54 protein-coding genes and 1 pseudogene (1 of these 55 only partly in view) are annotated in these 57,063 nt (G+C 61.7%); 25 read left to right on the top strand and 30 right to left on the bottom strand.

The genetic code is table 11. The annotated features are described in order from the left end of the window. Positions 1 to 195, bottom strand: partial view of a VOC family protein gene (locus BJI47_RS23475; protein ID WP_088945994.1) — the 5' portion only. The gene continues 189 nt to the left of window position 1, outside the view; 195 of the gene's 384 nt are visible here — the first part of the coding sequence; its start codon is at positions 193 to 195; its stop codon lies beyond the left edge, outside the window. 50 nt (positions 196 to 245) lie between these two features. Here BJI47_RS23475 and BJI47_RS23470 point away from each other — a divergent pair, with 50 nt between their 5' ends. After that, positions 246 to 1,070, top strand: a complete 825-nt coding sequence (locus BJI47_RS23470; RefSeq protein WP_254900785.1) for a helix-turn-helix domain-containing protein — start codon at positions 246 to 248, stop codon at positions 1,068 to 1,070. Between the two features lie 105 nt (positions 1,071 to 1,175). Here the strand turns inward: BJI47_RS23470 and BJI47_RS23465 are convergent, their stop codons facing one another. From BJI47_RS23465 to BJI47_RS23435, 7 genes and pseudogenes are all read right to left on the bottom strand, one after another. Continuing rightward, entirely contained in the window at positions 1,176 to 3,218 is a 2,043-nt protein-coding gene (locus tag BJI47_RS23465) for a PhoX family phosphatase (protein ID WP_088945993.1), read from the bottom strand. An 82-nt stretch (positions 3,219 to 3,300) separates the two neighbouring features. After that, positions 3,301 to 4,026 carry an amino acid ABC transporter ATP-binding protein gene (locus BJI47_RS23460; RefSeq protein WP_088945992.1) on the bottom strand — a complete coding sequence of 242 codons (726 nt, stop codon included), beginning with the start codon at positions 4,024 to 4,026 and terminating at the stop codon, positions 3,301 to 3,303. 3 nt (positions 4,027 to 4,029) lie between these two features. Continuing rightward, positions 4,030 to 5,731: pseudogene (locus tag BJI47_RS24900) on the bottom strand (ABC transporter substrate-binding protein/permease). A 127-nt stretch (positions 5,732 to 5,858) separates the two neighbouring features. Next, the gene (locus tag BJI47_RS24895; protein ID WP_254900784.1) at positions 5,859 to 5,984 is read right to left on the bottom strand and encodes a hypothetical protein; all 126 of its coding nucleotides are present in this window, start codon (positions 5,982 to 5,984) and stop codon (positions 5,859 to 5,861) included. A gap of 33 nt (positions 5,985 to 6,017) precedes the next feature. Further along, the gene (locus BJI47_RS23445) at positions 6,018 to 6,530 is read right to left on the bottom strand and encodes a TIGR04338 family metallohydrolase (RefSeq protein WP_176225045.1); all 513 of its coding nucleotides are present in this window, start codon (positions 6,528 to 6,530) and stop codon (positions 6,018 to 6,020) included. A gap of 10 nt (positions 6,531 to 6,540) precedes the next feature. Next, complete coding sequence (locus tag BJI47_RS23440) at positions 6,541 to 6,870, bottom strand: TfoX/Sxy family protein (protein WP_088945989.1); 330 nt, start codon at positions 6,868 to 6,870, stop codon at positions 6,541 to 6,543. Positions 6,871 to 7,003: 133 nt separating this feature from the next. Further along, entirely contained in the window at positions 7,004 to 7,822 is an 819-nt protein-coding gene (locus BJI47_RS23435; RefSeq protein ID WP_088946022.1) for a DUF2786 domain-containing protein, read from the bottom strand. Between the two features lie 220 nt (positions 7,823 to 8,042). Here BJI47_RS23435 and BJI47_RS23430 point away from each other — a divergent pair, with 220 nt between their 5' ends. The 4 genes from BJI47_RS23430 to BJI47_RS23415 are packed head-to-tail and all read left to right on the top strand — an operon-like array spanning position 8,043 to position 11,409. Beyond that, positions 8,043 to 9,314 (top strand): ABC transporter substrate-binding protein, encoded by a 1,272-nt coding sequence (locus tag BJI47_RS23430; protein WP_088945988.1) that lies wholly within the window; start codon positions 8,043 to 8,045, stop codon positions 9,312 to 9,314. Positions 9,315 to 9,362: 48 nt separating this feature from the next. Further along, a complete protein-coding gene (locus BJI47_RS23425) occupies positions 9,363 to 10,412 on the top strand; it encodes a carbohydrate ABC transporter permease (protein ID WP_176225044.1) in 1,050 nt (349 codons plus the stop codon). Next, entirely contained in the window at positions 10,409 to 11,230 is an 822-nt protein-coding gene (locus BJI47_RS23420; protein WP_088945987.1) for a carbohydrate ABC transporter permease, read from the top strand. Before BJI47_RS23425 ends, BJI47_RS23420 begins: the two co-directional genes overlap by 4 nt. Next, entirely contained in the window at positions 11,227 to 11,409 is a 183-nt protein-coding gene (locus tag BJI47_RS23415; protein WP_088945986.1) for a hypothetical protein, read from the top strand. The genes BJI47_RS23420 and BJI47_RS23415 overlap by 4 nt, the downstream gene beginning before the upstream one ends. Positions 11,410 to 11,533: 124 nt before the next feature. Here BJI47_RS23415 and BJI47_RS23410 read toward each other — a convergent pair whose 3' ends face one another. Both BJI47_RS23410 and BJI47_RS23405 read right to left on the bottom strand, forming a co-directional pair. Further along, positions 11,534 to 12,616: an inositol-3-phosphate synthase gene (locus tag BJI47_RS23410; protein WP_088945985.1), complete on the bottom strand. Its 1,083-nt coding sequence runs from the start codon at positions 12,614 to 12,616 to the stop codon at positions 11,534 to 11,536. Beyond that, positions 12,609 to 13,196, bottom strand: a complete 588-nt coding sequence (locus tag BJI47_RS23405; protein ID WP_084345956.1) for a PadR family transcriptional regulator — start codon at positions 13,194 to 13,196, stop codon at positions 12,609 to 12,611. Before BJI47_RS23405 ends, BJI47_RS23410 begins: the two co-directional genes overlap by 8 nt. 257 nt (positions 13,197 to 13,453) lie before the next feature. On the opposite strand from BJI47_RS23405, the gene BJI47_RS23400 reads away from it, so the two are divergent. From BJI47_RS23400 to BJI47_RS23385, 3 genes are all read left to right on the top strand, one after another. After that, on the top strand, positions 13,454 to 13,915 hold the full coding sequence (locus BJI47_RS23400; RefSeq protein WP_088946020.1) for a DUF5318 domain-containing protein: 462 nt from the start codon (positions 13,454 to 13,456) through the stop codon (positions 13,913 to 13,915). Positions 13,916 to 14,705: 790 nt separating this feature from the next. Next, positions 14,706 to 16,808, top strand: a complete 2,103-nt coding sequence (locus tag BJI47_RS23390; protein ID WP_088945983.1) for a transglycosylase domain-containing protein — start codon at positions 14,706 to 14,708, stop codon at positions 16,806 to 16,808. A 141-nt stretch (positions 16,809 to 16,949) separates the two neighbouring features. Continuing rightward, on the top strand, positions 16,950 to 18,416 hold the full coding sequence (locus tag BJI47_RS23385; protein ID WP_088946019.1) for a glycosyltransferase family 87 protein: 1,467 nt from the start codon (positions 16,950 to 16,952) through the stop codon (positions 18,414 to 18,416). Here the strand turns inward: BJI47_RS23385 and BJI47_RS23380 are convergent. The 7 genes from BJI47_RS23380 to BJI47_RS23350 all read right to left on the bottom strand — a co-directional run bounded on the left by BJI47_RS23380 (position 18,413) and on the right by BJI47_RS23350 (position 27,586). Beyond that, positions 18,413 to 19,600 carry a TerD family protein gene (locus tag BJI47_RS23380; protein WP_088946018.1) on the bottom strand — a complete coding sequence of 396 codons (1,188 nt, stop codon included), beginning with the start codon at positions 19,598 to 19,600 and terminating at the stop codon, positions 18,413 to 18,415. The two genes, BJI47_RS23385 and BJI47_RS23380, sit on opposite strands and share 4 nt — an antisense overlap. 134 nt (positions 19,601 to 19,734) lie before the next feature. Then, entirely contained in the window at positions 19,735 to 20,490 is a 756-nt protein-coding gene (locus BJI47_RS23375; protein ID WP_125458816.1) for an ESX secretion-associated protein EspG, read from the bottom strand. 17 nt (positions 20,491 to 20,507) lie between these two features. Beyond that, the gene (locus BJI47_RS23370; RefSeq protein ID WP_088945981.1) at positions 20,508 to 21,980 is read right to left on the bottom strand and encodes a PPE domain-containing protein; all 1,473 of its coding nucleotides are present in this window, start codon (positions 21,978 to 21,980) and stop codon (positions 20,508 to 20,510) included. Between the two features lie 128 nt (positions 21,981 to 22,108). Then, positions 22,109 to 22,957, bottom strand: coding sequence for an HAD family hydrolase (locus BJI47_RS23365; RefSeq protein WP_254900783.1), 849 nt, complete (start codon positions 22,955 to 22,957; stop codon positions 22,109 to 22,111). Beyond that, positions 22,954 to 25,281, bottom strand: a complete 2,328-nt coding sequence (locus tag BJI47_RS23360) for a phosphoribosyltransferase (protein ID WP_088945980.1) — start codon at positions 25,279 to 25,281, stop codon at positions 22,954 to 22,956. The genes BJI47_RS23365 and BJI47_RS23360 overlap by 4 nt, the downstream gene beginning before the upstream one ends. Further along, positions 25,278 to 26,435 carry an HpcH/HpaI aldolase/citrate lyase family protein gene (locus tag BJI47_RS23355; RefSeq protein ID WP_088945979.1) on the bottom strand — a complete coding sequence of 386 codons (1,158 nt, stop codon included), beginning with the start codon at positions 26,433 to 26,435 and terminating at the stop codon, positions 25,278 to 25,280. Before BJI47_RS23355 ends, BJI47_RS23360 begins: the two co-directional genes overlap by 4 nt. A gap of 47 nt (positions 26,436 to 26,482) precedes the next feature. Then, complete coding sequence (locus BJI47_RS23350; RefSeq protein ID WP_088946016.1) at positions 26,483 to 27,586, bottom strand: hypothetical protein; 1,104 nt, start codon at positions 27,584 to 27,586, stop codon at positions 26,483 to 26,485. A 263-nt stretch (positions 27,587 to 27,849) separates the two neighbouring features. Here BJI47_RS23350 and BJI47_RS23345 point away from each other — a divergent pair, with 263 nt between their 5' ends. Beyond that, positions 27,850 to 28,425: a TerD family protein gene (locus BJI47_RS23345; protein ID WP_088945978.1), complete on the top strand. Its 576-nt coding sequence runs from the start codon at positions 27,850 to 27,852 to the stop codon at positions 28,423 to 28,425. Between the two features lie 108 nt (positions 28,426 to 28,533). Further along, positions 28,534 to 29,631 (top strand): DUF475 domain-containing protein, encoded by a 1,098-nt coding sequence (locus tag BJI47_RS23340; RefSeq protein ID WP_088945977.1) that lies wholly within the window; start codon positions 28,534 to 28,536, stop codon positions 29,629 to 29,631. Between the two features lie 21 nt (positions 29,632 to 29,652). Here BJI47_RS23340 and BJI47_RS23335 read toward each other — a convergent pair whose 3' ends face one another. From BJI47_RS23335 to BJI47_RS23320, 4 genes are all read right to left on the bottom strand, one after another. Then, positions 29,653 to 29,886 (bottom strand): LuxR C-terminal-related transcriptional regulator, encoded by a 234-nt coding sequence (locus BJI47_RS23335; protein WP_088946015.1) that lies wholly within the window; start codon positions 29,884 to 29,886, stop codon positions 29,653 to 29,655. Positions 29,887 to 30,136: 250 nt separating this feature from the next. After that, complete coding sequence (locus BJI47_RS23330; RefSeq protein ID WP_088945976.1) at positions 30,137 to 30,505, bottom strand: helix-turn-helix transcriptional regulator; 369 nt, start codon at positions 30,503 to 30,505, stop codon at positions 30,137 to 30,139. Between the two features lie 138 nt (positions 30,506 to 30,643). Then, on the bottom strand, positions 30,644 to 31,336 hold the full coding sequence (locus BJI47_RS23325) for a response regulator (protein WP_088945975.1): 693 nt from the start codon (positions 31,334 to 31,336) through the stop codon (positions 30,644 to 30,646). A gap of 67 nt (positions 31,337 to 31,403) precedes the next feature. Beyond that, positions 31,404 to 32,813 carry a hypothetical protein gene (locus BJI47_RS23320; protein ID WP_254900782.1) on the bottom strand — a complete coding sequence of 470 codons (1,410 nt, stop codon included), beginning with the start codon at positions 32,811 to 32,813 and terminating at the stop codon, positions 31,404 to 31,406. Positions 32,814 to 32,976: 163 nt separating this feature from the next. On the opposite strand from BJI47_RS23320, the gene rpsF reads away from it, so the two are divergent. The 5 genes from rpsF (at position 32,977) to dnaB (ending at position 37,846) form a co-directional block, all read left to right on the top strand. Next, positions 32,977 to 33,264, top strand: a complete 288-nt coding sequence (rpsF, locus tag BJI47_RS23315) for a 30S ribosomal protein S6 (RefSeq protein WP_075839311.1) — start codon at positions 32,977 to 32,979, stop codon at positions 33,262 to 33,264. Between the two features lie 58 nt (positions 33,265 to 33,322). Further along, positions 33,323 to 33,874, top strand: coding sequence for a single-stranded DNA-binding protein (locus BJI47_RS23310; protein ID WP_088945974.1), 552 nt, complete (start codon positions 33,323 to 33,325; stop codon positions 33,872 to 33,874). Between the two features lie 44 nt (positions 33,875 to 33,918). After that, positions 33,919 to 34,161 (top strand): 30S ribosomal protein S18, encoded by a 243-nt coding sequence (gene rpsR / locus BJI47_RS23305; RefSeq protein ID WP_084345822.1) that lies wholly within the window; start codon positions 33,919 to 33,921, stop codon positions 34,159 to 34,161. Positions 34,162 to 34,176: 15 nt separating this feature from the next. Next, positions 34,177 to 34,632, top strand: coding sequence for a 50S ribosomal protein L9 (gene rplI / locus BJI47_RS23300; RefSeq protein WP_084345821.1), 456 nt, complete (start codon positions 34,177 to 34,179; stop codon positions 34,630 to 34,632). Between the two features lie 814 nt (positions 34,633 to 35,446). Beyond that, the gene (dnaB, locus tag BJI47_RS23295; protein WP_088945973.1) at positions 35,447 to 37,846 is read left to right on the top strand and encodes a replicative DNA helicase; all 2,400 of its coding nucleotides are present in this window, start codon (positions 35,447 to 35,449) and stop codon (positions 37,844 to 37,846) included. Positions 37,847 to 38,351: 505 nt separating this feature from the next. Here the strand turns inward: dnaB and BJI47_RS23285 are convergent. Next, positions 38,352 to 39,008 (bottom strand): DUF6308 family protein, encoded by a 657-nt coding sequence (locus BJI47_RS23285; RefSeq protein WP_088945971.1) that lies wholly within the window; start codon positions 39,006 to 39,008, stop codon positions 38,352 to 38,354. 490 nt (positions 39,009 to 39,498) lie between these two features. Beyond that, on the bottom strand, positions 39,499 to 40,071 hold the full coding sequence (locus BJI47_RS23275; protein WP_088945969.1) for an HPP family protein: 573 nt from the start codon (positions 40,069 to 40,071) through the stop codon (positions 39,499 to 39,501). A 264-nt stretch (positions 40,072 to 40,335) separates the two neighbouring features. Here BJI47_RS23275 and BJI47_RS23270 point away from each other — a divergent pair, with 264 nt between their 5' ends. From BJI47_RS23270 to BJI47_RS23260, 4 genes are all read left to right on the top strand, one after another. Continuing rightward, entirely contained in the window at positions 40,336 to 40,773 is a 438-nt protein-coding gene (locus tag BJI47_RS23270; protein ID WP_088945968.1) for a pyridoxamine 5'-phosphate oxidase family protein, read from the top strand. 216 nt (positions 40,774 to 40,989) lie between these two features. After that, on the top strand, positions 40,990 to 41,931 hold the full coding sequence (locus tag BJI47_RS23265; RefSeq protein ID WP_088945967.1) for a DUF808 domain-containing protein: 942 nt from the start codon (positions 40,990 to 40,992) through the stop codon (positions 41,929 to 41,931). An 85-nt stretch (positions 41,932 to 42,016) separates the two neighbouring features. Continuing rightward, positions 42,017 to 42,169, top strand: a complete 153-nt coding sequence (locus BJI47_RS24300; protein ID WP_176225042.1) for a hypothetical protein — start codon at positions 42,017 to 42,019, stop codon at positions 42,167 to 42,169. Between the two features lie 28 nt (positions 42,170 to 42,197). Beyond that, the gene (locus BJI47_RS23260; protein ID WP_254900781.1) at positions 42,198 to 42,794 is read left to right on the top strand and encodes a DUF6188 family protein; all 597 of its coding nucleotides are present in this window, start codon (positions 42,198 to 42,200) and stop codon (positions 42,792 to 42,794) included. Here BJI47_RS23260 and BJI47_RS23255 read toward each other — a convergent pair. Then, positions 42,775 to 43,683 carry a LysR substrate-binding domain-containing protein gene (locus BJI47_RS23255; protein WP_088945966.1) on the bottom strand — a complete coding sequence of 303 codons (909 nt, stop codon included), beginning with the start codon at positions 43,681 to 43,683 and terminating at the stop codon, positions 42,775 to 42,777. The genes BJI47_RS23260 and BJI47_RS23255 overlap by 20 nt on opposite strands. Before the next feature lie 99 nt (positions 43,684 to 43,782). Here BJI47_RS23255 and mqo point away from each other — a divergent pair, with 99 nt between their 5' ends. Beyond that, on the top strand, positions 43,783 to 45,192 hold the full coding sequence (mqo, locus tag BJI47_RS23250) for a malate dehydrogenase (quinone) (RefSeq protein WP_088946013.1): 1,410 nt from the start codon (positions 43,783 to 43,785) through the stop codon (positions 45,190 to 45,192). On the opposite strand, the gene BJI47_RS23245 is transcribed toward mqo, so the two are convergent. Next, positions 45,180 to 46,085, bottom strand: a complete 906-nt coding sequence (locus BJI47_RS23245) for a LysR family transcriptional regulator (RefSeq protein WP_254900780.1) — start codon at positions 46,083 to 46,085, stop codon at positions 45,180 to 45,182. The two genes, mqo and BJI47_RS23245, sit on opposite strands and share 13 nt — an antisense overlap. A 97-nt stretch (positions 46,086 to 46,182) precedes the next feature. On the opposite strand from BJI47_RS23245, the gene BJI47_RS23240 reads away from it, so the two are divergent. Continuing rightward, a complete protein-coding gene (locus BJI47_RS23240; protein WP_088945965.1) occupies positions 46,183 to 47,496 on the top strand; it encodes an NAD(P)/FAD-dependent oxidoreductase in 1,314 nt (437 codons plus the stop codon). A 96-nt stretch (positions 47,497 to 47,592) separates the two neighbouring features. Here the strand turns inward: BJI47_RS23240 and BJI47_RS23235 are convergent, their stop codons facing one another. Further along, positions 47,593 to 48,423: a DUF998 domain-containing protein gene (locus BJI47_RS23235; protein ID WP_254900779.1), complete on the bottom strand. Its 831-nt coding sequence runs from the start codon at positions 48,421 to 48,423 to the stop codon at positions 47,593 to 47,595. Between the two features lie 249 nt (positions 48,424 to 48,672). On the opposite strand from BJI47_RS23235, the gene BJI47_RS23230 reads away from it, so the two are divergent. After that, positions 48,673 to 49,356 (top strand): response regulator, encoded by a 684-nt coding sequence (locus tag BJI47_RS23230; protein WP_088946010.1) that lies wholly within the window; start codon positions 48,673 to 48,675, stop codon positions 49,354 to 49,356. A gap of 23 nt (positions 49,357 to 49,379) precedes the next feature. On the opposite strand, the gene BJI47_RS23225 is transcribed toward BJI47_RS23230, so the two are convergent. Further along, positions 49,380 to 51,656, bottom strand: a complete 2,277-nt coding sequence (locus BJI47_RS23225; protein ID WP_088945964.1) for a bifunctional diguanylate cyclase/phosphodiesterase — start codon at positions 51,654 to 51,656, stop codon at positions 49,380 to 49,382. Between the two features lie 438 nt (positions 51,657 to 52,094). On the opposite strand from BJI47_RS23225, the gene BJI47_RS23220 reads away from it, so the two are divergent. Then, positions 52,095 to 52,367 (top strand): hypothetical protein, encoded by a 273-nt coding sequence (locus BJI47_RS23220; RefSeq protein WP_088945963.1) that lies wholly within the window; start codon positions 52,095 to 52,097, stop codon positions 52,365 to 52,367. Between the two features lie 8 nt (positions 52,368 to 52,375). On the opposite strand, the gene BJI47_RS24295 is transcribed toward BJI47_RS23220, so the two are convergent. The 3 genes from BJI47_RS24295 to BJI47_RS23210 form a co-directional block, all read right to left on the bottom strand. Further along, positions 52,376 to 52,540 (bottom strand): hypothetical protein, encoded by a 165-nt coding sequence (locus tag BJI47_RS24295; RefSeq protein WP_176225043.1) that lies wholly within the window; start codon positions 52,538 to 52,540, stop codon positions 52,376 to 52,378. Positions 52,541 to 52,709: 169 nt separating this feature from the next. Continuing rightward, complete coding sequence (locus BJI47_RS23215; protein ID WP_088945962.1) at positions 52,710 to 53,573, bottom strand: MBL fold metallo-hydrolase; 864 nt, start codon at positions 53,571 to 53,573, stop codon at positions 52,710 to 52,712. Positions 53,574 to 54,116: 543 nt separating this feature from the next. Continuing rightward, positions 54,117 to 55,013, bottom strand: coding sequence for a LysR family transcriptional regulator (locus BJI47_RS23210; protein WP_088945961.1), 897 nt, complete (start codon positions 55,011 to 55,013; stop codon positions 54,117 to 54,119). Positions 55,014 to 55,125: 112 nt separating this feature from the next. On the opposite strand from BJI47_RS23210, the gene BJI47_RS23205 reads away from it, so the two are divergent. Together BJI47_RS23205 and BJI47_RS23200 are read left to right on the top strand one after the other, a co-directional pair. Beyond that, positions 55,126 to 56,619, top strand: a complete 1,494-nt coding sequence (locus BJI47_RS23205; RefSeq protein WP_088945960.1) for a CoA-acylating methylmalonate-semialdehyde dehydrogenase — start codon at positions 55,126 to 55,128, stop codon at positions 56,617 to 56,619. Between the two features lie 60 nt (positions 56,620 to 56,679). Beyond that, positions 56,680 to 57,018 carry an iron-containing alcohol dehydrogenase gene (locus tag BJI47_RS23200; RefSeq protein ID WP_088945959.1) on the top strand — a complete coding sequence of 113 codons (339 nt, stop codon included), beginning with the start codon at positions 56,680 to 56,682 and terminating at the stop codon, positions 57,016 to 57,018. Positions 57,019 to 57,063 lie beyond the last annotated feature (45 nt).

Here is a 57,063-nt window from a genome sequence, read left to right as displayed (position 1 = left end):
GGGCCACGCCGGCGCAACGTAGTCTTCGATGCGGCCGAATCCGAGTGCACTGCTCGGGCCTTGGAGCATCGCGTAGTCCTTCTCCGAATGGACGACGCTCCAGCCGAGTAGTTCCGACCAGAACTTCGCGCTGGTCGGCGGGTCGGGGCAGTCCAGGGTGACCATCTTCAGCGTCGCGATAGGTGTCTTCGTCATCTGCTCTCTCCTGCCAACGGTGTGTCGGTCCAGACTCCTAGACTCGGCTTGTGGTGGATAGGAAAAACGCGACAGCAACACATGCGGGCGTGCTGCGACCCGAGGAGTTGGCGCAGCACGTCGACCTGATGCGTTTGCCCTGCGCACCGTCTCTGGATCCGTGGGTCGAGAACTACTGGCTCCTGCGGTGGGCGTTGCCGGCCGGTACGACCCACAGCAGCTCGACGCTGCCACACCCGGCCTGCACGTTGAGTATCGAGCACGGTCATCGACGCTCAGGTGTCACCGAGCCCGTTGTCGTGACCGGAGTACTCACCCGACGCTTCGATGTGACACTCGCAGAACGGGGCTGGGTCTTCGGCATCAAGTTTCGGCCCGGTGGATACGCAAGCTTGACCGACACGCACGTTCGAACGCTGCGCGACGTTCCGGTTGCCGCACCGACCGCGTTTCGGGCGGAGGCGGTCACCGCACTCGCCGAGCTGGGGCCGCACTACGATCCGGACCACTGCCGAACCGTCGTCGATACGGTTCTGACGCCCTACGAACGGCCGACCGATGCCGACTACCTGGAGGTTCTGGACATCGTGTCGGTGATGCTCCACGACCGATCGCTGGTACGCGTGGGCGACGTCGAGCAGCGGTGCGGTATCGGCGCTCGGCGGCTGCAGCGATTGTTCGAACGCTATGTCGGGGTGACACCGAAGTGGGTACTCGGGCGATACCGCATCCATGACGCCGTCTGTGACCTCGACGGCGGGTTCACCGGATCGTTGGCCGATCTGGCAGCACGGTACGGCTGGTTCGACCAGGCGCATTTCACTCGTGAGTTCACCGAGCTGATCGGGGTACCGCCGAGCGCCTACCTCCGCTGACCCGTCGAGCGAACGTTCCAACGTCGGCCACGATGACGACTACTAGCGACAAAGGCCTGCACAGCCGCCATCCAGCAGCTATGCAGGCCTCAGGGGTACCAGTGACTAGGACTTCCAGACCGCAACCATGGACGGACGCGGCTGAGAATCGCCGCCATCGGGCCAGTGCGACATCGGGTTGTCGGCAGAAGCCTCATCGAACTCACCCGGATGCTGGACTGCGACGACGACGCGCTCGTCGGAGATGATCGGACCACACGTCTCGCCCCCGGCAGGGACAGTCAGGAACTGCCGTGTCTCTCCGCGTCGTTCACCGTCGAGAACCACCGCGAACAAGCCGTCGTTCGACTCCAGAGCGTTGCCGTCCGTGGAGATCCACAGGTTGCCCTTCGAGTCGAAAGCCAGGTTGTCCGGGCACGAAATGGGACTGACCTGCGATTTGTCGAAGCCGCCGAAATAAGTGTCGGCCTCGTTCGGATCGCCCGCGACAATGAGAAGGTTCCACACGAACGTGGTCCCCGCATGGTCGTCGTCGATCTCGAGGATCTGCCCGTTCTTGTTCTTGTCGCGCGGGTTGGCCTCGTCAGCGGCCGCTTTTCCATCGGTGCCGCGCTTGGTGTTGTTGGTCAGAGCCACATACACCTTTCCGGTCACCGGGTTCGGCTCGAAATCCTCGGGGCGGTCCATCTTCGTCGCGCCCACCTTGTCACCGGCCTGACGGGTGAACACTGCCACCTCTTCGGCGGACATGCCGTCGACCAGCGATTCGCCACGGCCGTCGTCACCGGTACGAAGGAGCGGAATCCACTCGCCCTTCCCGGCGAACTTACCGGCCTCGGGCAGCGTTCCGGTGCCGTCGATCGCGTCGGGAGCGTCGCCGGTGAGTACGGCCACATACAAAGTGCCCGCATCGAGGATCGTCAGATTGTGACGCATTGCTGCTTGGCCGTTGCCAGGCATCATCTTTCGGCTGGAGACGAACTTGTACATGTAGTCGAAGCGCTCGTCGTCGCCGCTGTACGCTACGACGGTGCCGTCATCGGTGACGTAGATAGTGGCTGCCTCGTGCTTGAAACGGCCCAGTGCCGTGTGCTTGATCGGAATCCCGTTCGGATCCCACGGATCGACCTCGACGACATAGCCGAACCGATTGACCTCGTTGGGTTCCTGGGCCAGATCGAACCGCTTGTCGAAACGCTCCCACTTGCGATCGCTGGCCGCGCCCTCGACGCCGTAGCGTGCGAGTCGCTGTGCGGCAACAGGATCGGTGACGGACTCGGCGTTTCCGAAGTACTGGTTGATGTTCTCTTCCCCGGAAAGCACGGTGCCCCAGGGGGTGAGGCCGCCGGAGCAGTTGTTGAACGTTCCGAAGACCTTGGTGCCGGTCGGATCGACGCTCGTCTTGAGAAAGTCACTGCCCGCCGCGGGGCCGGTCAGCAGAAACTCCGTCGTGCCGGTGATGCGACGGTTGTATTGGCCGAAACCCGGGGTCAGTGCGCCGGATCCGGACTGACCCGCCACCTGGACCACGGAAAGCCCATGTGCGGCAAGAGCAATATCGAACTGCTCACGCGTCGGGTTCTCTGCGTCGTACCCCTTGAACAAAAACGGCTCGGTCGTGTACTCGTGATTGACCACGAGAAGGTAGGCATTCGGTGTGCCCTCGATCGGCAACAGCCCGGCGAAATCGTTGTTGTAGCCGAACTGCATGTTCTGCGCGGCGGCTGTCTGCTTGTCGAAATCGAATGCGGGGGCCCCTGCAAGAACCGGGTCACCCCACCGAATGATGATCCCCTGCTCGTAGCCGTCGGGAACCACGACAGCATCTTCGGTGTTGGGCTCCACGGCGGTGAAGTCGACGCCGTCGACCGGTGGTGTGCTCACCTCACCGCTCGCACTCGAAGGGCTTGCCTCGTCAGTGCTGCACGCAGCAAGCACGCTTCCGGCGCCGACCGCAACCACGGCCATCGCTCCGCCGCGCAGGACTCCCCGGCGCGTCATTGCAGTCTTGACGATATCGCCGAAGTACTGGCCCTTCGAGGTGTTGGGGATCTCGTGGAAGCAGGCGTCGCCGCACTTGTACTTGCACGTCAAGGAAGAGCGCGCGGAGCTGCCGTCATGGGTGGTCAGGATCGGAAGTAGCTTCATGCCCGAACGGTGACAGGCCCAAACGAAAGCAGGGAAAAGCTGAGGTGAACGACAGGCGCTATTTATAGGTGCAGTGCAGTTTCTACAGAACCTGTGAGAGAAACTGCTTCAGCCGATCGGTATGCGGGTCGTCGAAAAGTTGTTCCGGAGTACCGGTTTCGATGGCACTACCGTGATCCATGAACAGCACCTTGTTCGACACCGAACGCGCGAAACCCATTTCGTGCGTGACGACGACCATCGTCATACCGCCGGAGGCGAGGTCGGCCATCAGCGCGAGCACACCCTTGACGAGCTCGGGGTCCAGAGCTGATGTTGCCTCGTCGAAGAACATCACCTCGGGTTTCATGGCGAGCGCCCGAGCGATGGCGACGCGTTGCTGCTGGCCGCCGGAAAGGTTGCCCGGGCGCGAATCTGCCTTGTTCGCCAGACCGACGAGCTCGAGCTGTTCCATCGCTGCAGCGCGAGCCTCGTCCTTCGTCTGCCCCTTGAGCTTGCGTAGGCCGAGCGCGATATTGTCCGCGACCGACTTGTGCGGAAACAGGTTGAACTGCTGGAACACCATGCCGATGCGCTGGCGCAACTCGTCCGGGTTGTCCTTCAGTACGGATTTGCCGTCGAGCAGAATGTCACCCTGGTCGGGTTCGTGGAGGCGGTTGAGCGCACGGAGCAACGTCGATTTGCCTGATCCCGAAGGCCCGATCACCGTAGTGGTTCGCCCCGCGTCGACGTGAATATTCACCCCTCGGAGCACCTTGTTGACACCGAAAGCGAGATGAATGTCGGTGCCGGTCAATGAGACAGCCATTACTTACCTCTCCACCACGATTGATACTTCCAAGGGATCGAGCGTGCCCGAGGTGTCGGCTTTGCCGGAGCGCATGCGCTTGTCGATGAAGTTGACGAGGTGCGTCAGCGGGATGGTCAGGATCAGATAGAATACGCCTGCCGCAAGCAGAGGCGAGAGATTGCCGGTCTGTGCAGCGGTGTCCTGCCCGACTCGAAACAACTCGCGTTGCGAGGCGAGCAAGCCGAGGAAGTAGATCAGTGAGCTGTCCTTGATCAACGAGATGAACTGATTGACCGTGGCTGGCAGGACGCGCCTGATGCCCTGGGGCATCACGACCAGGGCCATCGAACGGCGATAGCTGAAGCCCAGTGCACGTGAGGCTTCCATCTGACCCGCGTCGACACTTTGAATGCCCGAACGGAAAATTTCACCGAAGTACGCCGCCGACATCAGCGCCAATGCCGCGATGCCCAGCGGGAAAGGGTTACGGCTGCCGGTCAATTGAGTCAGCGTCGGACCGAAACCGAGGCCGATGAGAAGAATGACGACCGCCGCTGGAAGTCCACGAAAGATATCTGTATACATCCGCGCCGGCCATCGGAGCCAGCGGGAGCGGGAGATACCCGCTACCGCCAACCCGATCCCGATCACCGTGCCGATCACCCCGGAGGAAGCAGCGAGAATCAGGGTGTTCGGCAATCCGACGGTGATCAGCTTGGGAACGGTTTCCCAGATGAGGTCCCAATCGAAGAACGTGTCGTACAGATTCGACAGTGTGCTCATATCAGCTTGCAGGCAGGACGGAAGCCTTGCTGCCCGGCTTCCAGTCGGCGGGAACCTGGCGCTCGGGGTACCACTCGTTTTCGAGGGTGTTCCACGTTCCGTCGGCGACGACGGCGTCGAGACCGGAGTTGAGAGCGTCGATCAACGGCTGATTGTCCTTGTTCACCGCGTACGCCGTGAAGTTGGTGGTGTTGATCGTCTTCTCGAGGATTGCAACGCCATCCTCGGCCTTGACCTGGCCGGAAGCCTGCTGCGACGGCGCGACCCATGCGTCGATCTGACCGGACTTCACATTTGCGTACGCGGTGTTGTAATCCGGGAAACGTACGGGCTCGATACCGAGGGTGTTGGTGACGTAATCGTCCTGGACAGTGCCCTGAACCACGCCGATACGCTGCTCGGTGTCCAGATCGGCGATGGTCTTGATCGCGTAGTCGTTCTTGGCGACGAGCGCCATCTCACCGAAGTCGTAGCCGTTGGTGAACCCGACGGTCTGGCGACGGGCATCGGTGGTGGAGATCGACGACGAACCAGCGTCGTAAACCTTGTTGTTCACTGCGGCGAGCAAGCTGGAGAACTCGGTGGCCGAGAACTCGACGGTCAGGTTCAGCTTAGCGGCGACGGCGCGGAGCAGCTCGTTGTCGAAGCCGGTGAACTTGCCCGAGGGGTCGATGAAAATGTTCGGCGGAGCGTCGGACAAGGTGCCGACGTACAGCTTGCCCGGTTCGATCAGACCGATGTTCGAGGTATCGATCTGATCGAGCGGGGTGACATCGTCCGTCGTGTACTTGTCGAGCGAAGTCTGGTCGGAGCCGGCAAGGGCGTCCTCGCCCGTTCCACCCGAGCTGTTGTCACTCGAACATGCGACGGCGCCGAGCGTGAGAGCGAGCGTGGCAGCTACTGCGGCCAGGGTGCGGCCGCGTAAACGTCGACTGGTCAAGAGTGAACTCCTCGGTGCGGAAACAAGTTGAAAGACGTCCGAGGCTATCGCGAAGCCGTGAGCACTCGGAAATCAGATTGCCGCCAATCTCAACCCGCACTCAGCGCAGTCCATTCCCGACCGGTGCTCACTGCTGGCTGTTGCGCCACCCGATGGCGTCGTGCAGATCCGTCAAGTCGTACTCCGAACCGCCGATTCCGACGGTGAACAAGGTGGCTCCGGCATCGGGAACGCCGGTGCTTTGTCGGTACATTTCCATGATGCGCCTCGGCGCCGCGCACCCGCATCAACCGATCTTCACACCGTTCTCGGCCATGGTGGCGCGCAGTACGAAACCAGCTTCCTGACCGATGATTTCCCCGACCAGCGTGACGAACCGATCGACGAACTCCCCGCCGTGGGAGGCCACATCGAGTTCCGCAGGTTCGAAGTGATGCGCGAGCTCATGCAGTACGACCAGCTCGCGCAGCGCCCACGCCTCGTTGTTGCGGTGTAGAGGCACCGCAATGGTGTGGGTATCCCGCTCGTAGTGCGAAGCGCCGGTCCCCGAACGTTCACGGACCTGCACGACCGACACGGCATGCGGCCAAGTGTCGCGAACCCAGTTGAGCGTCAACACTGCGTCGACATAGCTCTGCACCGACTCGATCGACGCGAACCTCCGATCGATCGGCAGCGTGATGGTCGAACCGAACATCTCGACGGTGCGTAGTCCGCGCTCGTCCGCACGATCGAACATGACGCGAACCATGGCTTCGGCGTCGTAGACCTTCGATCGTTGTGAGTCTCTGTTCTTCACCGTTGCGATTTCATGCTTTGTGGTCCATTGCCCTGTTCTCCAACGCAACCGCGACCCAGAACTGTAAGTCGACGCCCCGGGTTTCCTCTGGCGAAACGGTGATCCACCCGGCGCTCATCTTCCGGCCACGCATGTCTGCACGTTGGGCTCCCGGCCTACCGATCAGCTCATCGGTGCGCGACGGATCGCATCTGACCAGTAGATCACCGTCTACTGTGGCGCCGATAGCGATCTTTCCGTCGACCAGGAACTGCAGGCCGCCGAACATCTTCTTTTCGATCACCGGTACCGCGGCCAGCGCCGAGCGAATCCGTTCCGCGAGCTGTTCGTCATAGGACATCGGCGTCAATCCTCCGGTGGTAGGAGAGCAGCAACATCCAGTGTTGCAGGCTCTTCCATCGTGTGGGGCTCGTTCGCGCGAACGCCGTCGGCGACTACCCACACGGTGCCCCTGCCGTCGACGGTCAGCTCCATCACCTGCCGAGCTGCGTCGAACCGCGCCCCAGCTCGGGCTCACCGCCCAGGCGCGCCGCGCGTCCTGCCCTGTCTCCGGCGGCGCGTGCACCGCGGGAGTACCCAGCGTTGGCGGACTGGCTACGCCACGATCCTCGCGCCTTCGACGTCGAGGTGTAGAAGTCCTTCAGTTCGATTGCTTTGTTACGCAACACCACTGCGGTACCGTCGTCGCGGCTCTCCTCTTCGATGGCCTTCGTCTCGGCCTCCTTCTTGACGCTCTCGAGCCGCTTTCCGATGCGCTCGGCAAAAGCAGTCTGGAAGTTGAGCCGGGCGGTGACACCAGCAACTACGACAACTTCTTGGCGTTTGTACTTTTTCCGACCGATGGTTTCCGTCACGGTACGCACGGCCGTTTCGTTCCGGTATGCGCCCGACTTGATATAGGCATCCGAGGCTCGGACCATCTGGATCAGCAGGCTGGAGTACAGCGCCTCACATGTGTCGATGTCGGAGTCGAAGCCGTACGCGAACACCTGAGTCGACGAACGCGAGATGTCACACTTGACGTCGTTCGCGAAGGCGATGACGAGGAAGAGCTTTACAAACGTGCGAAGCCCCTTCTTGCCGGCCTCGCCGATCCTGATGACGCGTTGGGCGGGTGCCACCTGCTTCTCGCGGGAAGCGTTGTGTGAACGCGCAACGGCAAGGTCGATCGACGTCGCCGTGGCCAACCGCTGCGCGGCCTCCATGAATGCCTCGGCCTCATGAGGATTGTCGGTGGACTCGGCTTGGCGTAGCAGCCCGCCGATGCGGGTCAACATCTTCTCCGAACTCACAGACAGGACGCTACAACGCCCCACCGACAACTCGGTTGACCGATTCAGGATGGACGAAATCACGCCTATCGGGTGAGTTGTGTGCCAGAGTGCGTATCGACATGTGCGTCGGGGGCAGCACAGTTGGTACATCACTATGGTCGAGCTCACTGTGGGTCAAGATCATTGTGATCGTCCCCGACGCATTCCAACCTGTACGAAGTTAGTGGAGAGACAAACTATGGCGTCTTTGATCTCGAAGGTGGCGGTGCTGGCGACAGCCGCAACGCTGCTGACGCTGACCGCGTGTTCCAGTGACAGCGGTTCCAGCGATTCCGCGTCGGAAAATACCGACGGCCGCGGCCCCATCACCTACGTCGAAGGCAAGGACACCACCGAAACCGGTGTCGTCAAGCAGATCATCGACGAGTGGAACTCGACTCACCCGGACGAGCAGGTCACGTTCAAGGAGCAGTCCAACGACGCCGACCAGGCGCACGACGACTTGGTCCAGCATCTTCAGGCAGAGCAGAGCGACTACGACGTGATGGCGCTCGACGTCATCTGGACCGCGGAGTTCGCAGCCAAGGGATGGCTCGTTCCGCTCGAAGGCGAGTTTGCGCTCGACAACGCGGGCATTCTGCCCTCGACCGTCAAGAGTGCCACCTACAACGGCACGCAGTACGCCGCTCCGAAGAACACCAATGGTGGTCTGCTGTTCTACCGCAGCGACCTGTTGCCGAAGGCGCCCACCACGTGGGCCGAGCTGACCGACGACTGTGCGGTCGCCAAGACCAACAACATCGATTGCTACGCAGGTCAGTTCGCGTCGTACGAGGGCTTGACGGTCAACACGTCCGAGATCATCAACGCCTACGGCGGGTCGTTCGTCGGCGAAGACGGCAAGACCCCGACCGTCGACAGCCCGGAAGCAAAGGCGGGTCTGCAGGCCCTCGTCACCGCTTTCGAGACCGGAGTGATCCCGGCGCAGGACACCACGTTCAAGGAGCCCGAAAGCCAGCAGGCATTCGAGGACGGAAAGGCCCTGTTCCTACGTAACTGGCCGTACGTCTACGGCACCGCAGCCAAGGAAGGCTCTGCCGTTGCAGGCAAGTACGCCGTAGCACCGCTGCCCGGCGCAACCGGCGTCGGAACCTCGACACTCGGTGGCTACAACGCTGCCATCAGCGAATTCTCCGAGAACAAGGCAACTTCCGCCGACTTCTTGCGATTCCTTCAGAGTGAGCAGGCCCAGCGCATCATCGCCGAGGGTGCACTTCCGCCCGTGCTCGGCTCGCTCTACGACGACCCGGCCCTCATCGCCGAGATGCCGTACCTGCCGGCGCTGAAGCTGTCGATCGAGAACGCTGTTCCTCGTCCCGTCAGCCCGTTCTACCCGGCCGTCTCGAAGGCCGTGCAGGACAATACGTTTGCAGCAATCAAGGGTGAGAAGTCGGTCGATCAGGCCATCACGGACATGCAGGCCGGTATCGAGTCCGCCGGTTCCAACTAGCCGGTCCGTTCACGACCGCTCTTTCGAAGCACTACAGGAGAACACACGATGGCTGTACCTACTGGTCAAACCAGTGGGGCTGTAGACACGACCGCGGCCGGGGGAGAATCCCCCGGCCGCGGTCGGCATACACGCACCGAGAAGAAAGCAAAGTTCGGGCTCTCCAGTGGGCGGGCGTGGCTACTGATAGCGCCGACGCTGATCATCCTGGCCATAGTCATCGCGTACCCCGTCGTACGTGCGGTCATCATGTCCTTCCAGAAGGACGCGGGTCTGGACCCGGCGACCGGCATGTTCGTCAAGGGAGGCAGCGCAGGGTTTTCCAACTACACGCATTGGATTCTGCAGCAGTGCACTTCCGCGTCGGGGACGCTGGTTCCGTGCCCGCCCGGCACTCTCGGCTCCCAGTTCTGGGGAGCGGTAGGCAACACCGCCTTCTTCACGGTGGTGACGGTGTCCATCGAGGTCGTCATCGGCTTCGGGATGGCTGTCATCATGGGTAAGACTTTCGCCGGACGCGCATTGCTGCGCGCCGCGATCCTGATTCCGTGGGCTATCCCGACGGCTGTGACCGCGAAGCTCTGGTACTTCATCTTCGCCTACGACGGTATCGCCAACAAGCTTCTCGGCACCAACATTCTGTGGACCGGTGATGCCTGGCCTGCACGCTTCGCGGTCATCATCGCCGACGTCTGGAAGACGACGCCGTTCATGGCGCTGCTCATTCTTGCCGGGTTACAGATGATTCCGGCCGACGTCTACGAAGCTGCGCGAGTGGACGGCGCCTCGGCGTGGCAGCGGCTGACGAAGATCACCTTGCCACTGGTGAAACCGGCTCTGATGGTGGCAATCCTGTTCCGCACGATGGATGCGCTCAGAATGTACGACCTGCCTGCCATTCTCACCGAGGGCAACCCGGCCACCCGCACCATCTCCATTCTGGTGGTGGAGCAGATACGGCAGGGATTCAACAGTGCCGCGTCGCTCTCGACCATCTCGTTCATCATGATCTTCATAGTCGCGTTCATTCTGGTGAAGTTCCTCGGGGCCAATGCGGTTGCCACGCAGGAGAATCAGCGTAAGGGCGTGGTCCGATGAAAACCGCTCGTATCTATCTCGGCGTTGCGATAATCCTGATCTGGGGCCTGGCACCGTTCTACTGGATGGTCGTGACCGCGCTACGAGATCCGCGCTACACCTTCGACACGACGCCGTGGCCGACGCACGTGACGATGGAGAACTTCTCCAACGCGTTGTCGACGAGCAACGGCAACAACTTCATTCGAGCAGTGATCAACAGTCTGATCATCGGCGGTGTAACCACTCTTGTTGCGCTCGTCATCGGCATTTTTTCCGCATATGCGCTCTCGCGGATCGACTTTCGGTTCAAGTACATCGTCGTCGGTATCGTGCTCGGCGCTTCGATGTTCCCGGTCGTGGCATTGGTGACGCCACTGTTCCAATTCTTCACCGACATCGGGTGGATCGGTACCTACCAGGCCATGATCATCCCGAACATTTCGTTCGTGCTACCGCTGACCATTTACACTCTGGCCGCGTTCTTCGCCGAATTGCCTTGGGAACTCGAAGAAGCCGCCCGTATCGACGGCGCAGGACGCTTTCAGGCGTTCCGGCTGGTCATGTTGCCGCTTGCAGCACCGGCGTTGTTCACCACCGCCATCCTCGCCTTCATCGCGGCAGTAAACGAATACCTCCTGGCAAGTCAGCTTTCCAGCGACAAGACCGAACCAGTGACGGTGGCCATCGCCCGGTTCTCCGGCAACGACCCACATGTGGTTCCGTACGCGGCGATCATGGCGGCAGGCACCATCGTCGCGATCCCGCTGGTGATCATGGTCCTTCTGTTCCAACGTCGCATCATCTCCGGCCTGACTGCAGGCGGAGTCAAGTCGTGACAGCGGGCGATCACCTTCAGCTGCTGGCGGGCATTCTGGGGTTCTTCGCGCTGATGGCGTTCGTGGCTGCAGTAGCAGGCATCGTCGGTGGCGATCCGAGCGTGTGGGCGTCGGTTGTTCTACTCGGACTGCTTGTTGCCCTTGCCTTCGTCGTCCGCAAGCTGAAGGTCACACACTAGGATATTTGCTCCTGCCCACGGTCCGTGGGCAGGAGCAAATCTTCCCGTACACAGCATTCTGCCCGGGTGCGCATGGTCGTCGGTGAAGACCGATCACATGCACCCGGGCAGGAAGCGAAGCTGATTATGCGTCGATGATGAACGCTTCGAGCTGCGTGCGCGCGACGTCGTCGGCGAGCTGCTTGGGCGGGCTCTTCATCAGGTAAGCAGAGGCCGGGACGACCGGTCCGCCGATGCCACGGTCGAGGGCGATCTTCGCTGCGCGAACAGCATCGATGATGACGCCGGCCGAGTTGGGCGAGTCCCAGACCTCGAGCTTGTATTCCAGGCTCAGTGGCACGTCGCCGAAGGCGCGGCCTTCGAGGCGAACGTAGGCCCACTTGCGGTCGTCGAGCCAGCCGACGTGATCCGAAGGTCCGATGTGAACGTCCTTGGCGTTGAACTCCTTCTGGAGGTTCGACGTCACGGCCTGGGTCTTGGAGATCTTCTTCGACTCGAGGCGGGTGCGCTCGAGCATGTTGAGAAAGTCCATGTTGCCGCCGACGTTGAGCTGCATGGTCCGGTCCAGCTGGACGCCGCGATCTTCGAACAGCTTCGCCATGACGCGGTGCGTGATGGTGGCGCCGACCTGGCTCTTGATGTCGTCGCCGACGATGGGGACGCCTGCATCCTCGAACTTCTTGGCCCAAACGGGGTCACTGGCGATGAAGACGGGTAGCGCGTTGACGAATGCGACGCCTGCGTCGATCGATGCCTGCGCGTAGAACTTGTCGGCTTCTTCGGATCCAACGGGAAGGTAGGAGACGAGGACGTCGACCTTCGCGTCGCGGAGGGCCTGGGCAACGTCGACTGCTTCGGCGTCGGCCTCGGTGATGGTCTCGCGGTAGTACTTGCCGAGTCCGTCGAGGGTCGGTCCGCGCAGAACCTGAACGTTCTTCGGCGGTACGTCGGCAATCTTGATCGTGTTGTTCTCGCTGGAGAAGATTGCTTCGGAGAGATCGAAGCCGACCTTCTTGGCGTCTACGTCGAACGCGGCGACGAACTCGACGTCACGGACGTGGTACTTGCCGAACTTGACGTGCATGAGGCCGGGAACGGTGGTGTTCTCGTCGGCATTCCTGTAGTACTCCACGCCCTGGACCAGGGATGAGGCGCAGTTGCCCACACCCACAATGGCCACGCGGATGGCGTTACTGTTCTCACCCATGGTCGGGTTCTCCTTCTGTCTTGGAAACATTGTTCGGATTCGTGGTGGAGGTGACGGACGGGCCCGCCTGCTCGGCTGCGATTACTTCGTTGAGCCACCGAACTTCGCGATCGCTCGATTCGAGGCCGAGTTGGTGAAGCTGACTGGTGTATCGGTCGAGCGTCCCGTTGGCTCGCCCCACGGCGTCGCGGAGTCCTTCACGGCGCTCCTCGACCTGGCGTCGCCTGCCTTCGAGGATGCGCACCCGGGCCTCTGCCGGAGTGCGACTGAAGAAGGCGAGGTGAACGCCGAATCCGTCGTCGGTGTAGTTCTGTGGTCCGGTGTCGGCAACCAACTCGGCAAAGCGCTTCTTACCTTGCGGAGTGAGCTCGTACACACGCCGTGCTCGACGTTTCACGAGGGTGTCCGGCCCTGCATCCTCAGCGATCAGCCCATCCGCTTGTAAGCGGCGCAATGCTGGATACAGCGAGCCGTACGAGAAGGCTCGAAATGCACCGAGGAGTCCGGTCAGTCGCTTGCGGAGTTCGTATCCGTGCATCGGTGCTTCGAGGAGCAAACCGAGGATTGCGAGCTCGAGCATGCGACCCTCCTCCTCTGATGTCTGTACCGCACCTGTTGATGCGACTACCAAGCATATACACAAGATGTATCGACTCGATATATGCGTCGACATATCAGTGCCTCCGGGTACCCGAATTGCCAGTCGAAGGCCGCCGCGAGACCTGTGCGCATCGCCACAGGTAGAGGCTTCGGCAGAGGTGAAGGGCCGTGCGCGAAGCCGATTTCGGCGAAGGAGGGTGTGGCGCAGTCACACAAGAGTCGGGATGCGCGATCCGCATGTCTGGCGCCGCACGTACTCTGGTCACCGTGCGACTTCAGCGACAGGTGGTGGACTACGCCCTTCAGCGACGGTCACTGCTTGCCGAGGTGTACTCGGGCAGGACCGGCGTGGCCGCAGTGTGTGATGCCGATCCCTATCTACTGCGTGCGGCCAAATTCCACGGCCGCGGTAGTGATGTCGCATGCCCGATCTGCCGCAAAGAGCAGCTCACCCTCGTTTCGTGGGTGTTCGGCGAGAAGCTGGGGACACTCTCGGGTTCGGCGCGCACAGCGGAAGAACTCGTTCGCCTTGCGGCGACGCAGGAGGAGTTCTCGGTACACGTCGTCGAAGTCTGCCGTTCCTGCAGTTGGAATCACCTGGTCCAGTCCTATGTACTAGGTGCAGTTCCCACCCCGAAGCAACCGCGACGGCCCCGATCGGGATCTCGCGAACCGAACCGTCGAACAGCGAGCGAGTGACACACATCGCGTCGCTGACAACCCCGGTCGGCATACGGATGTGCCAGCCGCAACCACTGGAGACCTGTACGTGAGTTCCCCCTACGACACCACGCCTGGTGGCAGCGACAACACGCCTGGTGGCAGCGACAACACGCCTGGTGGCAGCGACAACACCCCCGGTGCCGGCGCCCCGCCCCCCGATCGTCCACCCATGGGCCCACCTCCCGGTGTTCGACGTGACGCTCAGGGTCGGCCACTGGGTCCGCCTCCGGGTCGTCCGCAGGGTCCACCCGCGGGACGTCCGCAGGGTCCACCTCCAGGACGTCCGCAAGGTCCCCCGACGGGACGGCCACCAGGTCCGCCTCCGGGTCGGCCGCAGGGTCCACCGCCAGGAGGCCAACAGGGTCCGCCGCTCCGACCACAGGGGCCCCCGCCGCAGACCGGTCGACCCGTACCGGGCGGGCCGCCGCAAGCGGGTCGACCCCCGAGCGGTCGACCCCCGAGCGGTCCACCCACTAGCGGTCCACCCACGGGCGGAGCGTCTACAGGCCGTCCACCTACGGGCAATGGCCCGGCTGGTCCACCGCCTGGGCACCCTCCGCTACCCAACCGCGGCCCAGTAACGGGCCCGCACAGCGCACGCGGTTCCGGTGGACTTCCACCGACCGGCCCGCCGGACAACCCGCCCCCACGTTCTTCGGGTAGTGAACCGCCCGAACCGCCCGAGAGAGGTTCCGCCGCGAACACGAAGAAGAAGTCCAAGTGGCGGGTCGCCCGTCGAACGCTGTATGCGTTGATCGCGTTGGGGATGATCATTCCGATTCTGACGTTCATGGTCGCCTACACGGTCGAGGATGTACCACGCCCGGGTGACATCAAGACCAACCAGGTCGCCACCATTCTGGCGTCCGACGGTACGAGCGTGCTCGGTAAGGTCGTGCCCCCCGAGGGCAATCGCACCGATGTCTCGATCGAGCAGGTGCCGTTGCACGTGCGAAACGCGGTGCTGTCAGCGGAGGACCGGGATTTCTATTCCAATCCCGGCTTCTCGGTCACCGGATTCGGACGCGCATTGCGTGACAACGTTCTCGGACGCGACAGTGCAGGCGGTGGCTCGACCATCACCCAGCAGTACGTCAAGAATGCCCTTGTCGGATCCGAACGCACCTTGACACGAAAGATGCGTGAGCTGGTCATCTCGTCGAAGATGGCTCGTCAGTGGTCCAAGGACGACATCCTGGCGGCATACCTGAACACGATCTACTTCGGCCGAGGTGCTTACGGCATCGCGGCCGCGTCGACGGCGTATTTCGGCAAGCCGGTCGATCAGTTGACCGTCGAAGAAGGTGCCATGCTGGCGGCCACCATCCAGCAGCCGTCCGGCCTGGACCCCGAGTTCAACCCGACGGGTGCTCAGACTCGGTGGAACTACGTACTCGACGGCATGGTCGCGCAGGGCAGCCTGGAGCAGGCGCAGCGTGCGGCGATGCAGTATCCACAGTGGATTCCAGGCGCGCAGGCCGACGCCGGTGACAGTGACTCCGGCCCCAACGGGCTGATCAAGTCCCAGGTCCTGCGTGAATTGTCCGCGGCGGGCGTCAGTGAGCAGGACCTCAACACCGAGGGATTGCAGATCACCACGACGATCGATCCGGTGGCGCAGGCTGCGGTGATCGATGCGGTCGATTCGAACATGGAGGGCGAGCCCTCCGAGCTGCGCGCGGCGTCCGTTTCGATCGACCCACGCACGGGTGCAGTCAAGTCCTATTACGGCGGCTCGGACGGCGGCGGATTCGACTTCGCCCAGTCGGGCCTGCAGACGGGGTCCTCGTTCAAGGTCTTCGGCCTTGCTGCGGCACTGGATCAAGGCATTCCGCTTTCGCAGATGTTCGACAGCTCACCGCTTACCGTCAACGGCATCCCCATCAGCAATGTCGAGGGTGAATCCTGCGGAACGTGCACCATTGCAGAGGCGCTCAAACGCTCTCTCAACACGAGCTTCTACCGCTTGCAGTTGTCGATGGACAACGGTTCGCAGGTGATCGCCGACATGGCACACAAGCTCGGAATCCCCGAGGAAATCCCGGGCGTCGGTCCCACGTTGACCGAGCCGAACGGTGTCGGACCGAACAACGGAATCGTGCTCGGCCAGTACCAGTCTCGCGTGATCGACATGGCCTCCGCCTATGCGACGCTCGCTGCGTCCGGCGTCTACCACGCACCGCACTTCGTGCAGCGCGTCGTGACGGCCGACGGAACGGTCCTGTTGGATCGGGCCGCAGAGGCAGGCGAGCAGGTCACGTCCGCTGCTGTTGCGGACAACGTCACGGCTGCGATGCGGCCCATTGCCGGATACTCCAAGGGTCACAATCTGGACGGTGGCCGTCAATCCGCCGCAAAGACTGGCACTGCACAGCTCGGCGATACCGGTGAGAACAAGGATGCCTGGATGGTCGGGTACACACCCTCACTGTCGACGGCAGTATGGGTGGGAACCGAACAGGGACTTCCGCTGCAGAACAGCTACGGCGGATCGATCTACGGTTCCGGACTCCCGTCGGACATCTGGAAGGACACGATGGACGGCTCGTTGGAAGGAACGTCCAACGAGACCTTCCCGACGCCGGAGCCGATCGCCGGTCAGGCTGGTGTGCCGCAGTACTCCGCTCCCGCAGCACCGTCCACGACACCACCCAGCGCAGCAGTGGTGACGCCACCACCGCCGATCACGTTGCCGATCCCGACGGAGATCTCGCCGCCCGTCGTGATCACACCGCGCCAGGTCGAGATTCTTCCAGGGGTGACGATTCCGCTACCCGGTCTCGCCCCGGCGCCGGCGCAGTCGCAGACGACCGAACCCGCCACACCACAGACGCCCCAAGAAGAGCTCGAACCTGCTCCGGCTCGGTAACGTGACGGGGTGAGCGACGACAGAGCCATCGAACCCGGAGCCACCGAACCCGGGGCGAGGAAAGTCGTCGCGAGCCCGGGGCCGTTGGCACCCGACCGCTCCTCGAACGTGGCCCGAGACCTACCAGGCGCGAACGACCCGATGACCGCAGAGTTCGCTGCGGCCATCGGGGGGTCTGCGGGGAAACATGCGCTGATCGGGCGCCAACGATTTTTGACGCCGCTTCGGGTGGTGTTACTCCTCGCCGTGGTGTTCCTGAGTTTCGGTTGGTTCGCCAAGGCCGGCTGTATTCAACAGGCGCCCAACGGTCCAGAGGGATCGCTGGGTCTCGACTGGAGTGGCAACCGTCAGTACGTTGCAATGTGCTATTCCGACACCGTTCCGTTGTACGGCGCAGAGCGCTTGGATCAGGGTGCCTTCCCGTACAAGAAGTCCTGGGAAGAAGTGGCCGCGGACGGAACCACACAGATTCGCTACATGGAGTACCCGGTCCTGTCGGGTATGTATCAGTACGGCTCGATGGTCGTGGCGAAGGCGTGGAGTTCGATTTCTTGGCTGCCGCAGGCGCTCTCGGTGGTGATCTACTTCAATGTCGTCGCGATCGGGTTGGCCCTTGCATGGTTGGTCACCGTCTGGGCGACAGCGATGTCGGCAGGCCGGCGCATCTGGGATGCAGCCCTCGTGGCAGGTTCACCACTGGTCATCGTGCACGGTTTCACCAATTTCGATGCTTTGGCAACAGCTTTCGCTGCCGTAGGAATCTTGGCTTGGGGTAAGAAGCGACCCGTACTGGCCGGTGTTCTGCTCGGTCTCGGCGGCGCGACCAAGTTGTATCCCCTGATTCTCCTCGGCCCGCTGCTCGTATTGTGTTGGCGCGCTGGGAAAATGCGCGAATGGTCGCTGACCGCCGGTGCCGCGCTGGGGGCGTGGCTGGCTGTCAATCTTCCTATCGCACTCCTGTTTCCGAGCGGATGGTCGGAGTTCTTTCGGCTCAACTCCACGCGCGCTGCCGACCCGGATTCGATCTACAACGTCATCTCGTCGTTCACCGGATGGAGTGGATTCGACGGAACCTTGTACCCGGGTGACAAACCGCTGTTTCTCAACACCGTCACAATGGTGCTGTTCGTTGCAGTGTGCGCCGGTATCGCCTACATCGCGATGAATGCTCCGATGCGTCCGCGATTGGCGCAGCTGAGCTTCCTCGTCGTCGCCGGGTTCCTGCTGACCAACAAGGTGTGGAGTCCGCAGTACTCTCTATGGCTCGTGCCGCTGGCTGTGCTCGCACTACCGCATCGCAGACTGTTGCTGGCGTGGATGGCGGTCGACGCCTTTGTCTGGTTCCCCCGGATGTACTACTACCTCGGTGTCGGTGACAAGGGTGTCCCGGAGCAGTGGTTCACCGCGACCGTCGTCGTGCGTGACGTTGCCGTGATCGCACTGTGCGCGTTGATAGTTCGGCAGATTTATCGCCCGGATGAGGATCTCGTGAGACTGGGCGGGGTGGACGATCCGGTGGGTGGGGTGCTCGACCAGGCACCGGATACGCATCGGGGCACGAAAACCACCGCACCGCAGGCGGTTTCCGTGCCGATGCGAGTGGACTAGATGTACTTGCCGAGATGCGGAACTGCTTCGCCCGCATGCTTGGCGGCGATGCCGTCGCCGATGGCCTGAAGCTTCCAGTTAGCACCCTCGCGGTAGACCTTTGCCATGACGAGACCGGTGAACGGCATCCCTCCCTGGAGTGTGAAGCGGGCCAGTTCGGCGTTGTTGGTGTCGTCGACGAGGCGGCAGAATGCGTTCTCGACCTGCTCGAAAGTTTGTCCTCGGTACGAGGTCACCGTGAACACGATCGCGGTCACGTTCGCCGGCACACGCGTGAGGTCGACGTTCACAACCTCGTCGTCGCCTTCACCGGCGCCGGTCAGGTTGTCGCCCTGATGCAGGATCGACCCATCCTTGGCCTTCAGCTGGCCGTAATACACCACGTCAGCCACGTTGCGACCGGCGAACATGATCGCCGACGCGTCCAGATCGATGGCCCCACTGCGTCCGCCACCGCCGAAGAAACCTGTCTTCTTGGGCGCCGCCACCGGGTCCCATCCCAGACCCATCCGGATCCTCGTCAGCGCGACGCCACCGTCCTTGCGCAGGGTGACCTTCTGACCCTTGGTCAGACTGACCGGACGGGCCTTCGTCAAATTGACCTCGGATGGGCCGGACGGCGGTGGTGTCGGTGCGGGAGGCGGAGTCGGGGCCGCGGGAGGAGCCGGGGCTGCCGGTTGCGCGGCGGGAGCGTCGTCGACGGACACACCGTGGTCGGTGACGAGTGCAGCGAAACCACCGGAGTAGCCCTGTCCTACCGCCCGAACTTTCCAGGTGCCCGAGCGTCGGTACACCTCCACAGCGATCACGATGGACTCACTGCTCAGGCCGTCGACGACGTACTCGTACAACGCGTTGCCCTGCGCGTCGGCGATGCGAGCGGTCGGCGGTGTGGCTCGGCCGAAGCTGCTCGAAGCGTCGTCGAGAGTGATGACTGCGCGGATCTGTTCGATATCGGCGGGGATTTCGGTCAGCGCGATCGACAACTGTCCGGGTTGTCCTGCGGCGCCGGGGGCCAGAGAAACACCAGGCCCGGTCGGCTGATTGAAGAAGACGAAGTCCGCGTCGGTCCGGACTTTGCCGTCGCCGGTTACCAGAAGTGCCGACAAGTCGGCGGGAGCGCTGAGCTGCACGGATACGACCACGTTGTTCACGGTGATCGGACCGTTTTGTCCCTTCGCCAAGGGCTGACCGGCTGGAGCAGACAATGTGTGTCCTTTTCGATGAGAGCGGGTCGTGAAGTGCGCACACCAATGTACTGGGTCGAAATGTCCGAATGCTGTGGACGAAGTTCCACAACCGGTGCCCGTCGCAGGCTTCAGGTCTCGGCTGGCAACTCTGCGGCTAGCCTTCGGACCTCGGCGGCCACGTCGGAATCGGAGGCGGGAATGACGCTTACAGTAGAACCGGACCGGACCAGGTATCGACCGTCATCGGCGTTGTCCAGCCAGTGAAAACCAGCCAAGTCCATTTCCACTCGATTGTCGGTGGCTTTGCCAGGGCAGAGGAGGATTTCGCCTGCGCTGGTTCGACGTCGGCCCAGAAGCCGATCGAAGTGCTCCCTGGAGGTCGACCCTGTGGCGCTGTCGAATACGACGGAGTTCGCAGTCGATTGTCCGATCGGCGAAGGCCGCGGGATGTCGATGCGAGGGTTGCTGCCCTTCGGGGATTCGGGCAGTGCGTCCAACACTGCATTCACGGCTCGATACGAGGCGACCAGGCGAACCGTCACTGGGCCGCCGGAGGAATCATCGAGTCCGGGCTGCTGGATCAGCACCGCTGCACTGTCGTGTCGGATCGCGGCATGGCCACGGATCTTGACGTCCGCGGAGCCGTCGGCTGCACTCGTGCTCCTCGTATGGCCTACGACTTCGATTCGAAGCCGTGGGTCGAGAAGGATCCGTCCGGCCTCGCGCAAGTCTTCGTCCATCTTCGCCGCGACGCCTATGGACGCCTCGTGGCATTGATGGTGATATTCGGCTGCCGAACGTGCGGTTGCACGAATTTGCAGCGGGAACGGCAATCGATCGCGGCCGAACTGTTCCATCATGAGCCGAAATTCGAGGCCGGTCATGGTCCACCCGCGCTCGTTCACCCGCCGAGCACCGGTGGAACGACAAGTGGGAGCGTGCCGATCAATTCGTCTCCGTTGACGGCATCGATCAGATAGCCGGGCGTCTTGTGAACGTCGTCTGCGCCCCCAGGCCCTCCGCGACCTGCGCCAGGCGACATTCCGCCCATTCCAGGGGCACCGGCACGGCCCGCGGCCGTACCTGACCCTCCGGTCGATCCCTGGCCCCCAGCCGCGGTACCGCCCTGTCCAGGAGCCCCGAGAACCGAGCCGCCGACCCCAGGGCGATTTAACCCACCCATGCCCGACCCCGAGCCCGAACCGCCGGAGCCCCCGCCGGAGCCCCCGCCGAACCGAGAACCGGTACCGCCTGAACTGCCGCCCCGGGAACCCGAGCCGCCGGCACCCGACCCGCCTGGACCTGAACCGCCTGGACCAGAAGCTCGGGGACCACCGAGTGGGCTGCCCAGAACCGAGCCACCGGGTGAGGACCCCGATGGTGAGAATCCGGAAGGGGTATTCGCCCCTTGCTGCGCCCCGGCCGGACCGGTCGGCGGCTGCGGCGACTGTGGTGTCTCACCGGGCGCCCAACTCGACGCCTCTGTCCCGGTGTCCCGGGCATCCGATGCAGGAGATCGAACAGCACCGCCGTCGGAGGCAGGTGAACCGGTCTGCCCCGAAGCACCATTGCCGGATCCGGGCCCGGTGGCCGAAGCGTCCGCTCGAGGAAAGGGTTGCGCATCGAAGCCGAGGCCCTTGGTGCCCGGTCGGTACCTGCCTGCGTCACCCGCGCCACCGTCGGTGACCGGATCGAGCGCGGTCGGCAGAATCGGAACTTGGTCGTCGGATTGATGCACGACCGGCATGTACACACTGCGCATGACCTGGCGCGCAGCTTCTTCGGCCTCTTCGCGTGCGTATTGGGCCTGCTTCAACGCACCGGGCACGAGAAAACCAGGAGTCGCGTCGAGCACTTTCTCGAACGGGCCGGTAGGCAGCGGAGGCGGAACGCTCGCCTTGGTCTGCTGAAGACCCGTATATGCCTCGAGCAGCTTGTTCGCCACGAGATGCGCAGTCGTCTTCAACTCTGCGGTCGACTTCGTGTACGCCTGCACACCGTCGACTGCGGCGGTGGCTGATGGGCCCTGCCAGCTGGTGCTGTTCACCGCGGCCATTGCCTGAGCGAACTGATCGGCGCCCTCGGCCGCGTGGGCTCCGATCGCTCGCCAGTTGTTGGAGGACTCCCCGGCCCGTTCAGGTTGGAACTGCTCGACTTTCCCGAAGATCTCCCCATGCGACATTGCATCGAATGGGTCGTCGTCGAACACTGCCTTGGGCTCGTAACCGCCGCCGTACGCGTAACTGTCTCGCTCTTGGTAGATGACGGCGCGTGTCAGATCGCCGAACTCCTGCGCCGACATGTCACCGAACCCGCTGATGCTCTCGAGTGTGCGCAGGGTCTGCTGCAGTTCTTCCGAAGGATCACCGCTCATGCCTGGTGCTCCGGAACATGCGTCGGCGTAGGACCCGATTCCGCGGATGCAACACGACCCGCGCCCGTCCAGGGCCTACCTTTCGAGCCCGTTCTTCCCAAGCCCATGCCTGTACCCCCGTGTGTGCGTCAACCCCTTGCCTTGTTCGACGCAGCGGACGCACGGATGGTTCCATCGACTTCTCGAGCCGTCTCGGCATGCAGCCAGGTGAGGATCTCCTCGCCTGCGAGACCACCCGCCGACGTCGTGACCACCAACCCGTCGTGCTGGAAGTTCATCGCCTCCAGCTCGCCGTGCCGCGGCCTGATGGACCGGTCGGCGGCGATGAGCATGTCTGCATCGAGTGCGCCGTCGCCCGCAGCAAGCGTGAGGGCCCCGACGTCGAGAACGCCGTCGTCGATGCAGCGCGTGAGAACCTCGGCGACGGCGCGATTCTTGCAGACGACGTCGGGCATCGTGTAAATCTTGCGTCCCTGTTGCGAGACGTTCCATCCACGCGCGGCACACCACGAAGACCAGTCCGCGAGAAATTCGGGCGGAACCGCTGCGGGTTCGACGACGAGGTAGCAGAAAAGATCGTCCGCAGTCCGACGCTTGAGAACCCAGTCGCCGCCCGTTCGACGCGTCAGTTCCTCGCGGACCCCGCCGAGATCGATGTCCGAGAAACCGGCGCGCCATGCACGGTCGGGTTCACCGTCGACGAGGATGTTGCCGCCGTTGCTCGTGATCGAGAACCGCCACGGCGCACCGGGCAGTGAGATTCGCTGGAATTGCTCGATCGTGCGTGTCGTCGTCGGCACCACGACGGCATCGGCGGTGAGGGTGCGCAGCGACTCGGCGGCAGCGGTGGTCATGTAGGACAGTGGCGCTCTCTCGAACATTTCGACGCAGACCACGGTCTCGTCGACCTCGAACCCCAACGCGGCCTCGGAGAAGATCATCGTTCGGTCCAGGTCGACCGTTATGAGGGTGTTCACGTGACATCCTTGATCAGGCCCATGCACGAATATGCCAGGTCGGATACCTCGATCACTGGAACATCTCTGGCGGCGGCCAACATACGAATGTGTCGGTGTTCGGGGGCATCGAGGTCGCGCACGAGAATCCGCCATGGGATTCGACGGAGAAGCACTCGGGTTGTTTCTCCTACACCGGGTTTGACGAAATTGACATGCGAGATCCCGAACTCTTCGCGGACCTTCTCCACCGATGCCCATCCGGTCCAGGTCGGAGTGCGATCCGAGTTCGATACTTCGGCTACCGATCGGGCGACATCCTCGCGTACCGCATCGAACTGCGCTGACACTGTGTCGAGCAGATGGTTGGACACGTCGTCCGGTGCAAGGTCGGCGTAATACTTGGCACCGTGGAACTCTCCCTCGTCGATCAGGTCGCGGTTGAGGACCGTCCGAGAGACGAGACCGGAGACCGTCGAATTGAGGCAGGCAGATGCGATGAGGAAATCATCGCGCGTGCCGTAGGTCCGCGCGCAGTGACCGGGGTCGGCCAGAACTGCGAGGTCGCTGTTGAACTCTGCGCCTTCGAATGCTGCCAGCGCAGCGGCCAATTCGCGTGCGATGGCACCTTTTCCCGTCCAGCCGTCTACGAAGACGACGGATCGGGGATCGTGATTGTCTGCGAGGTATTTCAGTGCGACGGTATCGATTCCACGGTCGCGGACGATCGAGAGGGCATAGTGCGGCAGTTCGAGTCCGTGCACATAGTGTGCCCAGCGGCGCATCAGTATCCCGACCGGTGTGCCGGCCCGAGCCAATGAGGCGAGAACGATGTCGTGTCCGCGCTCGGCCAGAACGAGTTCGGTGACGGTGCCGACTGCGACTGCAAGACGAGAAGCACTGTCCTGCAGTACTTCTTCGAACAATTCTCGGTACGCGAGATCGGGCTGGAACTCTACGGGCAGTGATTCGGCGTAGTGCGCTGTGCCCGCCTGAATTCGCCTCTCCCGCTCACCGACATCGGCTTCGAGCTCCATGCCCGAGAGGTCCTTGAGCAGCCACGTCACCTCACCAGGGGCGTAGGAACCGAATGCGGGCCCGGTCAGGGGCACCGCGCGGCGCGATACCGCCAGGGCCATCGGATCGGCGCCGGTGATGACGACGACGAGGACATCGGCGCCGGACGCGGCGAGAGTGCGAACGGCACCACCTTCGCCGAAAAGCCGGTCGGTGTCCGCAGGCTCGTCGACCACGAGAATCAGCAACGCATTCTCCGGGCCGTCGGCGTTGTAGACGTACCGCGCCTCGGGTTCACCGTTCTCCGGCGCCAGAAACTGGAAGCCCCGACGCAGCGGATAGTTCGGTGTATCGAGTACGTAAGCCGGTGACCGAGTGGTGGTTTGGAACAATGCCGGATGACCACCCGCGCGGAGGATCAACGCGAGGCGAAGCGGCAGGTACATCAATTCCTCGTGGCCGAGGACCACCACGGGTCTGTCGGCGGACACGATGGACTCGACGCGCGTGGCAACGTGAGCGATGGCGTTCTCGAAGGCAGGAGTGTCGAAGGAAAGGAATCCGTGACGGCCGCCGTCGGGAACGGTTGCGGGCCAATCCACATCGAGGCGGGTCACGGTGCCCGCGGTCTCCGCGGCAGGATTGAACGTCGGGTCCGGTAGTCCGGTCACATCACCGACGAGTCCGTCGGCCAGTTCGACGCTGCCCTGAGCGAGGCTCACGCTGACGATGGTGACGCCGAGTTCGGTCGCGACGGCGTCAGTCTCGAGAATGTGCTCCTCGCTTCGCATGTCGACGAGCGAGGCGATCACGTAGTGTGCCCGCGGAGTAACGGCATGGACGGAGCGGATTGCTTCGAGTGCCGTTTTACCGGTGGATATCTCGTCGTCGACCAAGACAAGTGGAAGCGGTACGGCCAGGATATCCGCGGACGTCGGCAACAGTTGGTGATCCGTCGCGTGCGAATGGCCTTCTTGGAACTCTCCGTACACCTCGAGGCCGGGCACGTCGCGACGCGTCGAATGTAGGTAGGAATATGCGTTGAGTCGTGCTGCGACGCCATGTCCCAAACCTGTTGCGGTTTCCGCGAACCCGAGCACCACGACGTCCGACCCGCCGGCCGCGTCGAGCACTAGCGTTCCGAGTTGGTCTGCCGCAGCGGTCACGAGTTCGGGGTCGACCGGTATGTGCTTACCGAGTACCTCCGACACCAACAGATGTGCACGCCTTGGGTTTCGACGCAATCCGGGGCGAACGAGTTGTTCGACCGACCACTCCGAGGAAGTGCCGGTGCCGGTGACCTTGATTCCGTCGGTCGGGTTGTTCATCGGTCCGCCAAAGCGGTGAGTACGTCCACGAACGTCACCTTCTCGTTGGTGACGCCGAAAGCGTCGGCACGCAGCAATGTTTGGCGCGCCCAGTTGCGATGTGGTCCAAGCTCGTTCATCTTGTTACCGTAACCCGACGCACGGACGCCTCCGGCGTCGGATTCCAAGATATCGAGCGCATCGTGGTACTCCTCGTGTGTGACTGCGGACAGTGCGTGTACGGCTGGAACGTGAGACGGGTGAATTACCGTTTTTCCTTGAATCCCGTTGGCGCGGTCCAATGCGACTTCGCGAAGGAGAGCGTCGAGGTCACTGCTGACGAGCTGCTGCCGAAATCGCACCGCCCCGGGTTCGACGAACGGGGTCTGCCTGAGCATGGGACGGAACATACGTTCGTGATCGGCGAAGTACTCCCATACCGGTCCGGTGATGACGAATCCGGTTCCGTTGTTGCGCCCGAGGTGGTTGACGATGGCGCTGATGACGTCAGCGACGACGCGGACGTCGTAGATGGTCAGGTCCCGGTCGCGGCGGATACCGAACATGCCGCACATGTCGGTGGCGCCGATGCGCACCGCGAGTACTCGGTCACTGTGTGCCAGAAGCAGTTCGCGTACCGCGACGAGTTCGGTGTCGCGTGTCTCTCGGAATACGACCTCGGCGGATTCGAGAACTGGCATCGCGAACAGTCGCTTGCCGTGCTCGTTCGAACCGGCGGCGATGGCGTCGAGGAAGGATGCGCCGTTGGCTGCGGTGAACTTGGGCACCACGAAACCGGCGAGGGCGGCGGCACCGTGAGCGATCTCGGAACAGATTCTGCGAATGTGCTCCGGAGTACGGGCGCGGACGAACACCAACGCGGTGAGGTCCTCGTCCGCGGCCAGCTCGTCGAGTGTCCGCACGGCGTTGGTGAGTGCTTCTTCGAGATCGTGATCGGCTACGGCATCTTCGAGGTCGATGACCAAGGAGCAGACGCCTATGCGGCTGCGTTTGATCAACGTCGCCGTCAGATCGGTTCGTGTGGCCGGCATATACAGTGTCGCGCCCAGTGCCGTTGCGACACTGACGATGTTCGCGTCGACGGGAATGTTCTTGGGTGGCCGGAAGAACAGTGCGTCGTGCACTGCGGGATCGAGATGTCGAAAGTGTTGCACCGGGCGTCCTTAACGTTCGTGAGCAAATGAATTTTGGAGTTCGGCAATCAGTGAGCCGAGCCTCGCATCCTGTCGACAACCCCGGAGATGAAGCCCGAAATGGTATTCAGATCTTGCAGGTAGGACCAATAATCGGGGTGAGTGCCTGATAGCGCAGTGCTCGCTCTCTCGATTCGAGCCAGCTGAGCATCCAACACCGATCCCCACTCGGCAACCAGGCCACGGTTCACAGCCAACTGTTGTGCGTCTCGTAACGTGAAACGTACCGCCCGTTCCTTCTCCTGTGGGTTTGCCTTCACCGCACGCAGTAGTTCGACGCGATCGGTGACGGCGTCGACGAGGGCCTCGGCGTCGGCAAGGCGAGCACGGGCTTGCGCGATGTAGTCGAGAGCCTGTTCGGGATTGCTTGCGTCGGCGGCCGCCCGTGCGGCGGCGAGGTCCTCCGAGGCCTGCTCGATGTATCGGGCGCTCGTGTGCTCGTTGGCCGAGAGGTCGGCGGAGCTGGCGACATTGAACTCGCGGAGCAACGTCGAGAATGCAGGTGCGAGTCGTTCGAAGCGCGTGCGGACAGCCTCGAGTCGGGTGCGGACCGACGAGAGAGCCGAGCGCGCTTCCTTCGCCCGGGCCGGAGCGGCCTCGACTGCAGCCTCCAGCGCTGCTGCGGCCTCGCGAACTGCGGCGGCGGCATTTCGGACACCCAGAGCGTCATTCGCCGCGGTGGCGCGGTCGAGGGTGGCCACGCCGGCGTCGAGTGTCTGCCATGCCGCTCGTATCGACGGGTAGTCGGTGTAGCTGTCTTCGCCGGCAGCGACGGCCAACTGGGCCTTCTGGGCTAGAGCCTTGGCGTCCTGGACCAGGCGCGGGGTAGCGGCGAGTGTGGAACGAGCTTGTTCGAGGTCGATTCGGTGTGTTCGGTAGAACTCGTCGACAGCACGGCATGCCTCGCCCAATGCACGCGTCGCGTTATCGAATGCGTTCTGTGCTGCAGGAGTGGTGATGCCGTCGAACTGATCCACTGCCGCCAAGTAGGCAGCGCCGGCTTCGAAACATTGCTTCTCGGTCTTGTTCCACAGCGACGTGATGTCGCGTGCGGGAGTCAATGCCCGGATCGCGTCGACACCCGTGGATGCGATCGACTGTCGTTTGTCCATGTCGAGGAACGCAGCGACGGCGCGCTCCTGTGCTGCGCGCGCAGCAGACTCCGATTCACTTCCTCGGCGGAAGGCCCCAGGCCAGCGACTTGTCACCCGCTCGATAGTACTGACGGGAACTTCCCGCCGTGGTGTGCACGTTGCCGTAGTGCAACTGCGACAAACAGGATCGGGCCTGCGGTGTGACCGCGAGCTCCTCACAAATCGGACAGATGACCACTACGGTGGAAAGTAAGTAGCGGAATCCACACGAAAGGACAGACATGGGCGTCAGCCTCAGCAAGGGCGGCAATGTTTCACTCACCAAGGCAGCTCCGAACCTGACCGCGGTCACGGTCGGACTCGGTTGGGACATTCGAACGACGACCGGAACGGACTTCGACCTCGACGCCAGCGCCATCGCGCTGAACTCGACGAAGAAGGCACTGAGCGACGGACACTTCGTGTTCTTCAACAACCTCAAGTCCCCCGACGGTTCGATCGAGCACACCGGTGACAACACCACAGGTGAGGGTGAGGGCGACGACGAGCAGATCAGGGTCGATCTTGCCGCTGTCCCGCCGGAGATCGAAACGATCACCTTCCCCGTCTCGATCTACGATGCCGACGCGCGGTCGCAGTCGTTCGGGCAGGTGCGCAACGCGTTCATCCGCGTACTGAACCAGGCCGACAACTCCGAACTCGCCCGCTACGACCTCAGCGAGGACGCCTCCACCGAGACCGCCATGGTTTTCGGTGAGCTGTACCGCAACGGTGCCGAGTGGAAGTTCCGTGCCGTGGGCCAGGGCTACGCCTCCGGCCTCGCCGGAATCGCTCGTGACTTCGGCGTGAACGTCTAGGGTTCGTAAGTCGTACTTCGATAGGGGAAAATCCCGCCGCATCATTCATGATGTATCGGGGTTCTCCCCTATTTGTTTTTATTGCCGCCAAGAGAAAGGCCACCGACAGTGGTTCTACGGATATTCGGATGGTCCATCGGAGTCACGATTGTTTCGGTGATCGTCGCCTTCCTCTATGGCGGTCTCGAGGCGATGATTCTCGTCTTGATTCTTGGTGTCCTCGAAGTGTCGTTGTCGTTCGACAACGCGGTCATCAATGCCACCGTGCTTCGCCGGATGAGCGAATTCTGGCAGAAGATATTCTTGACCGTCGGCATTGTCATCGCGGTGTTCGGTATGCGGTTGCTCTTCCCGCTCGTCATCGTCTGGGCCGCATCCGGTCTCGGACCCGTCGCAGCGATTCAACTTGCACTCAATCCGCCGGAGAACGATGCTGCGACCTTCCCCGACGGCAGTCCCAGCTACGAGACCCTCCTCACCGACGCGCATCCTCAGATTGCTGCGTTCGGTGGCATGTTCCTGCTGATGCTGTTCCTCGGATTCATTTTCGAACACCGCGAGATCACCTGGCTGAGCTGGCTCGAGAAGCCGTTGGCCAGGATCGGCAAGCTCGACCAGCTCGCTGTCGTCGTGGCAGGTCTGCTGCTGGTGCTCAGCGCGGAGTTCCTCGCCGACGACGACAAGATTTCCACGGTCATGGTCGCCGGCGTGCTCGGCATGATCACCTACATCGCCGTCAACGGACTGGGTGAGTTGTTCCATACCGACGAAGAGGGCGAAGAGGGATCGAGTGGTCCGAGCGAACTGGCCAAGGCGACCGGCAAGGCCGGGTTCTTCCTGTTCCTCTACCTCGAGGTCCTCGACGCGTCGTTCTCGTTCGACGGTGTCATCGGCGCTTTCGCGATCACCGCGGACCCGATCATCATCGCCCTCGGCCTCGGATTCATCGGTGCGATGTTCGTCCGATCCATCACGGTGTTCCTGGTCCGCAAGGGCACGCTGTCCGATTACGTCTACCTCGAGCATGGTGCGCACTGGGCCATCGGCGCACTGGCGATAATTTTGCTGGTGTCGATCGGGGTGGAGATCAACGAGCTGATCACCGGCTTCGTCGGCATTCTGTTCATCGGCGCTGCTCTGATCAGCAGTATCAGGCGCAACAAGAAGCTGGTCGAGCAGGGTGAGGACACGAAACTCACGGTGTAACGAGTAGGCGAGCGCCCTCTGTCACCAATGGTTCAGCTTGGTGTGGCCGTCCTGTAACGCGCGAGCGAACAGGGCGGCCTTCGTCGGTGCAGGCCTACCCACCACCGCGTACTTGTGGCGAATGCGAGTGAGGTGCGTGTTGACGGTTCCGACAGAAATACGGACCGTGGATGCGGCGTCGGCTTTCGAATCCGACGAGAACCACGCAAGCATTACTTCGACTTCGCGGGCGCTGAGTGCGGGCCTGCAGTACAGGTACCCATCGAGTTCATTGGTCGACGCCGAATAGCGTGCAGACTTCGCCCCTGTATCCCGCGCAATCGTGGGTGGACGTGGCGAACTCGACAACGTGTACCTCCTGCAGTAAGAAATCCAGCACCAGAGACGTTCTCCCCCATGCCGAGCGCCCGACCGCCCTCGTCGATACTGCACGCGCAAACCGGCATCTGAGAAGGGGTGTACCGAAATCTGTACACAATCAATACGTCGGTCGGCGCAGTAGCACCTACAGCTCCGCGATATCGATCATCCCGTCCTGTAGAGCCCGTGCCACCAGTGATGCTTTCGTCGAGGCCGGGCGGCCGACGGCCGCGTATTTAGCCCGGATGCGCGTCAGGTGAGTGTTGACGGTGCCCAGCGACAGGAACAGCGACTTGGCCACTTCGGGTTTGGAGTCGCAGTGTATCCAGCAGGTCAGCACTTGGATTTCGCGTCCGGTCAAGATCGGTTTCGGCAGGAACGAGCCCGCAATTCCGGCGACGGGACGATTTTGGACCGGCGGTGCGAGGCTGATCTGTGGGCGTGAAGGACGCTCTACGATCGGTGCCGAGAGCGCGGACAAGCAGACGGCTGTGGCATCGAAATCTGTTGACATGGCGTTCTCCCCGTACTAGTGCGGTTGTGGCCTATACAAACCGTTGACTCGAGTTTCACAGGTGGCGGGCAGGTTGTCTGCCCTCAAAACTAGGGGCATTGAATCCTCAACGACCTGGATAGTTGACTCCGTAGGTCCTCAGCTCAGCGGCGGAACTTCCGGCATCGGAAGCCATCCGTCTTCGACAGCTCGCTTGTAGAGGTCGGTTTTGGTCGGCGCGGGGCGCCCCGCCTGGGCGTACTTGTTTCTGATCCGAACCAGATAGTCGTTGACGGTCTGCTCCGAGAGCCCTGCCAGGCGCGCGACGCGCCCGGCCTTCTCTCCCGACGCATACAACGCCAGGACTTCGCGCTGACGTGGACTCAAGCCGACATCGGGCAATTGCGGGTCGCCGTCGATGGCCGCAGCCCAATCGGTGGTGACGACCTGGTCTCCGGCGGCGGCGCGTCGGATAGCCGAGACGATGGCAGCGGCCGGCTCGGACTTGCGGACGACGCCAAGAACTCCTGCCCTCGCGGCGGAACGAACGAGAAATGGATTCTCGGCACCGGTGTACACCAGGACCTGAGCACCTGCGGCGTGCAACTTCTCGACATTCGACCGCGGCGAAGACCCGTCACCGAGACGAAGATCGAGGACGACGAGGTCCAGCGTCGGACCCGACGCCAGAAGTTCGTCGACAGTGGCAGCGACGGCGATCAGATCCAGATCCGATTGGTCGGCGAGGATGGATCGGAGGCCCAGCGCAACAGACTCGTGATCCTCCACCAAACCGATCCTGCGCCGAACATTGCCGTCGGTCGGCATCGATTCCCCCGAGCCTTGCGTCATGCTCCGCCTCCGCTCACGACAACTACTTCGGCTGCCTACCGACTAGTCGGAACAAGGGGTCGGTTTGTTACTGGGTCGGCGCGTTGCTCCGCATGTCGGCCTTCGACGTCCCCGTGTCGGATCCACGTCCGGCGTCTGCCGGTTGTGTCAGCCCGGGGTTTCGTAGCCCGGCGCGGAGGAAGACGAAGAAGAAGACGACGAGCAACACTGCACGTCCCCAGACCCCCACCTCGACGAAAACTTCCTCGGTAGTGCTGTCCGAACCCTCGGTCAGCGCTCCGAAGTACTTGAACACCCCGATGCCCATCGACAGGTCTGCCACCAAGTACGCACCGACCAGGGCCCATGGCACGCGGAGAAGAACGAAGAACGGAACAAGCCAAAGGGTGTACTGCGGTGAGTGCACCTTGTGCAGGAGTAGGAATCCGCACAGCATCGAGCCACTGACAGCGATCCAGGGGTAGGTGTGTTCGACCTTCATCTTCCGCAGGCCGAGCCGCAGTGCCAACCCGAATGCCACGAAGACAAGCAGCGGCGACAACACGTCGACGATGTCCTGAAACGATGCCTCGGCGCGCAGATAGTCCTCCGGCGTCATGGGATCGGTGATGTAGAGGTGACGCACTCCCCAATACCAAATGGAGTTCGTGGTGATATCCGCTTGGCGGAGAGTTTGGAAGGCGAACGAGGCTCGCCAACCGTCGTAGCCCAGTGCGGCAAAGGGAAGGTTGATTGCGACGACGGTGCCTATCGCTGCGAATGCAACGCCGAGTGCGCCCTGAATGTCGAACCGACCTCGAACCGTGTGGGGCAGTTCGCGACCGTCGTTCCCGCCGTAAGCGACGTAGAGGAGTAGGGGCAACACGAATGCACCCGGATACAGCTTGAGGCAGAATCCGATCGCGAGCAGAATTGCGGCCAGTGTCCCTCTGGTGCGCAACGGAATTCGGAGGGCCATGACGAATACGGCGCCGACGGCCGTTGCCACTACCGGTAGTTCCCAGTTGTGGAATGCGTAGAGCACCAGCGGAGGACCCACCGACCACAGCAGCGCAGGCTTGCCTGCGAGACGCCCGAGCATCCACGCTGTCAACAGGCCGAACGGTGCAAGTAGCGCACTCGAATAGAGAAGAAATTCAGCGTCGGTATGTGACGGGATCGCACCGAGCCACATCAAAAGACCGCTCAATACCGGATACTCGACGGTTCCGCCGGTGAGAATTCCGTTGGGCGTGATACCCCCGCTGAGATAAGGAAAGACGTGATTGTCGATATCGCGTCCGAGCCACAAGAATTGGATGTCGGAGTAGCAGACCCAACTGTCCTTGACCGTGTCGAAGGCGGTACTGCGGCCGTTGTCGAGGAACGGAGCAACGGCACAGCGGGCCTTGTTGAAGTAGCCGAGAGTCAGCGTCACGGCACACAGGGACACCACAGCGACCATGGTCGCCATCGACGTACGTTGCCCTGATCGCATGAAGACAAGCCTATGTTGCCGCCGACAGTGCTCTGGCACCCTCGTTTGATTTCGCAGGTCAGGGCATAGCCGTGTACCCTCCAAGGGTTGCTGACGCAACGACCCTCCTGCCACGGATAGTCCGTGGCCGTTTTCACTAGTCCACAGGAGGTGATGAGGTCTTATGCGTCATTACGAATTGATGGTCATTCTCGACCCCAACCTGGACGAGCGCACCGTCGCTCCGTCTCTCGATACGTTCCTCAACGTCGTTCGCAAGGACGGCGGCAGCGTCGACAAGGTCGATGTCTGGGGCAAGCGTCGTCTGGCCTACGAGATCGCCAAGCACGCCGAGGGCATCTACGCCGTTGTGAACATCAACGCCGAGCCTGCGACTGTCAGCGAGCTCGACCGCCAGCTCGGACTCAACGAGTCCGTGCTGCGCACGAAGGTCCTGCGACAGGGCAAGTAATTGTCGTTGCTCGCCTCTAGGCTGGCATCAACAATGACTTTCTACTGAAAGAGGAACCATGGCAGGCGAGACCGTCATCACCGTCGTCGGGAACTTGACGGCAGATCCAGAGCTTCGTTTCACCCCGGCCGGCGCGGCTGTGGCCAACTTCACCGTTGCGTCCACTCCCCGCACGTTCGATCGTCAGTCCAACGAATGGAAAGACGGAGACGCACTCTTCATGCGCTGCAACATCTGGCGTGAAGCTGCGGAGAATGTGGCCGAGAGCTTGACCCGCGGTGCGCGAGTAGTCGTGACCGGGCGGCTCAGGCAGCGTTCATATGAGACGCGTGAGGGCGAAAAGCGGACTGTCGTAGAGCTCGAGGTCGATGAGATCGGCCCATCCCTGCGCTACGCCACCGCCAAGGTCAACAAGGCCAATCGCGGTGGTGGTGGAGCAGGCGGCGGCTTCGGCGGCGGCTCCGGTTCCTCAGGTGGATCAGGCGGCGGACGCTCGTCGTCGAATGCCAACTCGGCACCCAGCGGCGGAGACGACCCTTGGGGCAGTGCGCCTCAGGCGTCGGGTTCGTTCGGTGGAGCTCGTGGCGGAGACGACGAACCCCCGTTCTAGATCCTTGAAAGATCGAGAACACCCAGATGTAACGGAGAAAGACCATGCCAAAACCGCCATTGCGCGACAAGGTGCTCAAGAAGAAAGCGTGTTCCTTCTGCAAGGAAAAGGACGCGTCGATCGATTACAAGGACACGACGCTGCTGCGTAAGTACGTCAGCGACCGCGGCAAGATCCGCGCGCGTCGAGTCACCGGCAACTGCGTCCAGCATCAGCGCGACGTGGCCGTTGCCGTGAAGAATTCGCGTGAGGTTGCATTGCTTCCTTACGCCGCGACGGCACGATAGAAAGGGAGATCACTCATGAAGCTGATCCTCACCGCTGATGTTGACAACCTCGGTACGCCGGGCGACACCGTCGAGGTCAAAGACGGATACGGCCGCAATTTCCTGCTGCCCCGCAAGTTGGCCATTCAGGCCACTCGCGGAGCTGAGAAGCAGGTAGAGGGCATTCGCCGCGCTCAGGAAGCTCGTGCCGTTCGCGGTCTCGAGCATGCCAACGAGCTCAAGCAGGCAATCGAAGGTCTCGAGTCCGTGAAGCTGGCAGTGAAGACTGCAGGCGATTCGGGCAAGCTGTTCGGCTCTGTTACGGCTGCGGACGTCGCTTCTGCTCTCAAGGCAGCGGGCGGTCCGATCGTCGACAAGCGCAGCATCGATTTGCCGAAGGCTCACATCAAGAGCACGGGTGGCCACGACATCGTCGTCAACCTGCACCCTGATGTGACCGCAAAGTTCAAGCTTGACGTTGTCGGAAGCTGATTTGTAGCTTTCGGCCGTATCGGCTGAGAAAGGCCCCACGAACTCTACGTTCGTGGGGCCTTTTCTTGTCTGGGCGGTCTGCATCAATGGGCCCATGGACGCGGAAGGCTGTGGATCGCGCATGCGCCGTTGTGCCCGTCGGACGTGACCCCGTTCGTCGCCGAGGGGTGGTTGGTGTCTTCGTGTCCCGACTGGGCGGGCAACACGCGGTCGGAATTTGCAACACCTGGGTCGAAATCGGCGGATGCTGCCAAATTTCGAGGCCGGGATCGACGCTTCGGAGAGTTGAGTCGACAGAAGTACAGGCCCGGATTCTTGTGTGGAATCAGCAAAACTGCCGCAGACCAATCTCACTAGTTGTTTTAGTGAGTGTTCCCAGACACTGTGACCTAATTCACTATTGAATTCACTTGCCGTTTACGCAACACGCCCGAGTTGTCAACTTCGGGCGACACGCCGCGAAATGATCCATGCACAGGGAAGAAAGTTTATATACATGCTTGGAGCTGGCGGTATGGCCAAAATTGGAAAAGTTATACCCAGGTTATCCCCAGGTGGTCAACACGGTTCACGTGAACTATCCACAATTACTCCACAGATTTATCCACAGGCCGTGTTGTGACTGACGACGAGAACATCTAACGTCCCTCGAGCGTCTCTTCACCGCACGGTGAGTGTGTTCGGTGGCGGCGGCGCTCGGTACCCAGGGGTGTCGTAGTCGAGGGGTACAACTTGTTGCAGTACGTCTTGTTGCAGTACGTCGCCGGGCTAATACGACGATGGTGATTTCCGACAGGAAGGACGGTCGAATTCGGTGGCTGTTGTAGATGATCGAGGTCAATCGAATTACTCCTCCGAGGCACCACGAGAGGCCCCAGGCGAGGACTTCGGTCGGCAGCCCCCCCAGGACATGGCGGCAGAGCAGTCGGTACTGGGCGGCATGCTCCTGAGTAAGGACGCCATCGCTGACGTCCTCGAGGTGCTTCGACCCGGCGACTTCTACCGTCCGGCCCACCAGAACATCTACGACGCCGTTCTCGACCTCTACAGCCGTGGTGAGCCAGCCGACCCCGTCACCGTCTCGGCAGAACTGGACAGGCGCGGCGAACTGAAGCGGATCGGCGGCCCGCCGTACCTGATCACGCTCACTCAGACGGTGCCGACGGCTGCCAATGCCGGTTACTACGCGGAGATCGTCGCGGAGAAGTCGATTCTGCGGCGGCTCGTGCAGGCCGGCACACGCATCGTTCAGTTCGGCTACGCAGGCGCCGACGGCCAGGATGTGGCCGAGGTGGTCGACCGGGCGCAGGCCGAGGTCTACGAGGTCACCGAGCGTCGCACTTCGGAGGACTTCATCCCCCTCGAAGAGCTACTCCAGCCCACCATGGACGAGATCGACTCGATCGCCAGCCGCGGAGGAATTTCGCTCGGCGTCCCTACCGGATTCGCGGAACTCGACGAGATCACCAACGGTCTTCACCCAGGTCAGATGATTATTGTTGCCGCACGTCCTGGCGTGGGCAAGGCATTGGCACTCGATACTCCCCTGCCTACGCCCGATGGCTGGACCACCATGGGTGAAGTGATGGTGGGTGACCAACTGATTGATGCCCACGGCAGGCCCACCCGCGTCGTTGCAACCACCGACGTCATGGCCGACCGTCCGTGCTTCGAACTCGAGTTCTCCGACGGCACAGTGATCGTTGCGGATGCGCAGCACCAGTGGTTGACAGATACTCGCGCGCCGCGGAAGTCCGCCCAGGCTGCTGCAGTCGGATACAACCGCACGCGCAATCAGCGAACTTTTGCTGAAGTACGCACAACCGAAGAGATTGCTCGGACGGTGCGCTGCAACACCAAAGACGCTCGCATCAACCACTCGGTGGTTAATACCGAGGCCTTCCAGCTCCCCGAGCGCGAACTGTTGGTGCCGCCTTACACGTTGGGCGCGTGGCTCGGCGACGGTACCTCTGCGTGCGCTCAGATCACGAGCGCTGATCCAGAGATCATCACTCGTATCGAGGGCGAAGGCTTAGAGGTGACGAAGTCTGATCTCTATCTGCGGACTATTGGGGTACTCGGCGACAAGCACATCCCGAGCGAGTACCTGCGTGCCTCTGAAAGTCAACGTCGAGCACTCCTCGCGGGCCTGCTCGATACCGATGGAACGGTGACCGCTGGCGGGTCGGCTCAGTTCTGCGTGACCAGTGAGCGTCTTGTCAAGGGTGTTCGCGAACTCGTCGCCAGCCTCGGCTATCGCGTGCAGATGTCGACGAAACGAGTAAAGGGGCGTAGCGAGGCGTCGTCGACGGCCTATGCCTTGACCTTCGCGACCGATGACGTGGTATTCGGTTTGCATCGAAAGCAGATACTGCACAAGGAGCGTCGCGCAGCGAGCTCGTCTGTACGCTCCGGATCTCGCTTCATCGTCGACGTCCGCAAGGTCGACTCCGTTCCAGTGCGTTGCGTCGAGGTCGACAATGCCGATCACCTCTACCTGGCCAGTGAGTCGATGATCCCGACGCACAACTCAACAATTTCGATGGATTTCATGCGTTCGTGCTCCATCAAGCACGGCATGCCAAGTGTCATTTTCTCGCTGGAAATGAGCCGCACCGAGATTGTGATGCGACTGCTGTCGGCCGAGGCCGGTATCAAGCTCGGCGACATGCGCTCCGGAAAGATGACCGACGAAGACTGGACTCGTCTGGCGCGTCGTATGAGTGAGATCAGTGAAGCGCCGTTGTTCGTCGACGACTCACCGAACCTCACGATGATGGAGATCCGCGCCAAAGCGCGCCGTCTCAAGCAGCGCAACGGTCTGAAACTCATTGTGGTGGACTACCTTCAGCTGATGTCGTCCGGCAAAAAGGTCGAGTCGAGGCAGCAGGAAGTCTCGGACTTCTCCCGTCAGCTCAAGCTGCTGGCAAAGGAACTCGAATGCCCGGTGGTTGCGGTGTGTCAGCTCAACCGTGGCCCGGAACAGCGGACCGACAAGAAGCCGATGGTGTCCGATCTCCGTGAGTCCGGCTCGTTGGAGCAGGACGCCGATATGGTCATTCTGCTGCACCGCCCCGACGCGATCGAGCGTGACGACCCCCGCGGCGGCGAGGCCGACCTGATTCTAGGCAAGCACCGTAACGGCCCGACCGCGACAATCACTGTGGCACATCAGCTTCACCTGTCCCGGTTCGTGGATATGGCGCGCGGGTAGCTCGCTGTTGGTTGTCGTGGTGCGTGCGGCCCGCAGCAATCTCAGCGCTCGATGCCGTCCGCTATCGCTGTCCCTCTGCCAGCTGTACAGACCCGCGATCACGACCTAGCCCACCAGGCTGCCAAGCATGCCGACCAACTCGAGGTCACAGAGGGCGAGTCCCGCGCGAGTATCGGTCGAATGGTGGACTCCGGGCTAGTCGAGATACGTGGGGCCGGCCGAGGACGCACCGATCGCCTGTCAGCGTCGGCATCCAGGCCCTCGGCACTCAGTCCACGAACGTGCGGATGCGGGGCACAGACGCCATCCAGCGAGAGCAGATGGTATTGCAGTCCGTCGAATCCCACGGGGGAGATCGCCCAAGCCAAAGCATTGGAGCTGTGCATGATCAGCCCTGACACGGCTAGCAACCTATTGCGGAAAATGGCAGGAAAGGGACTGCTCGAGCTACGCGGCAGCCGTCGCGCCGCGCACTACGTGCTGCCGAAGGCTTGACGGCCGCCGATCAAGGCTTCGCGACGTACCCCTTCCCCTGCATCCACGCCAGCACGTCCAGGACCCGCAGTGCCGGCACCGAATCGTCCAGGCTGGCCCGATCACGCAGATCGAGCAGCCGATGGTGCAGTGCCCCGTCGTCGTGTCGCAGGGCCAGCCTGATTGGTTCGAGGTGGGCCGACTTGGTTCCCAGCTGACGGCCGACTACCTCGTCATAGATCGGGTACAGCCGCGGCCGCTTGCGCGCGATGAGCTTCGAGGCGATCGTCCGGCCGATGCCGTGGATCTCCCGCAGCGCATTCTCCAACTGCCAGGCCGGGGACTCAGCCGTCATCGGGACGTGTTCCTCGGCCAGGTCTCGGTCCGGCCCCACATCCGTCAGCCGAGCCGCCATCTCGTCGCGGCGTTCCCCGAGGAGGAGCCACGCGCCCTGCGCCGGGACCTGCACGGACAGCAGGGTGACCGCGAGGAGGTCGTCGGTGGTGAAGACGTACGCGTCCGCAGCGCGCCGTCCGCTGGGATCCCACGCGTCCCAACGGGCTCCGGTTCGGATGTGGCCGGTCTTGTCGACCTGGTGGGTGAAGTACTCGTGCAAGATGTCGATCGCCGCTGCTTCGTCCCCCTCGCGGAGGACCTTCGGCAGTCGGATCGGTGCGTTCTCGAGCATATGTCTGTCCCTGATTCTGTTCGGTCACTGCGAGCAGCGCTGCCCGGATCTCGGTGGCGGGCCCGGCCAGGTAGCGGTAGCGGTGGCTCTGGATGGTGGCGGACTCGTCGAGGTCTCGCCCGACGGTCGGATACAGCTGCACCCCTTCCGTGACGGGACCAAGTGCGTCGACTTCGTGCTGGGACTGGACGTACGCGTACAGCTGGAAGAGGTGATCCCGGGACAACTTCACCGCGCCGTACTGGTTCTCTTCGAGCGCGTTGGTCTGCCGATGTTGGACTCGCGAGATCTGAACCGGGACCGCGCGTCACATGACACAGGAATGCTGAAACGCGGTCTCGAGTTGCTCGGGGTTCGGTCGCAAAACAGCAACATGTTGGCACACATATCGACGCTGGGACACAACGTAATACAAATATTTCGGTGAGCATGACGACGGCCGTCACTCGTGAAGAACTATCGAACGAAGCCCGACACACGCCCCACGAGATCAGTCCGAAGTGTGAGTGTCGAGGTTCACCTTGCTGACACCGTCGATGGTGGAGAGCAACCTGTGCACGACATGACGTTCGGTGTCGTCGTCGAACCCTCCTCCTACCTCCACGACACCACCGCTGCGGACTGTGATCACCCATCGCCGGGTGCTGCCGGAGTAGTCGTCGAGCAGTGCGCGGACTTTCGCGGCGATGACCTCGTTGTCGCCGATGATCAGACTTCGCAACACGTCGCTGCGAGCGATGACGCCCACCAGGATCCCGGACTCGACGACGGGCATCGAGCGCACATGCCGATCCAACATCACCGCTGCCGCGGTCGACGCTTCCCACTGTGGTTCCGCTGTCTCGACCTCGCTGACCACTGCCGGAGAGATCACCGCTTTCGGGTTCGATGTCTGAAACGCCAACAGATCCGATTCCGACACGATGCCTACCAACGCACCCTTTCGATCGATGACCGGTAGCGCTGCGAATCGCTTACTGGTCAAAAGCATGATCGCCTCGCGCACCGGTGTGTCGCGTTGTGCGGTCACGACCTCGCGGGTCATCAGATCACGAACCTTCATTGCTTGCCTCTTCCGTTTGCTGCCGTACTGACACTCGTAAAAACCTTGATACGCGGTCCGCCGTGGGGCACTTCGGACACTCTGACCCTAACTCCACGGCAGCGTGTGACAGGCGTGGCAGGGCAGTGTGTGAGCAACGGAACCGATAGCCAAAAATCTATGCCGACAACATCATTGACCTCGGTGAACGGGGCGGACGGCCGTTCCCCGAAAGTGTGACCGATACGCCAGACAATAACTGGCCCGGAGTGAGAGAATCGGAACATGACTGCACCCCATGCTCACACCCCTGCCGGGCCGGTTCGTGTCTTCACCGATGAGCAGAGCTGGGATGCGCTGCGTTCGGAGAGGCTGGGGCGGCTGGTCACCTCCGTCGGCGGCCGCATCGACGTGGTCCCCGTGAACTACCTGGCCGACAGTGGCCGGTTGTTGTTCCGGACTGCTGAGGGCACCAAACTCGTCGAACTCAGTATCGAGAACCGCGTAGTCTTCGAAGTCGATCACATCGATCCCGGCGTTTCCGGATGGAGTGTCGTCGTGCATGGCACGGCGCGAACCCTGAGCACTTCCGCGGAAATCGCCGAAGCTGAAGCACTGGACCTTGTCTCCTGGGTTCCCACCACCAAATACAATATCGTGGAAATCGTCCCTACGGAGATCAGCGGCCGCGAGCTCATGTTCGGAGACAAGCCGGACGCCTGATCTGGGCCTTCATCGACTGGATACACGATCACTCAGAGATCGGGGACTGTCGGCTGCTGCCGGTGTCCGTGTTGTCCGGTAGTCGCCGAGAGTAGCGGGCGGGCCGGTGCCGGTATTGTGCTGTACGACCGATGCCGATGCCGACGTTCATGAGATGAGACGTTTCATGGAACCGACCGTCTACATGCTTTATGCGCTGATTCCTGGAGGTCTGTGATGGCTGGTGGACTTGTTGCTCTTCTCGACGACGTCGCAGCGCTTGCTCGTCTTGCCGCTGCATCGATCGACGACGTCGGTGCGGCGACCGCGAAGGCGACAACCAAGGCCGCCGGTGTAGTCATCGACGATGCGGCCGTGACGCCACAGTATGTTCGCGGCCTCGCCGCCGAGCGTGAGTTGCCCATCATCAAGCGGATCGCCATCGGTTCGCTGCGCAACAAGCTCATCATCATTCTGCCCATCGCGCTTGTGCTCAGTCAGTTCCTTCCGTGGCTGCTGACCCCCATTCTCATGCTCGGTGGTTGCTATCTCAGTTACGAAGCAGTGCACAAGATTTGGGGCGCGCTCTTCGGTCACGGTGAGCATCATGAGGCGGCGGCAGACGAGCCGCGCGATGAGGATAGCGTCGTCTCGGGAGCTGTCCGTACGGATCTGATCCTGTCAGCGGAGATCATGGTCATTGCGCTCGACACCATTGCGAGCGAAGGCTTTTGGAACCGCTTGGTCGTCCTTGCAGTTGTCGCAGTCGTGATTACCATTGCCGTCTACGGCGTCGTCGGGCTCATCGTCAAAATGGATGACATCGGTCTGAAGCTTGCGGAGAACTCGACCGGCTTGGTCGAGAAATTCGGTCGCGGCCTGGTGCGTGGGATGCCGCACGTCATGTCCATACTGTCCGTGGTCGGAACCGCTGCCATGTTGTGGGTCGGTGGACACATTTTGCTCATCGGAATCGACGAGCTCGGTTTCCATCCGATCTACCAGCTGGTTCACCACCTCGAGGACGCTGTCGGTGATATCTCCGGCATCGGAGGGGTGTTGGCATGGATCGTCAATACGATCGCGTCCGCGATCCTCGGTTTGATCGTCGGCCTGATAATCGTCGGTGGCCAACTCGGGATCAACCGCGTTCTCTCCAGGCGGTCCACAGCGCACTAGGCGGTACACAGCGCACTAGCGCGTCGGGTCCGTCGATCTCCTTCCACAGGTTGCGCCCCGGATCAGGGCAGGGGACAGTTCTGGTGTGCTCGTTGGCGGCAGACTTCAGCTGACCGTGATCATGGGACTCGCTGCTCTCGGCACGATGCTTCTCGTCGTCGGCGCGCTGGGGTCGGGCATTGTCATATTGGCGGTTACGGCAGAGTGGTTCTGGCGGCTCTACCGAACGGGTGAGTAAGAATCTCGCAGGATTGGAGTCATCAGTGATGACACCGGCACCGATGGAACTTGCACTGCAGTCCCGACGCGTCACGCGCGTTCTGTTGGACTTCGATCTGAGCATCGAGTTCGCCGGCGGTGCCACCGTTGCGTTCAGTGAGTTCGTGATCGGTGACGTGCTGGTGGACGAGGACAATCAGTTCGAAGGACTGCGACTTGCCGCTGCTCTCGTCGGTCGTCTGTGCGAGAGCGTCGCTTACGCGGAGTCCGGTGAATTGTCGATGGTGTTCGACGACGGAACCGTTGTCGAAGCGGCCTCGCGCGAAGAGGTCGAGTCCTGGGAGTACACCGGTTCCGACGGTTCTACAGTGGTCTGTCTCGCGGGCGGCGACATCGAGCTTCTCTCGGGGCCTTCGGATCCGCCGGCATCAATTCCGGTAGTCACCGCGTTACCTTCCGTCGGAGCCACGGTCGTCCGAATTGGTGTGGGAGACACGTCGACCGTCGAGTTCTCCGATCGGACCAGCGTGCCCGCGGCCATACCGTTGGGCGAGGCTTATCTGGTGTTGCGTGAAAGTGTGGCCGAAGTTTCCGAGCAACAGATAACGCTCTCCTCGGGTGTGGTCATTGCTGTACAGCAGTGATTCTGTCCCGGTGCTCGACCACATGCTGAGTGAAACGAGAGACCGCGGCCGTTGGGCGATGGTTGCCGGTCACGAGCCCGACGTCCCGATCTCGTGATCCCGACAGTCGAACAGCAACGACGGAGGAGTGCTCTGATTCCCCCGGGAGCAGCGCTACGCCGAGATCATGGGCGACAAGGGCACGGATGGTGTCGATCTCGCTGATCTCGAAAGGAACGCGAGGAGTGAAACCCGCTTCGGTGCACCAAGAGTCGAGCAGGGATCGAAGGTGAAACGACGGTGGACTTGCGATGAAGGGTTCGCCCTCGAGCTCGGCAACAGCTACCTCTGAGCGTCCGGCCAAGGCGTTGGTGCGCGCTACGTGAAGGCGGATGTGCTGACTTCCGAGGACTGTAACGGTCAGGTCAGCTGGTGGGGGTATGACAACGGCTATGTCGAGCCTGCCGTCGCGAATCATGTGGGCGAGCGCTTCACCGTGGGCCTGGACGAGATGCACCCGGATTCGCGGCGCGGTTTTATGAAACTCGGCAAGAATTGTCGTAATTCCTACTGGGCCCAGCGTCAGGGGGAAGCCGAAACGGACGAACCCGCTCGACGGGTCGGCATCGGCGCGGACCACGGTGATGGCGTCGTCGAGTTTTCGAATGGCGTCGTGAGTACGCTCGAATAGTTCTCGTCCTGCGGAGGTGAGCGCTACTCCCCTTCCGACGGGTTGGAACAGTGCGATACCAAGCGTCTTCTCCAGCGTTTTCAGTCGCCGGCTCAACGAAGATTGTGGGACCCCCAGCTTGTCCGCGGCCTGCGTGATGTGGCTTTCGGTGGCGGCTGCGTCGAAGGCTGCGAGAAGCGGCGCAACGATCTCGACGTGGGGCAACAAATACTTATCCATTTCTGGATGGTATTCCACAGAATCCAGCATTGGACGGATCGGTTTTTGAAGATCAAGATCAGTCCGACGACCGAAGGCAGAAGTCCAGGGGAGGTTCCTATGTTCACGCGCACCCATCTACCGATCGAGACATTCGATGTCGTCTTGATCGGCGGCGGCATCATGTCGGCGACTCTCGGTGCCATTCTCGCAAAGCTGTTGCCCGGCAAATCGATTGCGCTGTTCGAGCGTCTAGATCGACTTGCAGGCGAAAGCTCGGACCCATGGAACAACGCGGGCACTGGCCATGCGGGACTGTGCGAGCTCAACTACATGCCCGACGCGGCAGACTTGACCAAACCCGAGGACATCGCTCGGCAATTTCGAGTCTCACAGAGCTTCTGGACTTCGTTGATTGCAAACGGTGAGTTGTCACCTAGTTTCATCAACGAGACGCCCCACCTGAATATCGTATTCGGCGATCGCGATGTCGAGTATTTGAGGCAGCGCTACGAAACTTTGCGGACATCGCCGCTGTTCTCGGGTATGCAGTACTCCGAGGACGCCGAGGTCATCGAGCAATGGGTGCCCTTGATCATGGCGGGACGAGTGCTGGACGGCCCGGTGGCAGCCACTCGTCACACTGGTGGCACAGATGTCGACTTCGGTTCTCTCACGGTGTCGCTGGCAGACTCGATGGTGCGAGGTGGCGGGCGTGTGCATCTCGGACGGGAGGTGACCGACTTGGATCGTCGTGTTGACGGGACCTGGCTTGTCTCGGGCAAGAACGTGCACTCGAAGAAGCGGTTCTGTGTGCAGGCGAACTTCGTATTTGTCGGTGCAGGAGGCTACGCGTTGAAACTCCTGCAGAAGTCCGGAATCCCTGAAGTACGCGGATACGGTGTGTTTCCTTTCGGGGCAGAGTTTCTACGCACCGATGTACCCGAGGTAGTAAGTCGCCACGATGCGAAGGTGTATGGGCAATCGGTACTCGGAGCGCCGCCGATGTCACTGCCCCATCTAGATTCCCGGGTCGTCGACGGCAAGAGATCTCTCATGTTCGGGCCGTACGCGACGTTCAGTACCAAGTTGCTGAAAGCAGGCTCGGTAAGAGACCTGTTCACGACAGTTCGGTCGCATAATCTGTTGCCGCTTCTGACTGTCGGACTTTGTAATCTGCCATTGGTTCGCTACCTGTTCGGTCAGCTATTGGCAACGCGGAGAGAGAAGTTCGAGCTTTTGAGGATGTTCGTTCCGGAGGCGAATCCGGCGCAGTGGTATCCGATACAAGCAGGTCAGAGGGCTCAGCTGATCAAGCCTCAACCGTCCGGGACACGCATTGCGAAATCTGGGGTGCTCACGTTCGGTACCGAATTGATCACCGGCGCAGGCGGAACCATAGCCGGATTGCTCGGGGCGTCACCCGGTGCGTCGGTTGCACCATCGATCATGATCGAGTTGGTGAGCAAGTGCTTCCCGGCCCGCGCTGCGGCGGCGCAGGCATGGGCGCAACCCGGTCACTTCTCCTGAGTTTCGGGCGCCGTTTCCGCCAGTGCCGCAACGAGATCCCGCTGAATATCGGTGGCGGGTACTGTGCCGTCGACGACTGCCGATACCGCGAGTTGCAAACGCCGCTGCGCTTCGCGTCGGAATATCAGGCCGCTGGTGGGGGTTCCTGCGGCGGTGCTGGCGTAGAGGATCGACCAGCAGTCCGGGCGATTGAGCAGTTCAGCGCTTGCGGTGTGGTCGAGGGCGACAGGTGGGCCGAATGTCAGGCGCAGGCCGCTGCGTTTCATCGCGCCTTCGACGACGCGGTGGAGCAGTATCTGTTCGCTGCGCTTGGGTAGCAGTAGCGGGTACGCGGCGAGGTCTTCCAGGCTCGGTTCGATTCGGTCGGCCAGTGGATGCCGCTCCGACAGGACTACTACGAGGTCCTCGGTCCATAGCTCTTTTGCTTGCAATCCTGATCTTTCGACGCTTCCTCGGATCAGGGCGACCTGACAATCCCCTGTCATAACGGCTTCGATCTGTTCGGCGAATCGTTTGAGTACGAAGTCGATTTCTGCCTCGGGATGTTGCTCACGCACACGCACGATTGCGGCCAGCGCATTCGCAGCGAACGTCATGTTGCCGGTCAGTCTGAGTTGGTTGCGTTTTCGCGCAGTCAGTGCGAGCGCGGACTGTTCCAGTTCGATCATGTGTCGGGCGATCGACACCAATTGTGCGCCGACAGTGGTCAATCGGACGGACCGCGATGTTCGTTCGAACAGGGGCTCGCCCATCTCGCGTTCGAGCTTGGCGATCTGCAGGCTGACTGCGGACTGGGAGATGTAGAAGCGCTCGGCGGCCCGTGAAAAGTTCAACTCCTCGGCGACGGCGAGGAAGTATTTCACCTGTCGTAGTTCCACGATTTCTCCATCCATGAGTTCTGCTCATTGATGCTATGCGATCTTTCGCGTTGATAGCGACCGGATACAAGCGTTGCATGTACTCAACAGCTTTCGAGTAGGAGGATTTGTCGTGGATGAGTACGAGGTCGTGATCGTCGGATCAGGATTCGGAGCTTTGGCTGCCGCCAAGACTCTGGGCAAGGCTGGCGTGAAGTTCTCGCTTATCTCCAGCACCACCGAGCACCTGTTCCAGCCGTTGCTGTACCAGGCGGCCACCGGAATGATCTCGACGGGAGAGATTGCCCCGCCGATCCGGCGCATTCTCGCCGAGTACGACTCGGCCGATGTTCGGCTCGGTCGCGTCGTCGACGTAAATCCCGAGCGGCACGTTCTCACCTACACGGCAGCGGGATCCACCCGTTCGATCCGTTACGGCCGCCTCATCGTCGCTACCGGCGCTACACAGGCATATTTCGGTCACGACGAGTTCAAGGACCGCACTTTCGCCCTCAAAACCGTCGACGACGCCATCGCCCTCCGCGAGCAGATCCTGAGTTGCTACGAAGAAGCGCATCTGACGTCGGACTTCGACGCCAAGCGTGAACTCCTGAGCTTCGTCGTTGTCGGCGCTGGTGCGACCGGTGTCGAACTTGCCGGCCAGATCCGCGATCTTGCACACCGCTATTTCGCCGCCTCGTTCCCCGACATCACCCCGGATGACGTCACGGTCACGCTGGTCGACGGAGTCAAGGATGTGCTGCCTGCCTACGGTGGGCGGTTGAGCAAGTATGCGCGCGCCAAACTGGAGCGGTCCGGTGTGGACGTGGTGACCGGTGCCATGGTCACCGACATCGCCGATGACACCGTCACGATCAAAGACGTCGACACCAAGGTCGTACGCACCATCGCGGCCAAGACGGTCATTTGGTCGGCAGGCGTTCAGGCAAGTGCACTGGCTGCGACGATCGCCGAGCGCACCGGGTGTGAAACCGATCGCGCCGGGCGACTATTGATTCACGACGACCTGACTGTCGGCTCGGCATCGGACATCTTCGCCATCGGCGACGTCACGTCATTGAACAGCCTCCCCGGCCAATCCCCCATCGCGATGCAGCAGGGTAGGCATGCGGCCAAGATGATCACCGGCAAGGTGAAGGCAGGCACACCGTTCCGCTACGTCGACAAGGGCAGTATGTCGATCGTCGGTAGATTTAGTGCCGTCGCGCGTTTGTTCGGCAAGGTGGACATTGCGGGGCCGATCGCCTGGGTTCTTTGGCTGGCAGTGCATCTGATGTACTTGGTGGGCTTTCGGAACCGGTACGTCGCGGTCGTGTCGTGGCTGAGCTCCTACATCGGCGATCGACGCCCACACTTCCAGTACACGGACAAGTGGGTGGAGCAGGTCGAACTGGTCGAACCCGAAGTGGAGCGAGCGGCAGCCTGACGCCGCCCGCACGAACCGTGAGCGGAGTTCTCGGCAGAATGTCGAGGGTCAGGTCCACGATTCGTCGATGAACGAGGTCGCGGGCCCGTACTTCCATCAGTCCGTACTGTGCGCCCGGACAACGCTGGGTGGTGCCAGGACAGTGAGCTTGCCGCTCACCGGACGCGGGTCACGACGGCAGTCCACAGTGGGGGCGATCCAGACGCGTGGCCAGACTCGCGGGTCGAACGCACGCACCGAGAACTCGACGTTCCGCAGGACTGTACGTCGTGCCAACGCGAGTAACACCGCGGTGCCGGTGACTGCCATCCACATCGGCAAGGGGTAGAGGGCAAGGCGCTCCCCGAGACCGAAATGCAGAGCTTTCGCCAGCATGAGGACTGCTCCGAGGACTCCGACGAACGCGCACAGCGCCGACCAGACGGCCACCAGTCGCTTCTGGTGCCACAGATGCCATGCGATCAGCACGAGCACGACATGTCTTGCCACGAAACCCGGCAACACCGCCGACCAGTGGATGAGCGCTCCGTCGTTCGCCGGGAACAGTCCGGTGGCTGCAGTGCTCACTGCGATGACAACAGCCAGCGAGAGAATCCACTTCTTCGACCGACCGTTTCGGATGTGTCGATGCAGGAAGAGGGCACCGATGAGGGTCAATACCCCGAGCGCTACGAATGTCGAGTTCATGACGTCGTGCATCGGTGAGCACGAATCGACGTCACAGGTCGTCACACCCAGTGAGCTGATCGAGTTCTGGGCAAAGCTGTAGGGCGTGTTCCACGCAGCAGCCGTGAACACCTCCGCCAACAGATACGCGAACGAGAGAATCCATGCAGTTCCTGCAGCGGCGTGGCTCAGGTTGTGGCGTCGGTGAGATGTGTTCGCGTGGTGTGGATAGCTGATGGCGCATTCTCTCTGTCGATACAAACGTGACTACTGGGTCCGACTGTAGAGCGTCAACCTGAGAGCAGAGTCGCGAATGTCCCATCTCGATCTCAGAATCGACCATGTCGGAATATCGAAGGGTATTCACTTTCGGGTCGTCCGGCATAGGCGTGGGGAGCTGGGTATCGGATCGAAGTACGGTGTACTCGTAGCTGCTGGCCCAATGAGCGACGAGGGGATCGACGGATGCGCAAGGGTGTGTCTGTCGAGGTCGCTCCCGACGGCGGTTCGATGGTGGTGCCGCGGGTCAGAGTTCTCATCGTCGACGACGAACCGCAGATCCTGCGAGCACTCCGAATCAATCTGAACGTACGTGGCTACGAGGTAGTAACGGCGGCATCGGGAGCCGAGGCGCTCCGAGTGGCCGCCAATTTCCATCCCGAGATCGTGATCCTCGATCTCGGCCTGCCGGATATCGACGGGATCGAGGTCATCGGCGGCTTGCGGGGATGGACCGACGTGCCGATCGTCGTTCTCTCGGCTCGTACCGACTCTGTCGACACTGTCGAGGCACTCGATGCTGGTGCCGACGATTTCGTCACCAAGCCGTTCGGGATGGACGAGTTGCTCGCGCGTCTGCGCGCGGCACTGCGGCGGGGACCTCATGGAGCCGAAGCGGCCGTTGTGGTCACCGACTCGTTCACCGTCGATTTGTCCGCCAAAACTGTGACGCGGTACGGAGTGAACATCCATCTCACTCGAACCGAATGGGGTGTGCTCGAACTTCTCGTCCGAAACCAGGGGAAACTGGTCTCCCAGAAGGAGATTCTGCAGACCGTGTGGGGGCCGCACCACGGGCGCGAAACGCACTATCTCCGAATCTATCTCGGTCAGTTACGGCACAAGCTCGAGGACGACCCGTCGCATCCGCGCCACCTACTGACCGAAACCGGGATGGGCTACCGCTTCGTTTGAAAATTCATCGCAGCTGCGGCTACTTATTCGACGATGTTCGACAAGTCGGCACCGACCGGGTGCGCCGAAGTGAGCATGGTCTGCAGCCAATGCTCGAGTGGTGCGGGTCGGCCGTAGAGGTATCCCTGCGCGAACCGGCAGTGCAGAGCCTCGACCGCGCGCGCTTGTTCCTCGGTTTCGACGCCCTCCGCGACGATGGACACAGGCAGCGCCCGCGCCATCGCTGCGATGGCAGTGACGAGCGAATCCGCGGACTCGCTGGTGCCGATCTCGGCGACGAACGAGCGGTCGATCTTGAGCAAGGCGATGGGAAGTTCGCGGAGCCGGCTGAGTGAGGAGTACCCGACACCGAAGTCGTCGAGAACGATCAACACTTCCATCGCTGCCAGTTCGTCGAGGATCTTCTTGGCAGCGAAAACGTCGTCGATGAGTGCAGTTTCGGTGACTTCGAGAGCAAGATCCGCACCGCACAGGCCGTACTCTTCCAACATGTCGGAGACCAATTTCGGCAACGAGTCGTCACGGAGTTGAACCGAGGAGACATTGACCGACATCGTGACGTTCTGTCCGGCTGCCCGAAGCGCGTTCAGATCCTTCAGGGCGGTGCGTAGAACGAAGGCGCCGATCTCACCGATCAGATTCGTGGATTCCGCGATCGGCACGAACTCGACGGGTGACCGTAGACGACCGTCGCGGTTCCACCGCACCAGCGCCTCGTAGACGACGGTGCTTCGTGAGGACGTCGAGACGATCGGCTGATAGTGGACGACCATTTCACCGCGTCGGACCGCCCCTCTCAGGGTAGTTGCCGTCTCGATCGCCGCGACCGAGGACGCGCGCAACGACTCGTCGAAGAAAGAGAATCGGGAGGCTCCCAGCGACTTCGCGTGATACATCGCCATATCGGCCTCGCGGAGGAGATCATCCAGATCGCCTGGGCGGTTGTCGGCGGCGGCGATCCCGATTGATGCAGTGATGTAGGTGGTGGCAACACTGAGTACGAACGGCTCGGATATCCGCTCGATCACCGAACGCGCCACCTCCTCCATCTCAGGACGAGTGCTACTACCGATGACGATGAACTCGTCACCTGCGTACCGCACCACGGTGTCCGAGGACCGTACTGTCGCGCGAATCCGATGGGCAGCTGCCGCGATCATCTCGTCACCCACACGGTGACCGTAGGAATCGTTGACAGTTTTGAAGTTGTCGAGATCGACGAACAGGACGAAGATTCGCCCGCGTCCGCTTGCGAGAGCCAATCGAGCAAACTGCTCGTCGAGCATCGTTCGGTTCGGTAACCCCGTGAGCGCGTCGTGGGCCGCGCGATACCGGGCGTCGTCCTCACTGCGTTCGACGAGGCTCATGGCGCGCTCTCCGCGCAGAAAGGTCCCGATCAGCAATACCGAGAGCAATGCCGATCGCACCACGCGATCGACCGTCGAGGTGGAGGATCCGAGCACCAACGTAGCTGCGCACACGGCTAAAAGTGCGACGACGAACAGCACCCGACGGCGACTGTGCCGAGGAGGGGAACTCTGTCGATGTGACATCGTCGCCATCTGCGGATTGAGGGCCGCAAGGGCAAGTGCGGCGTAGGCGAAGAGGTAGATGCCGTCCAGCAGTCCCGGCGACAGCGGAACCGTGCGGGAGAGGGACTGGGCATACGCAAGATCGCCGACCAATATTGCGAGCAAGGCAACGAGAAGAAGGCGCAGTGCACGATTGCGATGCGTGGACGAGACGAGCAGGTACGTCACGAGCGTGATCATGCCTGCGTCGATTGCGGGGTATACGCCGTTGCCGATCGCGGCAGCGGTACTGACGGTGCCGTCGAGCAGCGGAGATATCAGCACGACCCACGACACGAAGAGAGTGCCGACCGAGATGAGCCCGGCATCGATCAGCGGCGTGATGTCGTCTCTGGACCGTCGCTCCAGGACCCATCGCGCCAACGCCGTCCCGATGAGACAGTAACCACCCAGCGTCAGTGCGTTGGACAGTTCGGTGACACCGCCCGGATAGTCCGTCCCGCCGCCGCGGAGACCGACGCCGACGAGGAAAAGTGCAGATGCGCCGAACAGGCACCACCAAGATGTAGCGTCGGCTGGCTTGTATCGACGAATACCGACGCCGATGGCGAGGATCGCCGACAACGCGAACCCGGCCATGACGATCGAGCGAACCGAGGAGTCGCCGCGGAAGAAGAGAACGCTACTGGCGACGACCGCTGAAGAAATGCCCACCAATTTGGGGACGCCGGCCAACAGTTGGTGCATCGGAAGAACCTTCGAGTCCATGCGAAGGCTTCCCCTTTCGTGTGCGGCACCGACGCGGCGGAGGCAATCGGGCATCCCGCCGACTGCGAGGTTAACCCAGGATCGCCAGAGCGCGCGCGGAACCACCCTGCTGCGGACTATTTTCGTCGGTGACGAGGTTCAGAAACCGCAATGTCGCGCACCGTTTCGTCGATGAGCTACGCGTTCAAGATGACTCACAAGCGTTCTTCTCTACGAAACAGCGGGAGTGCGTGCTTTCAGGTCGATCGCAATCCCGGAGCACGGTGCTTCCCAAATCAGCGTCCAGGAACCTGTTTACACGCAACAACTGGGCTTGCCGTCGAAAATGTGCTATGTAACCGGGGCGCTCACTGCTTGAAAGAGTGTGTGGTGTTGCTGTTGACTTATCGGCATAGTCGGTCCTCGTCAACGGGGTCGCACACTTCGGGTCGGGGGGCCATGGATAGTTCGGTAGACCGCAGTGAGGACAACCGGGGCGAGTTCGTGCGAGGCGACACCGTTGTCGCGGTGCAGGACTTAGGGATACGAGCGTGGCGCAGCGGGGTGCCTGCGGGCTCGGTTGGCACAGTCGTCGAGGTCGATTGGCTTACCGACCTTCTCGTGGTCTTCGACGTCGACGGTAGCTGGTTCACCGAAGCCGCCGAGGTCGAAAAAGTCGTCGCGCCCGGCGACGTTCGGCTTGTCCAACGCGCCGACCGTCACAGGGGCTGACAGTCAGTTCATTCGGTGTCGGTGGCGGGGCCATCGGTGGTTGCGCCACCTTCACCCGACCAGTCGCCTGAATCCTGGCCGGCTGCGGGATCCGACTGAACGTCCCTCCGAGCGCCTTCGGCACCCTTGTCGGTGGTCTCGGTCCGTGGCGTCTTTGCGTGTTTTCCAGTCATTTCGATTCCTTACCCGCGTCAGAACGGTTGAAACTTTCGGCTGCTCAGCCCCGGCGACCACCAAATGATCGGACCGGGGAAAGCGTGGTGCTCAATGCAGTGAGATGTGTTGTAAGTAAAAGTGATCCGCGATCTGCAACAGAACAAATGGCTTGTGCGCCGTCACATACTAGAGGTGCATCCCGTCCAACGGTGCGCCGATGTGCTCGAAGTACCTTCGCGCCGAGCGGATGACGGCATCGTGGGCGTCGCTGGTGATGATTCGATTCCACCAGGCACCGTAGAGAGATCCAAACGGGAAGGTCCGAACCAGATCGACAGCTTTCCTGATGGTCACGGGGTGCTCGGGGATGAGATTGGGATAGCTGTACATGAATCCGACCCAGCGACGGTCCGCCACCACAGTGAAGATGTCCCCGGCGAACAGGGCGCCACTGCCATCGACGCCGTCACGCCAGTGCATTACGGTGCCGCCGGCAAAATGAACTCCGGCATTGATCAGGGTTATTCCGGGAAGCACCTCATGTGTGTCACCGGACCACAGGACGACGTTGTCGTTCCTCCGGATCCACTGCGCATCGCGTTCGTGCACGTAGATCGGCGCGTCACCGAATGCTCGGCTCCATTCGACCATTGAACTGTAGTAATGCGGATGCGACAGTGCGATCACCGAGATTCCTCCCAGTTCGGTGACTCGCGCGACCGCGGCATCGTCGATGTACGTCGTGGAATCCCACAGCACGTTGCCGTCGTCTCCCGGCACCAGAAGCGCTCGTTGACCGATGGCAAAGTTCGGAGACGTCGCAATCCCCCAAAGCCCGGGTATTTCTTCCCGGATCTCGACGGTATGGCCCTGAAGTCTCAGTTCGCCAAGGCTTGTCCACTGCTGGCCGGCGTACCCCACGTACTGGCGCTCGTCCTCGCAGATGAAGCAGTGAGCAGTTGCAGAGGCGGCCGAAGCTGCGACGCTCAGTGGATACTGAACGCCGCAAGCCACGCAAATCGGGTAGTCGTCACCGAAAGAACGAGACAAATCTTCCTTCCCGGTCTACAGGTCTTCGCGGTTCACAGACCGAAAGGGAGCACACCCGGAGCCAGTTCGAACCCGCTGCTGCCGGCGGAGGCCGAGCTGACTCCGCCGAGAATGAGATTGATGAAATTCGTGATCATGTGAGTTCTTTCCTCTCGTAAAGATGACGATGAACCCGGTCGAGGCTACCGGTGATTCGGCCCCAGCGGCAGAGGATGGAGCTGTGGTGTTCGTGTGAAATGGGCCCAGCAACGGCGTCGAACCGGTTCATAGGTGGACGACTGTTCCCCGCCGTGCGAAATCTCCATCCGCCGGTTTCGTGGCTTTCAGAAACGCCCGATGTTGTCCCCCGTCGGGAGATGCGCGGTTGGTCATCTCCGCGTCCAGCGCGGTCTCGAGGACGTTCAACTCCGTGCCCTGCTCCTTGGGTCATGAGGCTCGGCCGCTCCCAGGGGCCGGTATTTCGGTCATCGGCAGTTCTTCGCGCCAAGCTGAGCGCGAGGTGTCGACCAAAGACCGGATCAACCGCTATTCAGACACTTCTGATCAGGTTGCCGGGCTCAAGTGGACCGCGTTGTGGACGACGTCGTTCAGTAGATCGTCGACCGCTTTCACCCTCGCCAGTCCTGTGAGCTCTTTTGGTACCGCGACCCAATAGGTCCCCTCGATGGAAAACGATTCTGGGAGAACGCAGATCAGGTTCTTGTCGGGTTCACCGATATAGCTCGGCAACGGAGCTATCCCAAGCCCATTCTGCGCGGCAAGCCAGTGCCCGGTTATGTTGTTGGTCTGGATTTGAGCGCGACCTTCGGGGGGCAGGATCGAGTCGAGGATGCGCAGGGGTGCGACGTCGAGTAGAGCTCCGACGTACCAGATCAGTGTGTGTTCCCGTAAGTCATCCCGCTTCGCGATGGCCGGGTGGTTATCAAGATATTCCGCTGTCGCGTATAAGCGCAAAGCGTAGGTTGCCAGCTTTCGAGAGGACACCAAGCGAGGCCCCGGTTGTTCTAAAGTGATCGCTATATCGAATTCTCGCGCACTCGCGGTGTGGTGTTCGGTCGCTGTGACCAGTTCGACGCTCAGGTCGGGGTGGAGTCGACGCAATGTCGCCAGGTTGGGTGTGAGAACGAATGCGCCGAAGCCATCTGGTGCGGCGATTCGGACTGAACCGCGGAGGGACCCGACTCGCGATGTTTGATCTTCGAACGCGGCGATAAGGGTTGATTCGACGGTTTCCGCGTACCCGACCAATCGTCGCCCAGCCTCGGTCAGCCGCCATCCAGACGACGTGCGGTCGAAGAGACGCTGTCCAGCCAACCTTTCCAGACTGGTGACTTTCCGGCCCACCGTGGTGTGGTCGACGCCAAGTGCGCGAGATGCTTCGTTGAGTCGGCCGTGTCGTGACAATTCGAGAAAGTATCTGAGGTGGTCTGAACTGAACACCGAGTCACAGTAGCAGCACGTGCAATTCTGCACAGTGGGGTGCAGTATTGGTCTTTGACAGGGTCATATTTGCACCAGAGACTGGGCGCACACCTACTAGAAGGAGCGCGCTGTGAGCACTGTGATTGCACATTGGAAGGGCGGAAAGCCGTTCGCCGGAATCTCAGAGGCGACCGCCCCGGTTACCAACCCCGCGACCGGTGAGGTCACCGGACAGGTCGCCCTAGCCACCGTCGAAGACGCGCGTTCTGTCATCGGTGCCGCCGCCGCCGCTTTCCCGGAGTGGCGTGATACGTCGTTGGCAAGGCGCACCCAGATCCTCTTCAATTTCCGCGAACTGCTGAACGCGAAGAAGTGGGAACTCGCCGAGATCATCACCGCCGAACACGGCAAAGTTCTCTCCGACGCCCTCGGCGAAATCAGCCGCGGCCAGGAAGTTGTCGAATATGCTTGCGGCATAGCGCATCTCCTCAAGGGGGGCTTCACCGAGAATGCTTCCACCAAGGTAGATGTCTACTCCATCCGCCAACCTCTTGGTCCCGTCGGCATCATCTCCCCTTTCAACTTCCCCGCCATGGTTCCGATGTGGTTCTTTCCCGTCGCCATCGCCGCCGGCAATACTGTCGTGCTCAAGCCGAGTGAGAAGGATCCCACCGCCAGCATCTGGATCGCCGAACTGTGGAAAGAAGCAGGCCTCCCAGACGGCGTCTTCAACGTCCTGCAGGGCGGAAAAATTGCCGTCGACGAACTGCTCGAGAACAAGGCAATCAAAGCGATTTCGTTCGTCGGTTCTACTCCCATCGCGAAGTACGTGTACTCCACCGGGGCGAGCCATGGAAAACGCGTGCAGGCTCTCGGCGGAGCGAAGAACCACGCGATCGTTCTCCCCGACGCCGACCTCGACCTCGCAGCCGACGCTATGGTCAACGCCGGCTTCGGCTCAGCAGGGGAGCGCTGCATGGCTATCTCCGCCCTCGTCGCGGTCGGGGGCATCGCCGACGATCTTGTAGCGAAGATAGTCGAGAGAACTACACCTCTCAAGACCGGTGACGGCACGAAGGGCGCCGACATGGGCCCGCTTGTCACCAAGGCGCACCGCGACAAGGTCGCCTCCTATGTCGATGCCGGCGAGGCCGCAGGTGCCACCATCGTCGTTGACGGACGTAAGGTCCAAGCAGACGGCGGTGACGATGGTTTCTGGTTGGGGCCGACGCTCATCGACAATGTCACGACCGACATGAGCATCTACACCGACGAAATCTTCGGACCAGTTCTCTCGGTCGTGCGGGTCGAAACCTACGACGAAGCTCTCGAGCTCATCAATTCCAATCCGTACGGCAACGGAACTGTCATCTTCACCAACGACGGTGGTGCGGCGCGGCGATTCCAAAATGAGGTCGAAGTCGGCATGGTCGGCATCAACGTGCCCATCCCCGTGCCGATGGCTTACTACAGCTTTGGAGGTTGGAAGAACAGCCTTTTCGGCGACACTCACGCTCACGGTATGGAGGGGGTCAACTTCTTCACGCGAGGTAAAGCAGTCACCAGTCGCTGGCTCGACCCCAGTCACGGCGGCATCAACCTCGGGTTCCCCGAAAACAGTTAATTCTTCGCGTTCCCCTGCGGTCACTGGGGGGACGCACCAATACCCTGCAAAGGAGTAGATATGGTCTCCAGTATCTCTTTTCCTCGATTTGTGAAACTCGGCCCGGGTGCGGTGGAAGGACTAGGCGATGTTCTTACTGACCTGGCTCTGGAACGTCCGCTTCTCGTAACCGACTCGTTCATGGTTGGGAACGGATCCGCGGATCGCCTTGTAGCGATAATCAAGGCAGCGGGTAAGTCGGTGGCAGTGTTTTCCAAGACCGTGCCGGATCCGACGACTGACTCTTTGCAGGCGGGCATCGATGCGGTGAAGGAACATCAGGCTGATTCCGTCATCGGCTTCGGCGGTGGTAGCCCTATGGATACCGCGAAGGCTTTAGCGGCAATACCGTTCAGTTAGTGTCTGTTGAGGTAGGGTGAGGTGTGCCTCGTAGTGGATGGGTGA

Origin of the sequence: Rhodococcus sp. 1168 (assembly GCF_002091955.1) — a bacterium.
Classification (GTDB): Bacteria; Actinomycetota; Actinomycetes; order Mycobacteriales; family Mycobacteriaceae; genus Rhodococcoides.
Note: the sequence above shows the minus strand (reverse complement) of the source record. Positions and strands in the feature narration are given on the sequence as shown.

What these genes read in the sequence shown, in the direction of transcription:
- BJI47_RS23465 (WP_088945993.1), bottom strand. Translation starts at nt 3,218, where the DNA reads ATGAAGCTACTTCCGATCCTGACCACCCATGACGGCAGCTCCGCGCGC.
- BJI47_RS23460 (WP_088945992.1), bottom strand. Translation starts at nt 4,026, where the DNA reads ATGGCTGTCTCATTGACCGGCACCGACATTCATCTCGCTTTCGGTGTC.
- BJI47_RS24895 (WP_254900784.1), bottom strand. Translation starts at nt 5,984, where the DNA reads ATGTACCGACAAAGCACCGGCGTTCCCGATGCCGGAGCCACCTTGTTC.
- BJI47_RS23440 (WP_088945989.1), bottom strand. Translation starts at nt 6,870, where the DNA reads ATGTCCTATGACGAACAGCTCGCGGAACGGATTCGCTCGGCGCTGGCC.
- BJI47_RS23430 (WP_088945988.1), top strand. Translation starts at nt 8,043, where the DNA reads ATGGCGTCTTTGATCTCGAAGGTGGCGGTGCTGGCGACAGCCGCAACG.
- BJI47_RS23425 (WP_176225044.1), top strand. Translation starts at nt 9,363, where the DNA reads ATGGCTGTACCTACTGGTCAAACCAGTGGGGCTGTAGACACGACCGCG.
- BJI47_RS23420 (WP_088945987.1), top strand. Translation starts at nt 10,409, where the DNA reads ATGAAAACCGCTCGTATCTATCTCGGCGTTGCGATAATCCTGATCTGG.
- BJI47_RS23410 (WP_088945985.1), bottom strand. Translation starts at nt 12,616, where the DNA reads ATGGGTGAGAACAGTAACGCCATCCGCGTGGCCATTGTGGGTGTGGGC.
- BJI47_RS23405 (WP_084345956.1), bottom strand. Translation starts at nt 13,196, where the DNA reads ATGCTCGAGCTCGCAATCCTCGGTTTGCTCCTCGAAGCACCGATGCAC.
- BJI47_RS23400 (WP_088946020.1), top strand. Translation starts at nt 13,454, where the DNA reads ATGTCTGGCGCCGCACGTACTCTGGTCACCGTGCGACTTCAGCGACAG.
- BJI47_RS23390 (WP_088945983.1), top strand. Translation starts at nt 14,706, where the DNA reads ATGATCATTCCGATTCTGACGTTCATGGTCGCCTACACGGTCGAGGAT.
- BJI47_RS23385 (WP_088946019.1), top strand. Translation starts at nt 16,950, where the DNA reads ATGACCGCAGAGTTCGCTGCGGCCATCGGGGGGTCTGCGGGGAAACAT.
- BJI47_RS23375 (WP_125458816.1), bottom strand. Translation starts at nt 20,490, where the DNA reads ATGACCGGCCTCGAATTTCGGCTCATGATGGAACAGTTCGGCCGCGAT.
- BJI47_RS23370 (WP_088945981.1), bottom strand. Translation starts at nt 21,980, where the DNA reads ATGAGCGGTGATCCTTCGGAAGAACTGCAGCAGACCCTGCGCACACTC.
- BJI47_RS23360 (WP_088945980.1), bottom strand. Translation starts at nt 25,281, where the DNA reads ATGAACAACCCGACCGACGGAATCAAGGTCACCGGCACCGGCACTTCC.
- BJI47_RS23350 (WP_088946016.1), bottom strand. Translation starts at nt 27,586, where the DNA reads ATGGACAAACGACAGTCGATCGCATCCACGGGTGTCGACGCGATCCGG.
- BJI47_RS23345 (WP_088945978.1), top strand. Translation starts at nt 27,850, where the DNA reads ATGGGCGTCAGCCTCAGCAAGGGCGGCAATGTTTCACTCACCAAGGCA.
- BJI47_RS23330 (WP_088945976.1), bottom strand. Translation starts at nt 30,505, where the DNA reads ATGTCAACAGATTTCGATGCCACAGCCGTCTGCTTGTCCGCGCTCTCG.
- BJI47_RS23325 (WP_088945975.1), bottom strand. Translation starts at nt 31,336, where the DNA reads ATGACGCAAGGCTCGGGGGAATCGATGCCGACCGACGGCAATGTTCGG.
- BJI47_RS23320 (WP_254900782.1), bottom strand. Translation starts at nt 32,813, where the DNA reads ATGCGATCAGGGCAACGTACGTCGATGGCGACCATGGTCGCTGTGGTG.
- rpsF (WP_075839311.1), top strand. Translation starts at nt 32,977, where the DNA reads ATGCGTCATTACGAATTGATGGTCATTCTCGACCCCAACCTGGACGAG.
- BJI47_RS23310 (WP_088945974.1), top strand. Translation starts at nt 33,323, where the DNA reads ATGGCAGGCGAGACCGTCATCACCGTCGTCGGGAACTTGACGGCAGAT.
- rpsR (WP_084345822.1), top strand. Translation starts at nt 33,919, where the DNA reads ATGCCAAAACCGCCATTGCGCGACAAGGTGCTCAAGAAGAAAGCGTGT.
- rplI (WP_084345821.1), top strand. Translation starts at nt 34,177, where the DNA reads ATGAAGCTGATCCTCACCGCTGATGTTGACAACCTCGGTACGCCGGGC.
- BJI47_RS23285 (WP_088945971.1), bottom strand. Translation starts at nt 39,008, where the DNA reads ATGCTCGAGAACGCACCGATCCGACTGCCGAAGGTCCTCCGCGAGGGG.
- BJI47_RS23275 (WP_088945969.1), bottom strand. Translation starts at nt 40,071, where the DNA reads ATGAAGGTTCGTGATCTGATGACCCGCGAGGTCGTGACCGCACAACGC.
- BJI47_RS23270 (WP_088945968.1), top strand. Translation starts at nt 40,336, where the DNA reads ATGACTGCACCCCATGCTCACACCCCTGCCGGGCCGGTTCGTGTCTTC.
- BJI47_RS23265 (WP_088945967.1), top strand. Translation starts at nt 40,990, where the DNA reads ATGGCTGGTGGACTTGTTGCTCTTCTCGACGACGTCGCAGCGCTTGCT.
- BJI47_RS23260 (WP_254900781.1), top strand. Translation starts at nt 42,198, where the DNA reads ATGACACCGGCACCGATGGAACTTGCACTGCAGTCCCGACGCGTCACG.
- BJI47_RS23255 (WP_088945966.1), bottom strand. Translation starts at nt 43,683, where the DNA reads ATGGATAAGTATTTGTTGCCCCACGTCGAGATCGTTGCGCCGCTTCTC.
- mqo (WP_088946013.1), top strand. Translation starts at nt 43,783, where the DNA reads ATGTTCACGCGCACCCATCTACCGATCGAGACATTCGATGTCGTCTTG.
- BJI47_RS23245 (WP_254900780.1), bottom strand. Translation starts at nt 46,085, where the DNA reads ATGGATGGAGAAATCGTGGAACTACGACAGGTGAAATACTTCCTCGCC.
- BJI47_RS23230 (WP_088946010.1), top strand. Translation starts at nt 48,673, where the DNA reads ATGGTGGTGCCGCGGGTCAGAGTTCTCATCGTCGACGACGAACCGCAG.
- BJI47_RS23225 (WP_088945964.1), bottom strand. Translation starts at nt 51,656, where the DNA reads ATGGACTCGAAGGTTCTTCCGATGCACCAACTGTTGGCCGGCGTCCCC.
- BJI47_RS23220 (WP_088945963.1), top strand. Translation starts at nt 52,095, where the DNA reads ATGGATAGTTCGGTAGACCGCAGTGAGGACAACCGGGGCGAGTTCGTG.
- BJI47_RS24295 (WP_176225043.1), bottom strand. Translation starts at nt 52,540, where the DNA reads ATGACTGGAAAACACGCAAAGACGCCACGGACCGAGACCACCGACAAG.
- BJI47_RS23200 (WP_088945959.1), top strand. Translation starts at nt 56,680, where the DNA reads ATGGTCTCCAGTATCTCTTTTCCTCGATTTGTGAAACTCGGCCCGGGT.